The following is a 57,126-nucleotide window of genomic DNA, read 5'->3' on the forward strand; positions in this document are numbered from 1 at the left end:
CGTGGAACGCGGGTCGGTGCGGCTGGAGTCTGGCGGTAAGCACCCTGTTGGGTATCTGAAAGAACAACCATGCCGGCGGTGCCGGTGTCCGGACTGAGGTTCGGGGTTGGTCTTCAATGCCAGGCACGACCTGGTCTTCCATACCGGCTGTTTTGACAGTGCTGGTGGTTGATCGTGGTGGTTGTGGGTTGGTCGTTGGTTGAGAATTGCACAGTGGACGCGAGCATCTTGTTTTCTGTGGTTAAGTTGTCAAGGGCGAACGGTGGATGCCTTGGCACCAGGAGCCGATGAAGGACGTGGGAGGCCGCGATAGGCCTGGGGGAGCTGTCAACCTAGCTGTGATCCCAGGGTGTCCGAATGGGGAAACCTGGCACGAGTCATGTCGTGTCATCCATGCCTGAATTCATAGGGTGTGTGAGGGGAACGCGGGGAAGTGAAACATCTCAGTACCCGTAGGAAGAGAAAACAACCGTGATTCCGTGAGTAGTGGCGAGCGAAAGCGGATGTAGCCTAAACCTTGCGTGTGTGATACCTGTCAGGGGTTGCACGTGGGGGGTCGTGGGACCTGCTGGAACGTACTGACATGCGTTCGAGGAGTTACAAAGTCTTATGCTAGTCGAACGACGTGGGAAAGTCGGCCGTAGACGGTGAGAGCCCGGTAGACGAAAGTGTATGACCTCCTTGTGGTGTTCCCGAGTAGCAGCGGACTCCTAGAATCTGCTGTGAATTTGCCAGGACCACCTGGTAAGGCTGAATACTTCCTGGTGACCGATAGCGGACTAGTACCGTGAGGGAATGGTGAAAAGTACCCCGGGAGGGGAGTGAAATAGTACCTGAAACCGTTCGCCTACAATCCGTCAGAGCCTTTCGGGGTGATGGCGTGCCTTTTGAAGAATGAGCCTGCGAGTTAGTGGCATGTGGCGAGGTTAACCCGTGTGGGGTAGCCGTAGCGAAAGCGAGTCTGAATAGGGCGTTTTAGTCGCATGTTCTAGACCCGAAGCGGGGTGATCTAGCCATGGGCAGGTTGAAGCGTGGGTAAGACTGCGTGGAGGACCGAACCCACCAACGTTGAAAAGTTGGGGGATGACCTGTGGTTAGGGGTGAAAGGCCAATCAAACTCCGTGATAGCTGGTTCTCCCCGAAATGCATTTAGGTGCAGCGTCGTGTGTTTCTTGCCGGAGGTAGAGCACTGGATGGTCTAGGGGGCCTACAAGCTTACTGAAATCAGCCAAACTCCGAATGCCGGTAAGTGAGAGCGCGGCAGTGAGACTGCGGGGGATAAGCTTCGTAGTCGAGAGGGAAACAGCCCAGATCGCCAGCTAAGGCCCCTAAGCGTGTGCTAAGTGGAAAAGGATGTGGGATCGCATGGACAACCAGGAGGTTGGCTTAGAAGCAGCCACCCTTTAAAGAGTGCGTAATAGCTCACTGGTCAAGTGGTTCCGCGCCGACAATGTAGCGGGGCTCAAGCACACCGCCGAAGCTGTGGCATTGACGCATTGCTCGGTAGAGTTCTTCGGGATTCTATCCAGGCGCGTTGATGGGTAGGGGAGCGTCGTGTTGCGGGTGAAGCGGCGGAGTGATCCAGTCGTGGACGCTACACGAGTGAGAATGCAGGCATGAGTAGCGAATGAAGGGTGAGAACCCCTTCCGCCGGATGACCAAGGGTTCCAGGGCCAGGCTAATCCGCCCTGGGTGAGTCGGGGCCTAAGGCGAGGCCGAGAGGCGTAGTCGATGGATAACGGGTTGATATTCCCGTACCCGCAAAGGAACGCCCAAGATGAACCTCGGGATGCTAACTGCCTGAAGCGTCTGCGGTCTTCGGACCAAGGGCGTGGAGGCCAGGACCCTTCTGGGTAGTAGTTTAGTGATGGGGTGACGCAGGAAGGTAGCTGATCCCGGCCGGTGGTTGTGCCGGGGTAAGCGTGTAGGCCGTGTCATAGGCAAATCCGTGACACATGAGGCTGAGACGTGATGCCGAGCCGTTCTGGTGAAGTCAGTGATCCTATGCTGCCGAGAAAAGCCTCTAGCGATGTTCCGAGCGGCCCGTACCCGAAACCGACACAGGTGGTCAGGTAGAGAATACCGAGGCGACGGGTGAACTGTGGTTAAGGAACTCGGCAAATTGCCCCCGTAACTTAGGGAGAAGGGGGGCCGGACGCGTGAAGCCCCTTGCGGGTGGAGCGTGGTATGGCCGCAGAGAGCAGGGGGAAGCGACTGTTTACTAAAAACACAGGTCCATGCCAAGTCGTAAGACGATGTATATGGACTGACGCCTGCCCGGTGCTGGAACGTTAAGGGGACCTGTTAGCTCTTTGGGGCGAAGCGGAGAACTTAAGCGCCAGTAAACGGCGGTGGTAACTATAACCATCCTAAGGTAGCGAAATTCCTTGTCGGGTAAGTTCCGACCTGCACGAATGGCGTAACGACTTCCCCACTGTCTCAACCACAGGCCCGGCGAAATTGCAGTACGAGTAAAGATGCTCGTTACGCGCGGCAGGACGGAAAGACCCCGGGACCTTTACTATAGCTTGACATTGGTATCTGAATTCGATTGTGTAGGATAGGTGGGAGCCGGTGAAGCTCGGACGCCAGTTCGGGTGGAGGCGTTGTTGAAATACCACTCTGTTGGGTTTGGGTATCTAACTTGCGGCCCTGATCGGGTCGAGGGACAGTGTCTGGTGGGTAGTTTAACTGGGGCGGTTGCCTCCTAAAGGGTAACGGAGGCGCCCAAAGGTTCCCTCAGCCTGGTTGGCAATCAGGTGTTGAGTGTAAGTGCATAAGGGAGCTTGACTGTGAGACTGACGGGTCGAGCAGGGACGAAAGTCGGGACTAGTGATCCGGCACTTGCGTGTGGAAGCGGTGTCGCTCAACGGATAAAAGGTACCCCGGGGATAACAGGCTGATCTTCCCCAAGAGTCCATATCGACGGGATGGTTTGGCACCTCGATGTCGGCTCGTCGCATCCTGGGGCTGTAGCAGGTCCCAAGGGTTGGGCTGTTCGCCCATTAAAGCGGTACGCGAGCTGGGTTTAGAACGTCGTGAGACAGTTCGGTCCCTATCCGCCGTGCGCGTTGGATACTTGAGAAGGGCTGTCCCTAGTACGAGAGGACCGGGACGGACGAACCTCTGGTGTGCCAGTTGTTCCGCCAGGAGCATGGCTGGTTGGCTACGTTCGGAAGGGATAACCGCTGAAAGCATCTAAGCGGGAAGCTCGCTTCGAGATGAGGTATCCCACCACCTTTGAGTGGGTAAGGCTCCCAGCTAGACGACTGGGTTGATAGGCCGGAGATGTAAGCACGGTAACGTGTTGAGTTGACCGGTACTAATAGGCCGAGGGCTTAACCACTCTATACTTTATGCTTAGCGTCCACTGTGTGATTCACAGCAAACGAACAACCATCCCATGCTGCTGTTTGTGGTGTGTGGGTTGCTGGTTGTGGTTTCGCTGATGGCTGTTTCGGTGGTCATAGCGGAGGGGAAACGCCCGGTTACATTCCGAACCCGGTAGCTAAGCCCTCCAGCGCCGATGGTACTGCACTCGGGAGGGTGTGGGAGAGTAGGACGCCGCCGGACTTAACGTTGAGAAAGGCCCACCCCGGACGGGGTGGGCCTTTCTTCGTTTCCACGGACCGGCGAGCCTGTGTCCGGGACCGGCGGTACCGGGGTGCGGCTTGTGACTCCGGTCTCGGCCGGGCCACCGGAGGCCCGGGGCGGGCCCGCACCTCGCTGAGGCACCGGCGCCGAGGCGGTATGCTTCGGGTGGGCCGTGACTGGCGCGTTCGGATGGGTAACCATCGGGGAGCGGCTCCGTCATCTGTGACGACCTGCCGTGCGCCTGGGCCTCTTCACGACGTGATAGGGAGGTCCCATGACTGAGCTGAATGCCGAGTCCACCGCTTTCCGTTCCGCCCTCGAGGTGGTCCGTTCCGTCGATCCGCGCATCGCCGACGCGATCGCGAAGGAGCTGACCGACCAGCGCGAGTCGCTGAAGCTGATCGCGAGTGAGAACTACGCTTCTCCGGCTGTCCTGCTCGCCATGGGTAACTGGCTGTCCGACAAGTATGCCGAGGGCACCATCGGCCGTCGTTTCTACGCCGGCTGCCAGAACGTCGACACCGTCGAGTCGGTCGCCGTCGAGCACGCCAAGGCGCTGTTCGACGCGCCGTATGCGTACGTTCAGCCGCACTCCGGGATCGACGCGAACCTGGTGGCCTTCTGGGCGATCCTGGCCGACCGCGTCGAGGTGCCGTACCTGAAGAAGTTCGAGAAGCGGCAGATCAACGACCTGACCGACGCCGAGTGGGCCGAGCTGCGTCAGGCGTTCGGCAACCAGCGGCTGCTCGGCATGTCGCTGGACGCCGGCGGCCACCTCACCCACGGTTTCCGGCCGAACATCTCCGGCAAGATGTTCGACCAGCGCAGCTACGGCGTCGACCCGGCCACCGGCCAGATCGACTACAAGGCGCTGCTGGAGTCGGCCCGGGAGTTCAAGCCGGCGGTCATCGTCGGTGGGTACTCGGCGTACCCGCGGAAGGTGAACTTCGCGAAGATGCGCGAGATCGCCGACGAGGTGGGCGCCACCTTCATGGTGGACATGGCGCACTTCGCCGGGCTGGTCGCCGGTGGCGTCTTCACCGGTGACTTCAACCCGATCCCGCACGCGCACATCGTCACCACCACCACGCACAAGAGCCTGCGTGGCCCGCGCGGTGGCGCCGTGTTCTGCCAGCCGGAGCTGTCCGCACAGGTGGACCGCGGCTGCCCGATGGTGCTCGGTGGCCCGCTGCCGCACGTGATGGCGGCCAAGGCGATCGCGTTCGCCGAGGCCCGCCGGCCCGAGTTCGCGACGTACGCGCAGCAGATCGTGACCAACAGCCAGGCGCTGGCCGAGGGCCTGCTCAAGCGCGGTGTGCAGCTGGTCTCCGGAGGCACCGAGAACCACCTGGTGCTGATCGACGTGCACCCGTTCGGGCTGACCGGCCGCCAGGCCGAGCAGGCGCTGCTGGACAGCGGCATCGTCACCAACCGCAACGCGATCCCGTCGGACCCGAACGGCGCGTGGTACACGTCCGGCATCCGGATCGGCACCCCGGCGCTGACCAGCCGTGGCCTGGGCGTCGCGGAGATGGACCAGATCGCCGAGCTGATTCACACGGTGCTGGCCGGGACCACGCCGGCCGCCGACTCGAAGGCGAAGTTCACGCTGGACGCGGCGCTGGCCGACCGGGTGTCCAAGCAGGCGTCGGAACTGCTCGCGCCGTTCCCGCTGTACCCGAGCGTCGACCTGGGCTGATCCCGCGACGACCGGAACCCGCCGTCGCCCCGGCAAGGGGCACGGCGGGTTCCGCGTTTCCGGGCCCGGAACGGGCGGTGGGTGGAGGCGCCGTGCGGCGGGCCAGATGGTCACCTGCGGTGTAGATCCATGTTCGTACGTTATGGGTGTTGTGGCGAGAGTCAGCGTAACCGGTTCCGGAAGAGCTGTTATCACCACCGTGAATTCTCGTCATGCTCCCCGAGCCAAACGGCCTGAGCTGCGATGACGCCACGGTGACGGGTCGGGCGGGGTGATCTTCCGGGATGGCGGTACCGGTTCCGGAACCTCGCAACATTCTGGACATCGATCGGCAACAACTCTTAGCGTCGGGATCCGGGTGAGCGCTCTCCCACTCCATCCGATCCCCCTCCTCCCGTCCACCTAGGAGACCCCCATGAGACGCTCCCGCTGGCGGAGCGGCACGATCGTCGGCGTCACGGCCACGGTCGTCGCCGGATATGCCGCGATAACGATGACCGGCGCGGCCGCCGCCGAGACCCTGCTGTCCCAGGGCAAACCCGCGACGGCCTCCTCCACCGAGGCGGCGGGCGCCTACAGCGCGGCCGAGGCCGTCGACGGCAACCTCGCCACCCGCTGGTCGTCCGCCTTCTCCGACCCGCAGTGGTTGCAGGTCGACCTGGGCAGCTCGAACGCCATCAGCCGGGTCGAGCTGAACTGGGAGAGCGCGGCGGCGAAGGCGTTCCAGATCCAGGTCTCGGACAATGCCTCGTCGTGGACCTCGATCTACTCGACCACGACGTCCACCGGCGGCAACCAGAGCCTGACCGTCAACGGCACCGGCCGGTACGTCCGCATGTACGGCACCCAGCGGACCACCGGCTACGGCTACTCGCTGTTCGAGTTCAAGGTCTACGGTGGCTCCACCACGCCGACCACTCCGCCGACCGGGCCGACCCTGCCCGGTGGGGGCAGCCTCGGCCCGCAGGTGACCGTCTTCGACCCGAGCATGTCGAGCGCGACCATCCAGGCCCAGGCCGACGCGATCTTCAAGCAGCAGGAGACGAACCAGTTCGGCACCCAGCGCAACCTGCTGGCGTTCAAGCCCGGCACCTACAACGGGCTGAACATCCAGGTCGGCTTCAACACCTCAGTGATCGGTCTCGGGCAGAACCCGCAGGACGTCCGGATCAACGGCGACATCACCGTGGACGCCGGCTGGTTCCAGGGCAACGCCACCCAGAACTTCTGGCGCTCGGTGGAGAACATCTCGCTCTACCCGGTCAGTGGCGCCAACCGCTGGGCCGTGTCGCAGGCCGCGCCGTTCCGCCGGATGGACGTGCACGGCGACCTCAACCTGGCGCCGAACGGCTACGGCTGGGCGTCCGGCGGCTACATCGCCGACTCGCGGATCAGCGGCTCCGAGGGGCAGTACTCGCAGCAGCAGTGGTTCACCCGCAACAGCCAGATCGGCTCCAACACCAACGCGGTCTGGAACCAGACCTTCGTGGGTGTGCAGGGTGCTCCGGCGAGCAGCTTCCCCAACCCGCCGTACACCACGATCGGGCAGACCCCGGTGATCCGGGAGAAGCCGTACCTGTACCTCAACGGCGGCAACTACGCGGTCTTCGTCCCGAACCTGCAGACCAACTCGGCCGGGGTGAGCTGGGCGAACGGCAACACGCCGGGCACCAGCATCCCGCTCTCGCAGTTCTACGTGGCCAAGCCGGGTGACTCCGCGGCGACGATCAACCAGGCGCTGGCCCAGGGCCTCAACCTGATCTTCCAGCCGGGCGTGTACCACGTGAACCAGACGATCAACGTGACCCGGGCGAACACCGTGGTGATGGGCCTCGGCTACGCGACCATCATCCCGGACAACGGCGTCACCCCGATGCAGGTGGCCGACGTGGACGGTGTGAAGATCGCCGGCCTGCTCTTCGACGCGGGCACCACCAATTCGGCGAATCTCCTGGTGATCGGCCCGAACGGGTCGTCGGCGAACCACGCCGCGAACCCGATCACGGTGCAGGACGTGTTCTTCCGGATCGGCGGCTCGATCGCCGGCAAGGCCACCAACAGCCTGCTGGTGAACAGCAACAACACGATCATCGACCACATCTGGGCGTGGCGGGCCGACCACGGCAACGCCGGCACCTACGGCTGGACCGTCAACACGGCCGACACCGGCCTGATCGTCAACGGGCAGAACGTGACGGCGTACGGGCTGTTCGTCGAGCACTACCAGAAGTACGAGGTGATCTGGAACGGCAACGGCGGCCGGACCTACTTCCTGCAGAACGAGCAGCCGTACGACCCGCCGTCGCAGGCGGCCTGGCGCAGCGGGGCCAAGGGGTACGCGGCGTACAAGGTGGCCGATGCGGTGACCGACCACGAGGCGTGGGCACTGGGCAGCTACTGCTACTTCAACGTGGACCCGACCATCCACTCGGACCGCGGCTTCGAGGTGCCGGTGAACTCCGGCGTCAAGCTGCACAACCTGCTGACCGTGTCGCTGGGCGGCAACGGCGTGATCGACCACGTCGTCAACAACACCGGCGGGCCGGCGCAGGGGACGGCGACCGTACCGTCGTACCTGGTCAGCTTCAACTGATCAACCCCGGACAGGCCGAAGGCCGCCGGTCGCGCCCGACAAGCGCGACCGGCGGCCTTCGCCGCGTGTGCGGACCGTCAGGCGTCGCGCCATCTTTATCCACAACGTTGTGCACAGGTTCGGGCCAGTTATCCACAGGGTGGCGACGCGGCGGAGCGCGTCGCCACCGGTCGCGGCTACTCAATTGTGTAGTAGCCTATACGCGTGAGTAGTACCAGCGACCTGACCGCGCGGGCCCGCATCCGGGACGCCGCCATCGCCCTCTTCGCCGAGCGCGGCATCGCCGGCGCGACGATCCGGGACATCGCGCAGGCCGCCGGCGTCTCCTCCGGCCTGCTGCGGCACCACTTCGGATCCAAGGAGGGGCTGCGCGACGCCTGCGACGAGTGGGTGCTCAACCGGGTCGCCGAGGTGCAGCTGCGGTTCGCCGAGACCCAGCTGCTCGGCGCGCTCCCGCCGGACATGATGAGCCTGCAGAGCTACCTGGTGCGCTCGCTGATGGACGGCTCGCCGACCGGGCGGGCGATGTTCGCGCAGTCCATCGAGCGAGGTCAGGTCTGGCTGGAGAAGGCCGGGATCGACAGCACCGACCCGCACGCCTTCGTCGCGGTCGTCGCCGCCATGAAGATGGGCATGTTCCTGATGCGTGACCAGCTCACCGACGTCCTCGGCGAGGACGTCAGCGTGATGCCGGGCTGGCTGCGCATGGTCCGCGCCTCGGTGGAGATCTTCAGCCAGCCGCTGCTCACCCCGGAACAGGCCGACCAGGCCAGGAAGGCGCTGGATCGGCTCGCACTCCACGAAGGGGAGCTGCCATGACCGAGGCCATCGACGCCACGGGTCTGCTCAAGCGGTTCGGCAAGGTCACCGCCCTGGACGGGCTCGACCTGCGGGTACGGACCGGCGAGGTGCACGGGTTCCTCGGCCCGAACGGGGCCGGCAAGACCACCACGATCCGCATCCTGCTCGGTCTGACCCGCAGCGACGGCGGGCGGGTGCGGCTGCTCGGAGGCGACCCGTGGGCCGACGCGACACCACTGCACCAACGCCTGGCGTACGTGCCGGGCGACGTCACCTTCTGGCCGAACCTCACCGGGGGTGAGGTGATCGACCTGCTCGGGCGGTTGCGCGGCGGCCTGGACCGGCGACGGCGGGATGACCTGATCGACCGGTTCCAGCTCGACCCGCGCAAGAAGGGGCGGACGTACTCCAAGGGCAACCGGCAGAAGGTGGCGCTGATCGCCGCGCTCGCCTCCGACGTCGAGCTGCTCCTGCTGGACGAGCCCACCTCCGGGCTGGACCCGCTGATGGAGGCGGCGTTCCGGGACGTGATCCTGCAGGAGAAGCGCCGCGGCGACCGTACCGTGCTGCTGTCCAGCCACATCCTGGCCGAAGTCGAGGCGCTCTGCGACCGGTTGACGATCATCCGCGACGGCCGGGCGGTGGAGACCGGCACGCTCGACGACCTGCGCCACCTGACCCGGACCACGATCCGCGCCGAGCTGACCGGCCCGGTCGACGGGCTGGCCGGCATCTCCGGAGTACACGACCTGGCCACCGCGGACGGCCGAGTGGCCTTCGACGTGGACGCCGACGCGCTGGAGCCGGCGCTGAGGTCGCTGCTGGCCGCCGGGGTGCGCAGCCTGGTGAGCCAGCCGCCCTCGCTGGAGGAGCTGTTCCTGCGGCACTACGCCCGGAGCGGGCGATGACCGGCGCCGGCCGCCTGCTGTGGCTCGTCCTGCGCCGCGACCGGGTGGTGCTGCCGATCTGGGTGTTCGGGCTGGGCGTCATGCCGGCGCTGTCCGTGGCCGGCTTCGACTCGATCTTCGCCACCGACGCCGAGCGCGTGCAGTACGCCCGGGTCAGCGCGTCCAGCGCGGGCTTCGTCGGGCTCTACGGCCCGCTGCACGGCGACAGTCTCGGCGAGCTGGTGGTCTGGCGGGCCGGCTTCATCCCGGTGATGGTGGCGCTGATGGCTCTGCTCACCGTGATCCGGCACACCCGGGCCGACGAGGAGGCCGGGCGCACCGAGCTGATCCGGGCCACCGCCGTCGGCCGGTACGCCCCGCTGGTCGCCGCGCTGCTGGCCACCGCGCTGGCCTGCGTGGCGCTGGGCCTGGTGGTGGCCGGCTCGATGATCGCCACGGGGCTGCCGGGCGGCGGATCGGTGGCGCTCGGCGTGGTGTTCACCCTCAACGGCTGGTTCTTCGCCGGCGTGGCGGCGATCGCCGCGCAGCTGACCGGCAGCGCCCGGGGCGCCCGGGCGGTCGCGGTGCTGGTGCTCGGCGTGGCGTACGTGCTGCGGCTGGGCGGGGACATCGCCGCGCTCGGTGACGGTCGGCTCTCCTGGCTGTCCTCGCTGTCCCCGATCGGCTGGCTGCAGCGCGTCTTCCCGTACGGCGAGAACGCCTGGTGGCCCGCCGTCCCGGTGCTGCTGGCCGCGGTGGCGGCCGCCACCGCGGCCGCCCGGCTGCTCGCCGGCCGGGGCCTGGGCGCCGGCCTGTTCGCGTCGCGCCCCGGGCCGGCGGGCGCCGGTGCGCGGCTGTCCTCCCCGCTCGGCCTGGCCTGGCGGCTGCACCGGGGGCTGCTGTGCGGCTGGACCGCCGGGTTCGCGGCGCTCGGCCTGGTCTTCGGCGCGGTGGGCGGCAGCGTGGCGCAGCTCGCCGAGGGCAGTGGCGGGATCAACGAGATGTTCAGCGAGCTGGGCGGGGCGGGGCCGGTCACCGACGCGTACTTCGCCACCGTCGCCACGATGTGCGGGGTGATCGTCTCGCTCTACGCCGTGCAGGCCGCCCTGCGGGTGCGCGACGAGGAGCAGAACGGGCACGCCGAGCTGATCCTGGCCACCAGCGTGCGACGTACCTCCTGGGCCGCCGGCCACCTGCTGTTCGCCCTGCTCGGGCCGGCGCTGGCGCTGCTCGCCGAGGGTGCGCTGGCCGGGGCGGCGTACGGCGAGCTCACCCCGGTCCTGGGCGCCACGATGATCCAGCTGCCGGCGGTGTGGGTGCTGGCCGGCGTGACCGTGCTGCTGGTCGGGGTGCTGCCCCGGCTGGCCCCGGTGGCCTGGGGCGCGGTCGCGCTGTGCCTGGTGCTGCTCCTGGTCGGCGGGCTGCTCGGGCTCCACCAGTGGGTGCTGGACCTCTCGCCGTTCACCCATGTGCCGCAGCTGCCGGCGGCCGGCTTCCACGCCGTACCGGTGATGGTGCTGACCCTGACCGCGGCCGCCCTCGGCGTGGCCGGGCTGGCCGCCCTGCGCCGCCGGGACATCCCCGCGTGAGCCGGCCGGCGGCGCGCGCCGCCGGCCGGTCGGCTCAGCTCTTCGGCCGCTGCGGCAGGACCAGTTCCTCGTGGTCCAGCTCGCGGTTGAGCACCCGCAGGTTCTCGTCGTCCAGCCGGCCGGCGTCCCGCCACCGCAGCAGCTCCTCGCGTTCGGCGTCGATCACCGCCTGGCGCACCATCAGCGCGGCCTCGTACTGCGGCGACGGGGGCGGCTCCGGCGAGTCGGCCTGCTCCAGCGCGTTCAGCCGGTGCCGGTAGCGGTCGAGGCGGATCTGCAGCTGCCGGCGCATCGTCTCCATCGCCTCGTTCTCGATGTTGTCGTGCTGTTCGAGCTGGATGTCGTCGAGCCGGTTGAGCGCGGCACGGACCGCCGCCGAGCGGGCCTCGTTGCGCAGCCGCGCCTTGTCGGTCTGGTTGGCGCGCAGGCCGAGCCATTTGACCAGCGGCGCGAAGGTGAGACCCTGACCGATCAGGGTCACCAGCACCACCGCGAACGCGCAGAACGCCAGCAGGTTGCGGTTGGGGAAGTCGGCCGGAAGGCTGTAGACCGCGGCGAGCGTGATCACGCCACGGGTGCCGGCCCAGCTCAGCACCGCGGACTCCCGGCCGCTGAGGGACATCTCCCGGCGCCTGCCGGCGGGCAGCTCCGGGTCCTGCTCGTCGTCCTGGCCGCCCAGACGGGTGTGCAGCGAGCGGGGCAGCAGCTGGGTCAGCACCAGCCAGAGCGGGCGCAGCAGCAGCACCACGCCGAGCGTGACGCTCACCGCGATCACGATGGTGCTGGTGTCGTAGGCGCGCAGCCCCTCCAGCACGGTCCGCATCTGCTGGCCGATCAGCAGGAAGACCACGCCCTCCAGCAGGAAGTCGATCAGCCGCCAGACCGCGCTGGTCTGCAGGCGGCTGGCGCCGGTGGCGTACCGCGGGGTGTCGTGCCCGATGATCAGGCCGGCCACCACCACCGCCAGCACGCCGGAGACGTGCCCCCACTCGGCCAGCGAGTACGCGGCGAGCGGGGTGGCCAGCGACACCGCGTTGGCCGACAGCGGGTCGGCGCGCAACACCCGCAGGAACCGGACGGCGTAGGCGACCGCCCAGCCGACCAGCACACCGCCGGCGGCGACCAGGACGAACTCGCCGACCGTGGCCTTGACCGAGAAGTGCTCCTCGCCGGTGGCCACGTCGCTGGCCACCAGCAGGATGGTGAGCGCGGTCGCGTCGTTGAGCAGGCCCTCGCCCTGGATCAGCGTGACCAGGTTGGTCGGCAGGCCGGCCTTGCGCCCCACCGCCAGCGCGGCGACCGGGTCGGGCGGGGCCACCGCGGCGCCCAGGGCGATGCCCGCGGCCAGCGTCACTCCGGTCACGAACAGCGAGAACCCGAGACCGACCAGGACCGCGGTGGCGATCACCAGGGCCACCGACAGGCTGATCACGGTACGCATGTTGCGCCGGATGTCGAGCAGCGACGAGTCGAGCGCCGCGTTGTAGAGCAGCGGCGGCAGGATGAACGTGAGTATCAGGTCCGGTTCCAGCTCGATGTTGTCACCGGGAAGGTAGGCATAGGTGATGCCGGCGATGGTCAGCAGGACAGCGGCGGGTAGGCCGGTCTTCCCGGTGATCCAGTGCACCACCACGATGACCGCGATGGCGCCCAGACCGAGAAGAAGGGTCTCCTCGTGGCTCATTCGCCTATTCTTCGCTACCCCCGATCACGTCGTTGTGGCAGGTCGGTGACGTGACCGGGAAAAACCGGGCGGGGTCAGCGGCGGGCGGCCCGGCGCAGGACCCGCGACACCGACCGCGAGGCGGCCTGGTGCTCGCGGACGACCGGCATGGACCGCTCGGCGATCCGCCGGATCCGGGCCTCGTCGTGTCGGTCGGCTCCGCCCGGATCAGCCGTGCCGCCCGCGTGTGCAGCGCTTGGCTGGCGCGGCGCCGCCGGCCCGTGTTGCGCGGGCCGGTGGCGCCGCCGTGGCCACGGTGGTCATCGCCGCCACTGCGCCGGGACTACCGCGAGATGTCCGGAGAACACCCCGATCTCCCTATGCCGGACCACGCACGTTATACGCGCGGAACCCGACATAGGGCATGATCGGCGCCTTGTGCCTCAGTAGCGGTAGTGCTCCGGCTTGTACGGGCCCTCGACGTCCACGCCGAGGTACTCCGCCTGCTTCTTGGTCAGCGTGGTGAGCCGCACGCCGAGCGCGTCCAGGTGCAGGCGGGCGACCTTCTCGTCCAGGTGCTTCGGCAGCACGTAGACCTGCTTCTGGTACTCACCCTGCTTGGTCCACAGCTCGATCTGGGCCATCACCTGGTTGGTGAACGAGGCCGACATGACGAAGCTGGGGTGACCGGTGGCGTTGCCCAGGTTCATCAACCGGCCCTCGGAGAGCACGATCACCGAGTGGCCGTCCGCGAAGCGCCACTCGTGCACCTGCGGCTTGATCTCGATCTTCTCGACGTCCGGCAGCCGGTTCAGCCCGGCCATGTCGATCTCGTCGTCGAAGTGGCCGACGTTGCCGACGATGGCGTTGTGCTTCATCGCGGTCAGGTGCTCGACCCGGATGATGTCGGTGCCGCCGGTGGTGGTGATGAAGATGTCCGCCTCGCTGACCACGTCCTCCAGGCGGGCCACCTGCAGGCCGTCCATCGCCGCCTGCAGCGCGCAGATCGGGTCGACCTCGGTCACCACGACGCGGGCGCCCTGGCCGCGCAGCGTCTCCGCGGCGCCCTTGCCGACGTCGCCGTAACCGCAGACCACGGCCAGCTTGCCGCCGAGCATCACGTCGGTCGCCCGGTTCAGGCCGTCGACCAGGGAGTGGCGGATGCCGTACTTGTTGTCGAACTTGCTCTTGGTGACCGCGTCGTTGACGTTGATCGCCGGGAAGAGCAGCGTGCCCTCCTTGGCCAGCTTGTAGAGCCGGGCCACACCGGTGGTGGTCTCCTCGGTCACGCCACGGATGTCGGCCGCGATCCGGGTGAACCGCTGCGGGTCCTCGGCCAGGCTGGCGCGCAGGGTGTCCAGGATGATCGAGTACTCGTGGCTGTCGGCCTCGGTGGTCTGCGGCACCGCGCCGGCGGCCTCGAACTCCACACCCTTGTGCACCAGCAGGGTGGCGTCACCGCCGTCGTCCAGGATCATGTTCGGGCCCAGGCCGTTGCCGAAGTCGAACAGCTGGGTGGTGGCCCACCAGTACTCCTCCAGCGACTCGCCCTTCCAGGCGAAGACCGGAACGCCGGCGGGGGCGTCGACGGTGCCGTCCCGGCCGACCACGACCGCGGCGGCCGCCTCGTCCTGGGTGGAGAAGATGTTGCAGGACACCCAGCGCACCTGGGCGCCGAGCGCGACCAGCGTCTCGATCAGGACCGCGGTCTGCACGGTCATGTGCAGCGAGCCGGCGATCCGGGCGCCGGTCAGCGGCTTGCTGTCGCCGAACTCGGCGCGCAGCGACATCAGGCCCGGCATCTCGTGCTCGGCCAGACGCAGCTGATGCCGGCCGGCCTCGGCCAGGTTGATGTCCGCGATCGCGAAGTCGAGACCGTTGACGGATCGAAGTTTGTCGCTCATGAAAAGAGGGCTCCTCCCTCTCAGGAGGCGCCCTTACGTCAACAACGCCGCACCGAGCGTGGCGGACGTCGTTGTCCGTTGCAGCGCCTCTCGGCTGGGCCAGACCACTTTAACGCGTTCGATTCTTGATCACATGCGCCTCAGCGTCCCGTCGGTGTCGGAGATGACATATGTCCCATCGCCGAGCGGCCGCAGATCGTTCTCGTCGATCGTGACGATGCCCAGGTCGCCGAGCACCTCGCCGGTGTGCACGGCCACCCGGTGATGCCGCCACCAGGGCTCGCCGGTCGCCCCGTCCTCGCCGTAGACCACGACGACCGCGGTGTCGGCGTCCAGGTAGCCGCCGGCCCACTCGATCACCGCGAGCTCCGGGTCCGCGCCGAAGTCCGCGACCCCGAGCCGGAAGCGTGCCGCGCCGCCGGCCAGGTCGTGGAAGGCCACGTCCCGCTGCTCCTGGTGCTCCACGGTCATGAACCCGCGCTGGTCGGGGGAGACGTCGATCAGGACGCGGTCGCCCCATCCGTAGTCGTGCACGTCACCGTCGGCGGCGGCCAGGAAGACCCGCGAGCCGTCCTGACCCTCGCCGACGTCGAGCAGCATCCGCCCGTCGCGCAGCGGGAAGTGCGACCCGCCGTGACCGGTGACCGGCAGCGGCCGCCGGCTGCGTGGCGTGCCGGTGGCCGCGTCCAGCACGATCCACTCGTCCGAGTCGCCGCGGTCGGCCAGCACGTGCGGCGCGTACACCCAGACCAGGGTGTCGTCCGCGGAGAACGCCGCGTCGAGCCGGGCGGCGCCACGGTGCGGGCCCGGCCGGCCGGCGTCGAAGCGCCACCGCTGCCGGCCGTCCGGGCCGAGCCGGATCACCGCGTCGTCGGTGGCGCAGACCAGGCCGTCCCGGGTCGAGGTGACCGCCCAGCCCCGGGTCCCGGGCGGCGCCGGGAAGACCCGGGCGGACTCCAGGTCCGCGTCGAACACCTCGATGCCGTCGCCGGTCCGGCGGGAGATCACGCGCACAGCGCGACAGCGTACCGCCGGCCCGGTCCGCCGCCGCCCGGACGACGCCGGTGCCGGACACCCGCGCGAGAAAAGGCTCGGATCTGTGCGCGCGGGTGTCCGGAACCGGCGCGTCCGTTCGTCACCCTGGTGAGAACGAACCTGACGAGAGGGCAACCATGAAGTACATGATGTTCGTCTGCACCGACAGCGAGCCGGAGACCGCGCTGCAGGCGCCGGACATCGAGGAGTGGGTGGCCGGTAACGACGCCGCCGGGCGGCGGGTGCTGGGCAGCCAGCTCGCCGAGCCGTCGGCGGCCACCACGGTCCGGGTCCGCGGCGGGGAGCTGCTGCTCACCGACGGCCCGTTCGCCGAGACCAAGGAGGTGATCGTGGGGTTCGACATCCTGGAGTGCGCCGACCTGGACGAGGCCATCGAGGTGGCCCGTGCCCACCCGATGTCCTGGGCCGGGCGGGTGGAGCTGCGACCCTTTGTCGACTGAGGCGCGGGCCGTCGCCGCGGCGAGCCGGGACGCGTACGCGCGGATCGTCGCCACGCTGATCCGGCTGACCGGCGACTGGTCGCTGGCCGAGGACTGCGCGCAGGACGCGATCGAGTCGGCGCTGCGCCGGTGGCCGCGCGACGGTGTGCCGGCGAACCCGGGCGGCTGGCTGATGACGGCCGCCCGGAATCGCGCCGTCGACCAGCTGCGGCGGGCCGCCACCGCCGGGCGCAAGCTGCGCGACCTGGCGCTGCTGCGGGAGGCCGAGCCGGCGCCGGAGGGCGACGACCGGCTGCGGCTGATCTTCACGTGCTGTCACCCGGCCCTGGCGCCGGAGTCCCGGGTGGCCCTGACGCTGCGGACCGTCGCGGGGGTGCCGACCGCCGACGTGGCGCGGCTCTTCCTGGTCAGCGAGTCGGCGATGACCCGGCGGCTGACCCGGGCCAAGAGCAAGATCGCGCAGTCCCGGATCCCGTACCGGGCGCCGTCCGGGCCGGCGCTCGCCGAGCGCCTGCCCGGCGTCCTGGCCGTGCTGTACCTGCTCTTCACCCACGGTTACGACGCGGGTGGCGAGCTGGACGCGGCGGACGAGGCGATCCATCTGGCCCGCCTGCTCGCCGAGCTGATGCCGGCCGAGCCGGAGGTGTCCGCGCTGCTCGCGCTCTGCCTGCTGCAGCACTCGCGCCGGGCGGCCCGCCGGGACGCCGCTGGTGAGCTGGTCACCCTCGACCGGCAGGACCGGTCCCGCTGGGATCACGCGGCGATCGCCGAGGCGGTCGGGCTGCTCGCCGGCCGCCCGGTCACCGGCGCGTACGCGATCCAGGCGCACATCGCCGCCTGCCACGCGACCGCGCCGGACTTCGCGTCCACCGACTGGTCCACCCTGGCCGGCTGGTACGACCAGCTCGCCCGGATCCACCCGTCGCCGGTCGTCGCGGTCAACCGGGCGGTGGCGCACGGCTACGCGTACGGGCCGGCCGCCGGGCTGGACCTGCTCGCCGGAGCCGGTGACGCGGTGGCCGGCTACGCCCCGGCGGTGGCCGCCCGGGCGCAGCTGGCCGCCCGGGCCGGCGACCCGGTGACCGCCGCCGCGCTGTTCCGCCGGGCCGCCGGGATCGCCGCGTCCGAGGGGGAACGCCGCGCCCTGATGCGCCGAGCCGCGGAGACGGAGGCGGGGGTGGCCGCGTCCGGTGCGCGGCGCGCGGGGGCGCAGATCGGAGGCGCCGCGTCCGGTCCGGACCGCGTGGAGACGGAGGCGGGGGTCGCCGCGTCCGGTCCGCGGCGCGCGGGGGCGGAGGCCGTCGGTTGATCTTCGGTTGACTCTCGGTTGCCGCGGTCAACCCCGCCGCGCCGGTGCCGAAGGGCCGGGTACCGACGAGGAGAGGGATGGACATGGCCGGAAACCGTGGGCTGGGGCAGTGGTGCCGGGACCGCAGGGTCTCCACCAAGGTGCTCGCGGTCGCCGGAGTGGCGATCGCCGGAACCGTGGTGACCGGTGTGCTCAGCGTGACCGGCATCGGCGACATGACCGACACCCGCAACGGTGAGGTCAGCCGGATGCTGCCGTACGCCACGAGCCTGAACGACGCCGCGCTGTCGCTCAAGGCCGCCGCCAACGACGAGCGCGGCTTCCTGCTCACCGGCGACACCGAATTCTCCGGCGAGGCGCTCGGCCGCCAGGAGAAGGTGAACGCCTCGCTGGACGCCGCCCGCGCCCTGGCGGGCCCGATGACCGAGCAGGTCGACGGGATCCAGGCGGCCGCCGACGAGTGGTTCACGGCGGTCGAGGACGAGTTCGCCCTCTACGCGACCAAGCCGAAGGCGGCCACCGAGCTGGCCCTGGGCGCGAACCGGGACCTGCGCAAGACGTACGAGGGCCTGCTCTCCGCCGAGATCGACGCGGCCAACCAGCGGGTGCTCGACGGCAAGGCGTTCGACGACACCGCCAACCGCACGCGCACCCTGGTGCTGGCGGCCCTGGCCCTGGCGCTGCTGCTCGGGGTGAGCTGCGCGCTGTTCGTGGCCCGGCTGATCATCGTGCCGCTGCGCCGGGTCAGCGGGGTGCTGGACCAGGTGGCCGCGGGCGACCTCACCGGCGACCCCGGCGTGCACCAGCGCGACGAGCTCGGCCACATGGCCGACTCGCTGCGGGCCGCGACCGCCTCGCTGCGGCAGACCGTGGCCGACCTGACCGCGCACTCCGAATCGCTGTCGGTCGAGGCCGGCGCGCTCGCCGAGACCAGCCGGCTGAGCGCCGGCAGCGCCGAGCAGGGAGCCCGGCAGGCCGCGACGGTCGCCGACTCGGCGGCCACCATGTCGCTGAACATCCAGACCGTGGCGGCCGGCTCCGAGGAGATGGGCGCGTCGATCCGGGAGATCAGCGAGAGCGCCACCCAGGCCGTCCAGGTCGCGAACCGGGCGGTCGAGGTCACCGCGAACACCAGCGCGGTGATGGCCAAGCTGGGCGAATCGTCGGCGGAGATCGGCAACGTGATCAAGGTGATCACCGCGATCGCCGAGCAGACCAACCTGCTGGCGCTGAACGCCACCATCGAGTCGGCCCGGGCCGGCGAGATGGGCAAGGGTTTCGCGGTGGTGGCCAGCGAGGTCAAGGAGCTGTCCCAGGAGACCGCCCGGGCCACCGAGGACATCGGCCAGCGGGTCGCCGCGATCCAGGCGGACACCCAGGGGGCGGTCGCCGCGATCGAGGAGATCAGCGAGATCATCGGCCGGATCAACGAGTTCCAGACCACCATCGCCTCGGCGGTCGAGGAGCAGACCGTGACCACCAATGAGATGAGCCGCAACGTCGGCGAGGCGGCCGAGGCCGGCGTCCGGGTCGCCGACACGATCACCGATGTGGCGTCGTCGGTGCAGCAGACCACGGTCGGGGTGGCCGAGGCCGACCGGGCCGCGACGCACCTCGCCGGGATGTCCGCCGACCTGCGCCGGATCGTCGAGCGCTTCAAGGTCTGAAGCGGAGCGGCTCACGCCGAGCGGGGCCGAACTCACGGTCAGTGACGGCGGGGGCCGGCTGGGGGCATTCGTCCGCCCCGTGGCCAGGTGTGACGATCGTCCACCGGTCGTCGCGTGTGCCGCGTCTTCTTCCTGGTAACCCATATTCTCGCCGGTCCGATCCGGCGGCGACGGCCGCACCCGACCCGTTCGGGCGCGGTCGTCGCGCTTGGTAGCCTTGTCGGCGCATTTGCCGCGGCCCGAGAAGTTGGGAACTACGTTGAGTCAAACCCTGCTCGTCACCGGCGGTGCCGGATTCGTCGGTAGTGCCCTGGTCAAGTCGTTGTTGACCGAGTTCCCGGGGGCCGCGGTCATCTCTCTGGACAACTACTTCACCGGCACTCCGGAGAATCACGTCAACGACCCCCGGGTCACCTACCTGGAGGGTTCGACCGCGGAGATCGCCAAGATCTGGGCGGACCGCGGGCTGCCCGCCCCCGAGCTGGTGTTCCACCTGGGGGAGTACTCCCGGATCGTGCAGTCGTTCGAGGACCATGATCTGACCTGGGACTTCAACATGCTGGGCACCAAGGAGGTGGTGAAGTTCGCGGCCGGCAAGGGCGCCAAGCTGATCTACGCCGGGTCCAGCTCGAAGTTCGGCAACGACGGTGAGGACGAGAACCTCAATCCGTACGCCTGGACCAAGGCGAAGAACATCGAGTACATCAAGAACTACGCGAACTGGTACGGCCTGGACTACGCCATCACGTACTTCTACAACGTGTACGGGCCCGGGCAGATCACCGACGGCAAGTACGCCACCGTGATCGGCATCTTCGAGCGGCAGTACCTCACCGGCGAACCGCTGACCGTGGTGTCCCCGGGCACCCAGACCCGCGACTTCACCCACATCGACGACATCGTGCACGGCATCGTGCTGGTGGCCCGCCGCGGGGCCGGCGACGGCTACCTGCTCGGCACGGGCCGGGAGTGGCCACTGCTCGAGGTGGCCAAACTGTTCGGCGCGGAGTACCGGATGATCCCGGCGCTGCCCGGGGAGCGGGTGCGCGGCCAGGCCGACCTGACCCGGGCGGCCGGCCTGGGGTGGCAGCCTCAGAAGCAGCTCGACGAGTACGTCGCCGAGTTCGTGGCCGCCCATCCGCGCTGAGGGACGGCATCATCCGGTGGCTCGGGGACGCGTGGTGACGGCCGACAGCGGCGTCGCCACGTCCTCCAGCGACTTGCCCTCCGCGTCGACGCCCAGGAAGATCTCGACGATCCCGCCGATCGCCATCACCGCGGCGCCGATCAGGTACCCGATGAACAGCTTGCCCGGATCCTCGCCCTCGCCGATCAGCCAGCCGTAGAAGATCGGGCCGATCGCGCCGAAGCACTGCGCGATCGCGAAGAACACCGCGATGGCCTGGGCCCGGATCTCCAGCGGGAAGATCTCGCTCACCGTCAGGTACGCCGAGCTGGCCCCCGCCGAGGCGAAGAAGAAGATGACGCACCACGCGACGGTCTGGGTGATCGCGTTCAGGATCCCGGCGTTGAACATCACCGCGGTGATCGCCAGCAGCACCCCGGACAGCAGGTAGGTGCCCGCGATCATCTTGCGGCGGCCGATCACGTCGAAGAGGTGCCCGATGGTCAGCGGGCCGATCAGGTTGCCGGCCGCGAACGCGATCAGATAGATCGGCGCGTTCTTCTCGTCGACGCCGTAGAACTTCGTCAGCACCAGGGTGTAGGTGAAGAAGATGGCGTTGTAGAGGAACGACTGGGTGATCATCAGGGAGGCGCCCAGGATCGACCGCTGCGGCAGCTGCTTGAACAGCACCCGGATCAGCGACAGGTACCCGTGCGCCTCGGTCGGCCGGATGTCGATCGCCTTGGACTCGTCGACCGGCGTCAGCCGCTGCCCGGAGGACTCCACCGCCCGCTCGATCTGCTGGATGTTCTCTTCCGCCTCGGCCTCGCGGCCGTGCATGATCAGCCAGCGCGGGCTCTCCGGCAGGTGCTTGCGCAGACTCCAGATGCAGGCGCCGATGATCGGGCCGATCAGGAAGCCGAGCCGCCAGCCGAGGTTCAGGTCGATCTGGTTGAGCAGCACGAAGGTGCCGAGCGTGCCGAGGATCGCGCCGCCCCAGTAGGTGCCGTTGACTCCGATGTCGACCCGGCCGCGGTACTTGGCCGGCATCATCTCGTCGATCGCGGAGTTGATCGCGGCGTACTCGCCGCCGATGCCGGCTCCGGCTATGAACCTCGTCAGATACAGGAACGCGATGGCCGCGGCATCGTTGCCCCAGGTCAGCGCGGTCAACGCGTTGCCGGCGAGGTAGACGCCGAGGGTGACGATGAACAGGTTCTTGCGCCCGAGGGCGTCGGACAGGCGGCCGAAGAACAGCGCGCCGAACACCTCGCCGAGCAGGTAGACCGTGGCGATGGCGCCGACCTCGGTGCTGCTGAGCGCGAGGGTCTCCTTCTCGGTCAGCACCGGGCCGATCGCGCTGGCGATGGTGATCTCCAGACCGTCGAGTACCCACGCGGTGCCCAGCGCCAGGATCATGCGGGTGTGGAACGGCGACCAGCTCAACCGGTCGATACGCGCGGGGATCAAGCTCCGGATGGTTCCAGAATCGGAGGCCGGGGCGGGAGATCCGAGGCCGGCAGCCATGGGATGCACCTCCAGTTCACGTGATGTGGCTCACGCATTACCCAACGTGCCGCCTGCCATGCACGGGATTCGATCGGTGTCGCGGTGGTGGCTGCGGGCTCCGACGGGGTGGGTGCACACCCAGGCGTACCTTCGCTTGTCCCCGCATTACCCGGCATCGGCCGTACCCAAGCCGGCCGCCGTGCCCGGCGCCGTGCCGGAGCCGGTCGCCCACGCCGCCGCCCGCCGGTCGGCGGTCACCGCGCCGGGCGGGTCGCGGTGTTTCCGAGCCCGGACACGGGAGAGCGGCGGGGGTCCGGGCGCCCGGCCCGGCCCCCGCCGCGGTGCGCCGCCTACGCCGGGTCGAGGGCCAGGGCGTCGAAGATGAAATTCGGGCTCAGGAACGTGGCGCCGCTGCTGCCGCTGATCGTCGAGATCGACAGGGTGTTGGTCCCGGCCTTCAGCGCGCCGGCCGGCACGGTGAAGGTGTACGTGGTGTTGACGCCACGCCAGGTGCCCCGGGTCACGTTGCGGGAGTCCAGGTCGGCCGGCGCGGGCGACGCCGAGGCCGGTGACGAGTAGCTGCCGATGGTGACCGCCGGGCGGCCACCGGCGAAGCTCGACGTCGTCGCGATGCGCAGCCGCACGCCCGCGGCCGGCACCGAGGAGAGCGTGAAGTTCAGCGCCATCGGGGAGTTCACCGACTTGAACTCGGCCATCGGGAACTTCGCCGCGCCGTTGCTCACGCTGTAGCCGCTCGACCTCCACGCGGACATCCGGCTGTCGGACGGGTGCATGGTCTCGATCTTGTCCGCGTTGAGGAAGCCGGCCGGGGTGCCGTCGAACGTGCCGAGCTGGAAGAGCGTGCCGGCGGCCGGGACGCTGCCGGTCATCGCCAGCGAGGTGGTGGCGCCGGCGGTCACCGTGACGGTCCTGGTGGTGCCGACCGCGAGCTCGCCGGCGTACAGGGTGGCGGTGTACGTGCCCGGCTTGACGTGCCCGATCACGAACCGGCCGGACTTCACCTGACCCCAGTACTGCCCGTTCGGGCCGGCCAGGGCGACCGTCGCGCGCAGCCCGTTCCAGGTCCCGCCCGCGGTGCCGCTCACCCCGCCGCGCCGGGCGTCGGAGAGCAGGCCGGGGAGGTACGCGCTGAGGAAGTCCATGCTGCGCGGGGCCGGCGACTCGCCGTCGGTGAGCGCCAGGGCGTACGGCCCGTGCAGGCCCAGCCGCAGCGCCTCGGTCTGCTGGTGCCCGCTGAACATGTAGTGGGTGATGTTGACCGCGGTCCCGGTGTCGTTGACCTCGATGTCGCGGAAGAACGGGCCACCCGAGGCCATGTCGACGTTGCCCGGGACGATGTACGCCCCGTGGCCGTTCCCGCTCGCCCCGAACGGGGCCTGCGCGATCAGCCGCTGGGAGCTGTAGAACTTCGACGCGGTCTGCCCGTCGGCGAACGCGAACACGTCCGAGCCCTCGACCGTCGACGTGGTGCCGGCGGTCCTCGCGGCCACCGGTGAGCTGGTCAGCAGCGAGCTCTTCAGCCGGGTGATGAACCGGGCCTCACCCGGGTTCAGCGCCTTGGTGATATCGGTGGCCATGTAGATGGTGTTGTCGTTCTTGCGCGCGAAGTAGTACTGCGTCACGCCGATCGACGCGTTGGTGGCGCTGATCAGGATCGAGGCGCCGTTGTTGAACGTCTTGCCGGTGACCGTGGCGGACGACCACCCGGACTCGAACTGCCCGGCCGCCTGCCCGGCCGCGGTCAGCTCGGTGCCGTCGTGCTTGAGCGAGGTCAGGTTGCCGTTCGTGGTGTTCACCGCGAACGTCACGCCGGCGCCGGTGTCGAAGGTGATGCTCGACGCGGCGTTCGCCCACGGCTGGCCGCCGAGCAGGCCGGCGCCGGCCAGCACCGCGACCGTGGCGATGCCGCCGGCCAGCGCCTTGCGGCGGGTGCGCGAGGCCGGAGGGCGGTGGGAGGTGGGGGGCTGGGGATCGGGGGTCATGCGAGGAGGTGGCCGTCCGGGCCGGAAAGGTTGCCCGGCGGCCGGGGATTTTTCCCGTCGGCGCGGCGCGGCGGGCAGACTCGGCTGATGCAGATCGACGAGTGGGTACGTCCGGAGTGGGACCGGTCCGCGCTGCTGCTGATCGACGTGCAGGTGGACTTCGTCGAGGGCGGGGCGAGCCCGATCCAGGGCACCGCCGCCGTGCTCCCGCGGCTCGGTGAGCTGCTGGCCGCCTACCGCGCCGCGCGCCGGCCGATCGTGCACGTGGTCCGGTTGTACGCCGGCGACGACGTGGACCTGGTGCGGCGCGCCATGCTCGCGGCCGGGGCGCCGATGGTCCGGCCGGGGTCGCCGGGGTCCCAGCTCGCCCCCGGGCTGGCGCCGGCGCTCGCGCCACCGCTGGCGTCGCGGATGCTGCTGGCCGGCGGGTTCCAGGAGCTCGGGCCGGACGAGTGGGCGATGTGGAAGCCGCGCTGGAGCGCCTTCCACCGCACCGGGCTGGCGGGCTTCCTGCGGGCGGCCGGGGTGTCCACGGTGGTGGTGGCGGGCTGCAACTACCCCAACTGCCCGCGAGCGACGATCACCGCGGCGAGCGAGCACGACCTGCGCGTCGTCGTGGCCGAGGACGCGATCTCCGGCGTACGCGAATGGCACCTCGCCGAGGCGCGCGGCATCGGCGCCGTCCCGGTCCCGGCCGCTGACATCGTCGCCGCCGTCTCAGGCGCCTCCTAGCGGCCGCACCTGCGAGCCCATCGGCATCACCGGACCGGAATTCCGGAGTGGTCAACGCCATTTCGGCTCGCACGTGCCGAGAGGCTAGGGTGAGCGGTGTGACGGTGTTCCCGATCGGTGAGGCGGCCGAGCTGCTCGGGGTCAGCCCGGACACGGTGCGCCGCTGGGTCGACGCCGGGCGGCTCGCCGCGTCCCGTGACGAGCACGGCCACCGGGTGATCGACGGGGTGGACCTGGCCGGCTTCGTCCGCGCCCAGGCCGCCGAGCCGGACGGGCGCTCGGACTCCTCGTCGGCCCGCAACCGGCTGCGCGGCATCGTCACCGCCGTCGTCAAGGACACCGTGATGGCCCAGGTGGACATCCAGGCCGGGCCGTTCCGGCTGGTGTCGCTGATGAGCCGGGAGGCCGTCGACGAGCTGGACCTGCGGGTCGGCTCGGTCGCGGTGGCGGTCATCAAGTCGACCACGGTCGTGGTGGAACGCGCCACCCTCGGGAGGACCGGGTGAAACTCAGGATCGCCACGCTCGTGCTGACCGTGGCGCTGGCCGGTTGCGGCGGCGACGCCGCCCCGGCGGCCGGCCCGGGAGCGGTGACCGTGTTCGCGGCCGCGTCGCTGACCGAGTCGTTCACCACGCTCGGCCGCCAGTTCGAGGCGGCCCACCGCGGCGCCACGGTGCGGTTCAACTTCGCCGGCAGCGCCGCGCTGGCCACCCAGATCAACCAGGGCGCGCCGGCCGACGTGTTCGCCTCGGCCGCGCCGAAGAACATGGCCGCCGTCACCGAGGCCGGCAACGCGGCCGGGGCACCCACCACGTTCGTCCGCAACCAGCTGGTGATCGCGGTGGCCGAGGGCAACCCGGAACGGATCACCGGGCTGAGCGGGCTGACCGGGCCCGGCCGCAAGGTCGCGCTCTGCGCCGAGCAGGTGCCCTGCGGCGCGGCCGCCCGGACCGCGCTGAACGCCGCCGGGCTCCGGCTCACCCCGGTCACCCTGGAACAGGATGTGAAGGCGGCCCTCGCCAAGGTCAAACTGGGCGAGGTCGACGCGGCCCTGGTCTACCGCACCGACGCGGCCGCGGCCGCCGCCGATGTGGACGCGGTGGAATTCCCCGAGTCGGCGCGGGCGACCAACGACTACCCGATCGTCGTGCTCCGGCACGCCGCGAACCCGGCCGGGGCGCAGGCGTTCGTCGACTACGTGCGCTCCGCCGGCGGCATGCGGGTGCTGACCGGGGCGGGGTTCCAGCGGCCATGACGACGGCGCCGCGGCGCACCGGCCGGGTGCCGATCGCCCTGCTGCTACCCGCGCTCGGCGGGCTGGTCTTCCTCGTCCTGCCGCTGGCCGGGCTGCTCTGGCGTACCCCGTGGGCCACCCTGCCGCAGCGGCTCACCGCGCCGGACGTGGTCGCCGCGCTGAAGCTCTCGCTGCTCACCGCGAGCCTGGCCACCCTGCTCTGCCTGATCCTCGGTGTCCCGCTCGCCTGGCTGCTGGCCCGCGTCGACTTCCCCGGCCGGCGGCTGGCCCGGGCGCTGATCACGGTGCCGCTGGTGCTGCCCCCGGTGGTCGGCGGCATCGCCCTGCTGCTCGCGCTCGGCCGGCGTGGCCTGCTCGGCGGGTGGCTGGACTCGACGTTCGGGGTCAGCCTGCCGTTCACCACCGCCGGCGTGGTGGTCGCCGAGGCGTTCGTGGCTCTGCCCTTCCTGGTCATCTCGGTGGAGGGGGCGCTGCGCGGCGCCGACACCCGGTACGAGGAGGCCGCCGCCACCCTCGGCGCGTCCCGCTGGACCACCTTCACCCACGTGACGTTGCCGCTGGTCGCGCCCGGGATCGCGGCGGGCGGGGTGCTGTGCTGGGCGCGCGCGCTCGGCGAGTTCGGCGCGACGATCACCTTCGCCGGCAACTATCCGGGGATCACCCAGACCATGCCGCTCGCGGTCTACCAGACCATGGAGAGCGGCGACCTGGACGGCGCGGTCGTGCTCAGCCTGATCCTGCTGGCCGTGTCGGTCACCATCCTCGCCGCCCTGCGCGACCGCTGGCTGGCCGGCCCGTGACGGCGCTGCTGGCGGCCCGCCTGGTGGTGCAGCGGGACGGGTTCCGCCTGGACGTCGAGCTGACCGTCGGCGCGGGCGAGACGGTCGCCCTGCTCGGGCCGAACGGCGCGGGCAAGACCACCGCGCTGCGCGCCCTGGCCGGGCTCACCCCGCTCTCCGGCGGCTTCGTCACCCTGGACGGCCGGGACCTGACGAGCACCCCGCCGGAACGCCGCCGGGTCGGCGTGGTGTTCCAGGACTACCTGCTCTTCCCGCACCTCAACGCCCGGGACAACGTGGCGTTCGGGCCACGCCGGCAGGGCGTCGACCGGCGCGGGGCGCACGCGGTCGCCGACCGCTGGCTGGAGCGGGTCGGGCTGGCCGGATACGAGCGGCGCAAACCACGCGACCTCTCCGGCGGGCAGGCGCAGCGGGTCGCGCTGGCCCGGGCGCTCGCCGTCGACCCGCGGCTGCTGCTGCTCGACGAGCCGCTGGCGGCGCTGGACGCGCGCACCCGGCTGGAGACGCGGGCCGAGCTGCGCCGGCACCTGTCCGCGCACCCCGGCGCGACCCTGCTGGTCACCCACGATCCGCTGGACGCGCTGGTGCTGGCCGACCGGCTGGTCGTGATCGAGGACGGGCGGGTGGTCCAGGAGGGCGACGCGGCCACGATCATGGCGCGCCCGCGTACCGACTACGTCGCCCAGCTCGTCGGCCTCAACCTGTTCCGCGGGCGGGGGGACGGCCACGTCGTACACCTGCCCGGGGGGTTCGCCCTGACCGCGACCGACGTCGTGGACGGCGACGCGTTCGTGGCGTTCGCGCCGGCCGCCGTCGCGCTGCACCCGCGGCGACCGGACGGCAGCCCGCGCAACACCTGGCCGGCCGTGCTCACCGACATCCAGCGGCACGGCGACAACCTGCGGGTCCGCCTCGACGGTCCGATCGTGGTGGCGGCCGACATCACGCCGGCCGCGGCGACGTACCTGGACCTGCAGCCCGGCCGGGAGCTGTGGGCGGCGGTCAAGGCCGGCGAGACCCGCGCCTATCCGGCGTCGTGACCGGCGGCGGTGCGGCCCGCTCCGGTCAGGCGGCGGCCAGGTCCTCCGGGTACGCGCGACCCAGCTCCTGGAAGATCGCCGTGTTCAGCGCGAACGCCAGCCGGGCCTCGTCGATCACGGTGTCCAGCTCGCCGTCCGGCAGGTCCAGGGCGTCGAGCCGGGCGCGGTAGGCCGTCCTGTACGCCCGCGGGTCGTCGATCCCGTCGAAGCGGTAGAACGCCGTGCCCGCCTCGCCCAGCCCGTACGTGGCCGCGACGCGGCGGCCGACCACCTGCCCGCCGGACAGGTCGCCCAGATAGCGCACATAGTGATGGGCCACGAAGCGCGCCGGTGAGGTGTGCGCGTGCTCGCGCAGCCGGTCCGCGTAACGGCGGGTCGCGCCGAGCGGCTCGGGGGTCGCCCGGGCCGGGCCGTACAGGTGGGCCAGATCGGACTCCAGGGCGGCGACCCGGGACAGGGCGGGGTCGGCGAAGGCGGCCGCCACCGGGTCGTGCCGCATCGCGCCGGCGGCGGCTTCCAGCTCGCCGTAGATCACCCGGTACTGCGCGGTCAGCGCGGCGAAACCGGCGAGCGGAACGGTGCCGGCCAGCAGGCGGGTGATGAAGCCGCGGGTCTCGGCGTCGCGGTGCTCGGACATGGTGGCCCTGCGCAGGCGGGCGGCGAATCCGGTCATCGGTCGGGCGTCCTTGCGATTGCGGTGCTCGGCGGGAGGCACGACGTCGGTGTCTCATTCGATCATGCGGCGCGACCGGGACGGTGTCCAGCGCCGCGGCGCGGCGACCACCCGGGCGCCGGGCGCGTCCGGCGGGGCGGCGCCGGTGGGAGACGGCGGGTACGGCGGCCGTGCGCGGCGTGCGGGCGCGGCGGTCCCTACGATGGATGCGGGCCGGCCGGGAGTCGTTGCGGAATTCCCGGCCGGTTCTCGATCGATGCGACCGATCCGGGCCGCGCCCCGGGCCACCGCCGGGTTCCGCGTCGTGTGGTGGATGTGACGGATCCGGGCCGGGTGGCGCCGGATCCGCCGCGTTTCCGCGTGGCGGTGGATGCGGCGGTCCGGGCCGGGCCCCGGACCGCCGCCGGGTTCCGCGTCGTGTGGTGGGCGTGACGGATCCGGGCCGGGCGCCCGTGCGGCGCCCGGCCCGGATCGGCAGTTCACGCGGCGCCGGCGGTCACCCGCCCAGGGTGGCCGCGGCCGAGGCGATCGCCGACGCGAAGTAGCTGACCTGCGTGTAGACGCCCGGCTTGTTCGGCCGCGCGCACCCGTCGCCCCAGCTCACGATGCCGACCTGGATCCAGGCGTTGGACGCGTCCCGGCGGAACATCGGGCCGCCCGAGTCGCCCTGGCAGGTGTCCGTGCCGCCGGAGGTGTAGCCGGCGCAGATCTCCTCGGCCGGGATGATCTCGCCGTTGTACATCGAGCTGGAGTTGCAGGTGGCGTCACTGACGAACGGAACGGTCGCCTTGAGCAGGTAACGCTGCTGCGCCCCGCCCTCGGTGGCGGCGCCCCAGCCGGCGATGGTGAAGGTCCCCGAGTCGTACGCGGAGGTGGTCGCGATCGGCAGCGTGGCGATGCCGGTGACCGGGCTGGCGAGCCGGATCAGCGCCCAGTCCTTGCCGCTGCCGTTGTAGCCGGGCGCGCGGTAGACGTAGTTGGACTTCCGGGTGATCTTGCTGGACGAGTTCAGGTCGACCACACCGAGGGTGGCGGTGATCGAGGTGTTCGTGCCGGTCCGGCTGACGCAGTGCGCCGCGGTGAGCACCAGGGTCGGGCTGTACAGGGCGCCGCCGCAGCCCATCGACAGCCGCACCATGAACGGGAACTCGCCCTGCGCCGCCCGGGTGCCGCCGACCACGTTGGCGTCGGCGTGCGCCGCGCCGGGTGCGGCCAGCACACCCATGGTGGCCGCGGTGATCGCGGTGGCCAGCGTCGCCAGCAGGGTTCGCCATCTGCGCATCTTCGGTTCTCCTCGGTCCCAGGGGGATACGCCCGGTGAGGCGTTGAAGAAAGATTCGCATTCACATCTATGAACGTGGATATCCCAATTCGCTCATACCGTCGGCACGGTCCGGCCGGGATCACGGCGCCGGCCGGGATCGGCGCGCCGGGCCGAGCAGCGTCGCGTAGCGGGTGCGGGTGGGCGCGGCCAGCCAGGCCGCGGCGGCGGCCGGGTCGCCCGCCGAGGTGACCGGTACGCCGCGCGCCCGCAACCCGGCCAGCACCCCGTCCCGGACCGGGGTGTCCGAGGTCAGCAGGCTGCCGGCGAGCACCACCGGCCCCGGTGACCGGAGGCTGTCCAGGGTGCGGGTCAGGCGCCGGACGGCGTCGGCCACGATGCGGCCGGCGTCGGGGTCGCCCGTCCGGGCGGCGTCGCACACCACCGGCGCCAGGGCGGCGATGGCGTCCAGTGGCAGGGCCTGTGCCCAGCGCACCAGCTCGTCGCGGGAGCCGATCGCGGCGTGCGCGGCGACCCGGGCGGCCAGCGCGGAGTCGAAGGCGCGGGCGGCGGCGCGCACCGCACGTAGCCCCAGCCACCGCCCGGACCCCTCGTCGCCGAGCAGCCAGCCGAGGCCGTCGGCGGTCCTCGTGACGGTGTGGCCGTCGACCCGGGCGGCGATCGCGCCGGTGCCGGCGATCAGCACCGCGCCGGACGGCTCCGGGGTGCCGGCCGCGAAGGCCGTGACCGCGTCGCCGAGCACGGTCATCGGGCAGGTCAGCCCGATCCCGGACCACATGCGGCGGAACCGGTCGCGCACGGCGGGGTCGTCCAGGGCGCTGGCGCCGGCCAGGCCGAGGACGGCCGAGCGTACGCCGCCGGGCGGGCGGTGACCCAGCGCCTGCCGGATGGCCGCGCCGATCCGGCCGGTCGCGGCCGTCCCGGCCGAGAGGGGATTGCCCGGTCCGGCCCGCCCGCGGCCGACGACCGTCCCGTCCGCGGCGAGCACGGCGCGGGTCCGGGTCCCGCCGGCGTCGACGCCCAGCACCAGCTCCATGCCGATCAATCGAAGCATGGATATTGATTGTTGACTAGAGTTCACAGTGGTCGTAATTTTCATCAGCAACAGACATCGATGAAAAGGATGACCGAAGTGACCGGAGCGAGCGGCGGACTGCTGGGACGGCTGCGGATGGAGGGACCGGGTATGCCCGAGGCCCTCGCCCGGATCGCCGAGACGATCCTGGCCGACCCGGAGACCTCGGCGCACGCCAGCATCGTCGACCTGGCCGAGCGGTCCGGCACCTCGACCGCGACGGTCACCCGGTTCAGCCGCACCCTCGGGTTCAAGGGCTACGCCAGCCTCCGGGTCGCGATCGCCACCGAGACCGGCCGCGCCGAGCAGGCCCGCTGGGAGACCGACATCAGCGGGGACATCGCCCCCGACGACCCGCTCACCGACGTGCTCGGCGTGGTCACCGCCGCCGACACCCGGGCCATCCAGAGCACCGCCGCCGGTCTGGACGTGGCCGCCGTCGAACGGGTCGCCGCCGCGATCGCCGGCGCCGGCCGGGTGGAGATCTTCGGGCTGGGCAGCAGCGGCACCTCGGCCCGGGAGATGGCGTTCCGGCTGGAACGGATCCGGGTGCCGGTGTGGCACCGGGCCGACCCGCACACCGCGCTCACCAACGCGGCCCTGCTGCTGCCCGGTGACGTGGCGATCGGCCTGTCGCACTCCGGGCGTACCCGCGAGGTGATCGAGACCCTGGCCGAGGCGGCCGACCACGGCGCGCTCACCGTCGCGGTGACCAGTTTCAGCCGATCCCCGCTGGCCGAGGTGGCCGACGTCGTCTTCACCACCTCGGTGCAGGAGACCACGTTCCGGCTGGCCGCGCTCTCCGCGCTGCACTCCCAGCTGCTGGTGCTCGACCTGATCTACGTCGCGGTCGCCCAGCGCACCTACGAGCGGACCGCCGACGCGCTGGAGCTCACCGTGCGCGCGGTCGACGCCCACCGACTGCCCGAGAAGATCCCGACCCGCAGACGCGGCGCGCGAAAGGACAACCGTGAGCGTCACCAGCAGTGACTACCTGCGACACATCCGGGCCGCCGTCGACCGGGTCGGCGCCGGTCAGACCGCCGAGAAGCACCACGCCGCCGCACTGCTGACCACCGCCGTCCGCAGCGGCGGCGTGATCCAGGCGTTCGGCTGCGGCCACTCCGAGGCGCTGGCCATGGAGATCGCCGGCCGGGCCGGGGGCCTGGTCCCGACCAACCGGATCGCGCTGCGCGACATCGTCCTCTACGGCGGCGACCCGATCGAGACGCTGGCCGACCCGGCCGTGGAGCGCGACCCGGCGGTCGCCCACCGGCTCTACCAGCTCGCCCCGGTGAAACCGGACGACGCGTTCGTGATCGCCTCGAACTCCGGGATCAACGGCGCGGTCGTCGAGATGGCGCTGCTGGTCAAGGAGCGCGGGCACCCGCTGATCGCGATCACCTCGGCGCAGCACTCGGCCGGGGTCGCCGCCCGCCACCCGAGCGGGCGCAAGCTCGGCGAGATCGCCGACGTGGTGCTGGACAACGGCGCGCCGTACGGCGACGCCACCCTCGCCCTGCCCGGCGGCGGCGCGGTCGGCGCGGTCTCCTCGATCACCGGGGCGCTGCTGGCCCAGCAGATCGTCACCGAGGTGGTCGCCAACCTGCTCGCGGCGGGCGTCACCCCGCCCGTCTACCTGTCGGACAACGTGCCCGGCGGCAAGGCGCACAACGCGGAACTAGAAGCGCGGTACGCCGGGCGCATCCGGCGTACCGCATAGGAAGGGAGCCCGCTATGAACCCGACCACCCGGCCCCGACCGTACCCCGCCCGCCGGACCGTGCTGAGAACCGCCGTGACGGCCTCGCTCGCCGCGCCCCTGCTCGGCGCGTGCGTGACGTCCGGCGAGGCCGGCGGTGGCGCCGCCGAGGGCGCGGCGAAGACCGCGGACAACCCGCTGGGGGTCAAGGCCGACGCCCCGCTGGAGGTGGTGGTCTTCAAGGGCGGGTACGGCGACGAGTACGCCATCCGCGCCGAGTCCCGGTACACGCGGCAGTATCCGCGGGCCCGGATCGACCACAAGGGACTGCAGCGGGTCGGCGAGGCGATGCAGCCCCGTTTCGTCGCCGGTGACCCGCCGGACGTGGTAGACAACACCGGCGCGGGGCGGCTGGACGTCGCCACCCTGGTCGGCGCCGGCCAGCTCGGCGACCTCGGCGACCTGCTCGACGCCCCGGCGCTGGACCAGCCCGGCAAGCGGGTCCGCGACACGCTGCTGCCCGGGGTGGTCGACGACGGCACGTTCGGCGGCCGGGTGGTCACGCTGAACTTCACCTACACGGTCTGGGGGCTGTGGTACTCGAAGCCGTTCTTCGCCGAGCGCGGCTGGGCGTACCCGAAGACCTGGGCGGAGATGCTGACGCTCTGCGCGGCGATCCGCAAGGCCGGCGTCGCGCCCTGGACCTACCAGGGCAAATACCCGGAGTACCTGAACGATCCGCTGCTCGCCGTGGCGGCCAAGACCGGTGGTCCGGACCTGATCCGGGCGGTCGACAACCTGACGCCGAACGCGTGGCGGCAGCCGGGCCTGACCCAGGCGGCCACCGTGTTCGCCGAACTGGCCGGCCGGGGCTACCTGATGGCCGGCTCCGAGGCGCTGTCGCACACCGAGGCGCAGGCCGCCTGGTGTCAGCGCAGAGCCGCGTTCCTCCCGTGCGGGTCGTGGCTGGAGAGCGAGCAGAAGGGAGTCGCGCCGGCCGGCTTCGACATGGTGATGGGCGCCGTCCCGGCCGCCGGTCCGGGCGACCGGCTGCCGGTCACCGCGGTGCAGGCGGCCGGCAGCGAGAGTTTCCTGGTGCCGGCGAAGGCGAAGAACCCGGCCGGCGGCCGGGAGTACCTGCGGATGCTGTTCGCCAGAGAGTCCGCGCGGGCGTTCGCCGAGGCGAACAGCACCCTGCCGGCGGTGGCCGGGGCCACCGACGGGCTGCGGCTCGGCAGCGCTCTGGGCTCGGTCCGCGACGCGGTCACGGCCGCCGGCGCGAACACGTTCACCTACCGGTTCCGTACCTGGTACGCCCCGCTCGCCAAGGCCGTCGACGACGCCACCGGGGAGCTGGTGAACCGGCGGATCAGCCCGGCGGACTGGTCCACCCGGATCCAGAAGGCGGCGGACGCGCTGGCCCGGGACACGTCGGTACGGAAGTACACCCGCTGATGGGGCACGGCCGGTGGCGGTTCCTGTTCGCCGCGCTGGTGCCGGCGCTGGTGCTGCACGTCGTCTTCGTGCTCTCGCCGTACGCCCAGGCGTTCTACCTGTCGCTCACCGACTGGACCGGGGTGGCCGGTCAGGCGCACTTCGTCGGGGTGGACAACTACGCCCGGCTGGGCGTCGACCCGCTCTTCCTGGACGCGGTCCGCAACAACGCGATCATGCTGCTGGTGGTGCCCGCGGCCACCATCGGGCTGGGCCTGTTCCTGGCGAGCATGCTGCACCGGGGCGGACGTGGACTGCGCGGCGGATCGGCGTACCAGATCGTCTATTTCTTCCCGCAGCTGCTGTCGCTGGTGATCGTCGCGGTGCTCTGGGGCTTCGTCTACAACCCGAACACCGGGCTGCTCAACTCCGGGTTGCGCGCGATCGGGCTGGGCGCTCTGGCGCACAGCTGGCTGGCCGAGCCGCGATTCGCGCTGGCGGCGGTGATGGCGGTGCTCGTCTGGTCGTCGGTCGGCTTCTACGTGGTGCTGTTCCGGGCGGCGATCGACGGCATCCCGGGCGAGCTGTTCGAGGCGGCGCGGCTGGACGGGGCCGGTGGGTGGAGCTCGTTCCGGCACGTCACGCTGCCACTGGTGCGGGAGAACGTGCAGGTCGCGTTCGTCTATCTGGGGATCGCGGCGCTGGACGGGTTCGCCGTGGTGCAGGTGATGACGGTCGGGCCGGGCGGGCCGGACGGGGCCACCGAGGTGGTCGGGTTGTCGCTGTACCGGACGGCTTTCTCGTACGGCAAATTCGGTTACGCCTCGGCGATGGGCGTCGCCCTCTTCTTCGCCACCCTGACCCTCGCGATCCTGGCGCTGCGAACGGGCCGCCGCGAACGGCCGGCGACCCGGGGAGGACAGGCATGACCGCTCCGCTGCCGGCACGGGTGTCGACCGAGGTCGATACCGGCCGGGTCCGGGGAGCCAATCCGCTGCCGCAGATCGCGATGTTCTGCTGGGCCGTGGTGACCGCGTTGCCGCTGCTGTGGGCGGTGGTCAGTTCGGTCAAGTCGGACGACGAGATCCTCAACCACCCGTGGCCCCCGCCGGCCACCCCGCATTTCGACAACTGGGTGCGGGCCTGGACCGCGGCGGACATCGGGCGCTATTTCCTCAACAGCCTGATCGTGGTCGGCGGCGCCCTGCTGCTGACCATGCTGCTGGGCAGTCTGGCCGCCTACGCGCTGGCCCGGTACCGGTTCCGCGGCAACCGGTTGCTCTACCACACCTTCGTCGCGGCGCTGTTCTTCCCGGTGTTCCTGGCGCTGGTCCCGCTCTTCTTCGTGGTGGACCGGCTCGGGCTGCTCGGCACCTACCCGGGACTGATCCTGGTGTACGCGGCCTACGCCGTACCGTTCACGGTCTTCTTCCTGCACGCCTTCTTCGGCACCCTGCCCACCGAGATCGCCGAGGCGGCGGTCCTGGACGGGTGCTCGCACGGCGCGGTGTTCTTCCGCGTCATGCTGCCGCTGGCGCGACCGGGCCTGGTCGCGGTCGGCATCTTCAATTTCCTCGGGCTCTGGAACCAGTACCTGATCCCGCTGGTTCTCAACCCCGACCCGGACCGGTACGTCCTGGCGCAGGGTCTGGCCGCCCTGTCGGTCAGCCAGGGCTACCGCAGCGACTGGGGCGGCCTGTTCGCCGGACTCACCATCGCCATGCTCCCGGTGCTGGTCGCCTACGTCGCGTTCCAACGGCACATCCGCGCCGGTATGACCGCCGGTGCGGTCAAGTAGCTTCTTCGCCCCAAAGGAGTCCCCCGTGCTTGGCAAACGTCGATGGGCGGGAGTCGCCGTGGCCGTTCTGGCCGCTTCGGGCCTCGTCGCCCTGAGTTCCGGCGCCCCCGCGTCCGCCGCCGACTGCGGCTACCTGTTCGACGACTTCCACTACACCTCGTCCTCGGACGCGGCGCTGACCGCGAACGGCTGGACCCCGCGCGGCTACAGCGGCGGTCCCGGGGTGGCCGGCGCCACCTGGTCACCTGCCAACATCACCTTCCCCACCGCCGACGGCGACCGGGTCGCCCAGCTCACCGCGTCGACCGACGGCACCGCGGCCGGCACCCGGCACGCCGAGCTCTACTCCACCCAGAAGCGGTACCTGGAGGGCACCTACGCCAGCCGGATCCGGTTCACCGACGCGCCCGCGAGCGGCCCCGACGGCGACCACATCAACGAGACGTTCTTCACCATCAGCCCGCTCAACGGCGATCTCGACCCGACCTACAGCGAGCTGGACATCTCCGAGTACCTGCCGAACGGCGGCTGGGGCGAGACCGGGCCGATCAACTACCAGACGACCTGGTACACGTACCGCAACGAGCCCTGGTACGCCGACAATCTGCACTCGCAGCAGCGGTCCAGCCTGGACGGCTGGCACGACCTGGTGGCCCAGGTGGCGAACGGGCACGTCGTCTACTGGATCGACGGGGTGCAGGTCGGCGACCACGGCGGGAAGTACTTCCCGCGCCAGACGATGACCATCAACTGGAACCTGTGGTTCATCGACCTCGCCGCGCACACCGGTGGCACCAGCACGTACATCCAGCAGGTGGACTGGGTGCTGTTCGCGAAGAACCAGGTGCTGAGCCCGGCGCAGGCGACCGCGCGAGCGGCGGGCTACCGCTCGGGCGGCACCGCCTTCCTGGACACGGTGGCCGCCACCGGCGGCTGCTCCACCCCGAGCACCCCGCCGACCAGCTCGCCGACCTCCCCGCCGCCGGCCACCGGCTGCTCGGATGCGCCGGAGTGGGCGTTCGGCACCGTCTACCTGGGCGGCAGCCTGGTCAAACACGAGAAGAGCCGGTACGGCGACCCCAACGGCCCGGCCTCGGGGCAGGGCCGGCACCTGTGGCGGGCGCGGTACTGGACGCAGGGCTCCGAGCCCGGCTGGACCGAGCAGTGGCAGGACCTCGGCCCCTGCTGACGGCCCGCGCAACGGCGGGACGCGTCGCGCGACGCGTCCCGCCGTTTCTGTCGTACCCCCGTGCTTCGATGCCGGCATGGGTGCTTCCGGTTGGAGTTACTACGTGCCGTACCAGCCCGATCTGGGCCGGGCGTTGGACGAGCTGCGCAAGCGGGTCTTCGAGGAGGGCGACTACTGGTGGGCCGAGCCGTACCAGCTCGGCACGTCCGCCGCCGACTTCCCGAACCGGCCGCGTACCGAGGACGAGCTGTGGAGCTCCGAGGCGGTGCTGGAGTCCGGCACGCACTCCATCCTGGACATGCGCACGGTGGTGCGGCCGGGGGAGAAGCCGGACTACTGCACGGTGGAACCGGTCAGCGAGCGGGAGGCCCTGGAGTGTGCCGGGGTGGCCCGGCTGACCCGGGCGCATGTCGAGGCGATCGACGACCTGGCCGAGCAGCGCTGGTTCGGCCGCTGCGCGGTCCTGCACGACGACGCCGGCAACCCGTCCGAGATCTACTTCTGGGGCTACTCCGGGGACTGAGGCGGCACACCCGCCCCGCGCCGGTGGTGGGTGGGGGGCCGGTCGGACCGGCCCCCCTTTCAGACCCGCCTGCGGCGCCGGGTCAGCGAGAACCCGAACAGGCCGGCCAGGGCGGCGAGCACGCCACCGCCCGCGGTCCAGAACCACCGGCCGGAGAAGCTGGGCAGCCAGTCCGTACCGAAACCGCTCTCCTCGGCCTCCGGGTCGACCGTGGGCGAGGCGGTGGGCCCCGACAGCACCGTGCCCGGCCGGTTGTTCGGCACCAGCGGGGCGGCCAGCTCACCCTGGTCGGCGTCGAGGTCGCCGTCCGGGGTGGTGAGGGTCAGGCTGACCTTCAGCGGCAGGCCCAGGTCCGTCTCGGGCAGTTTCGTGCTGGACAGCCGCACGTAGTACGTGCCGGGCAGCGGGTCGCCGTCCTGCGGCTCGGCCCAGGACCGTACCTGGCGCAGCCGGCAGCCGAGCGTGACCTGCGCGGCGTCGCGGGCCGCCACCGGGCTCTGCTCACCGGCCACACAGGACTGCCGCCGCCGCAGGCCGTCGAAGACCTCGATGATCCACGACTCCGCGCCGGTCCGCCCGTCGGCCGGCAACGCGACCGTCGCGGTGACGTCCGGCCGCTGCCCGGCCTCCGCGTTGAACTGCCAGTACAGGTAGTCGCCGGTGACCGCGCCGACCTGCACCTGCCGGTCCGCGGTGATCGGCGCGGCGGTCAGGAACGAGGTGCCGGCGCTGCTCGTCACGGGCGCCGGCGACGGGGTGGCCGCGATGCAGAACAGCGCGGCGCCGAGCGCGCCGCCGGTGGCCGCGAGGTGCTTGATCCTCATCAGTTCTCCCTCCAGGTGGCCACCCAGTAACGGGTCACCCAGCCGGCCAGCACTCCGGCAACCAGCCCGGCGAGCACCAGGACCAGCAGGAACAGGAAGCCCCGTCCCAGGCCGGGGGCATCCGGGGCGTGCGAGGCGTCGACCAGGTCGATGCTCAGCTCGACCGGCATGCCCGGGCCGCCCGCCGCGGCGGCGGTGGCCGCGGCGAACGAGTTGCTGACGATCAGGCAGACGTCGGTCGAGGTCTCCGCCGCCTCGTCGGCGTCGGTCTCGGTGTCCGCGGCTTCCGCGGAAGCCTTGGCGTCGGCCTTCTGCTCGTCCGCGGACCAGCGCAGGCCGGCGGAGAGCACGTCGGCCCGCCCGCTGCCGGCGTCGACCCCGCGGACCAGCTCACGGCCGCCGGTGGTCGCCGCTTTCAGGAGTACGCCGTAGTCCGGGTTCAGCGCGCGGTCGAGCGAGATGCTCACCGACGCCCGCAGCTCCTGGTCCGGCTGCACGGCGACGCGGTAGTACCGGTGCTCGCTGATCCGCTCCCGGTCGGTGTAGACGCCGGGCGCCAGCAGCGGCGCGTTCGTGCAGTCCGCGGTGCCGGTCACCGTGGCCGGCTGGACCGGCGGCGGGACCGCGGCCCGGTCGACGAGTTGCTGCACCCGATCGGTCAGCTCCTCCTCGCTCTTCGCCGCGGCGTACGTGCCGCCGGTCGCGGTGGAGATGCAGACCAGCTGCTTGCGGGTCTTCTCGTCGGGGGTCAGGCCGAGCGTGTCGACGACCAGGTGGGTGCCCTGCGCGGCCAGGTCCCGGGCCACCTCGCACGGGTCCGGCGGGGTGCAGGTGTCCTCACCGTCGGTGATCAGCACGATCCGCCGGGTCGAGCCGGTGTCGCCGAGGTCCGCGGCGGCCTTGCGCAGCGCCAGGCCGATCGGGGTGTACCCGGTCGGCTTCAGGGTGGCGATCGCGTTCTTGGCCTGGACCCGGTTGACCGGGCCGACCGGGACGATCTGCTGCGTGTCCCGGCAGCCGACCTTCTTGTTCTTGCCGGGGTAGGTGGCGCCGAGCACCCGGATGCCCAGCTGCGTGGTCTCCGGCAGCGCGTCGACGACCTTGTTGAAGGCGCGCTTGGCCACCGCGATCCGGGTCTCGCCGTCGATGTCGGCGGCCCGCATCGAGCCACTGACGTCGAGGACCAGCTCGACGCGGGGAGGTTCGGAGGGTTCGGTCTCGTCGGCGTACGCCGGGGCGGCGCCGAGCAGGGTGGCGGCGCCGATCAATCCAGTCGCCAGCACTATGGACAGACTTTTGTGGATCACGCGCCAAGATCATAAACGTACGTATCAATGATGATCGTCGGCGGGGTTCCGGGCCGCCGGGGCCGGGGCGCACCGCTCGTCTCGTGGGCCGGGCGGTCGCGTCCGCGCCCGGGCGTCCGGCCTCCGTGCCCGGGCGTCTGCGCTCTCGTCCGGGTGTCCGCTGTCCGCGCCGTGCGGCTGCGGTCCGCGCCGTGCGCTGCCGGCCGCGCGGTGGGGCTGCGGTCCGCGCCGTGCGCTGCCGGCCGTGCGGTGCGGCTGCGGTCCGCGCCGTGCGCTGCCGGCCGCGCGGTGCGGCTGCGGTCCGCGCCGTGCGGCTGCCGGCCGCGCCGGGGGAGGGGCCCGGCGGACCTGTGGGGGGCGGGTCCGCCGGGCCCGGTCGGTGCGAGCGGCGTCAGTCGCGGCCGGTGGGCGCGGACGCCTGCCGCCGGGCCAGGTCCTCCAGGATGTCGGCGGTCGCCGACGAGCCGAACCGGGTCACGCCGACCGCCGCCATCGCCAGCAGGGTGTCCAGGCTGCGGATCCCGCCGGACGCCTTGACCTGGACCTTCGGCGACACGGCCGAGCGCATCAGGGCGAGGTCGTCGATCGTCGCGCCCTTCGGGGCGAATCCGGTGGAGGTCTTCACGAACGCCGCGCCGGCCCGCTCGGCCGCCCAGCACGCCGCCAGCTTCTCCTCGTCGGTCAGGTACGCCGTCTCCAGGATGACCTTGACGGGCGCCTCGCCGGCCGCCTGCACGATCGCCCTGATCTCGTTCTCCACCGCCGCGATGTCGCCCGAGCGCAGCCAGCCGATGTTGATCACCATGTCGATCTCGGTGGCGCCGCGGGCCACGGCCTGCTCGGTCTCGACCACCTTGACCTCGGTGCTGGTGGCCCCGTGCGGGAAGCCGATCACGGTGCCGACCTGCACATCCGTGCCGTGCAGCAGCTCCACGGCGAGCGGCACGTCGGACGGGCGCACGCAGACCGAGGCGACGTGGTATTTCGCGGCGACGGCACAGCCCTCGCGGACGTCCTCGCTGGTGAACTGCGGCTGAAGGATGGAGTGGTCGATCATGCGGGCGATCTGCGACACCGTGAATTCCATGGAACCGAACCGTACCTGTCTAGACAGCCACCTGTCTAGACAGGTTGTCGGTGTCGGTAGGGTGTCCCCATGTCCGCCGGACCAGACTTCGCGCCGCTCTACTTCCGCATCGAGCAGGAGCTCCGCGCGCGGATCGCGCAGGCCCGGCCGCACGACCCGCTGCCCTCCGAGCCGGAGTTGGCCCGGGAGTTCGGGGTCAGCCGGATGACCGCCCGGGCCGCGGTCACCCAGTTGGTGAACGACGGCCTCGCGTACCGTGCGCCCGGCCGCGGGACCTTCGTCGCGGTGCCCACCGGCCCGCGCCGCGCCGACAACCTGGTCCGGCTCAGCGAGGAGATCCGCAAACAGGGCAAGGTGCCGTCGTCCCGGGTGGTCCGCGCCGAGCTGCGGCCGGCCACCGTGATCGAGGCGACCCGGCTGCGGCAGCGGGCCGGCGACGTGGTGGCGATCTACCGGGTCCGGCAGGCCGACGGCGACCCGGTCGCCTTCGAGCACGCGTGCTACCCCGGGGCGCTGAGCGCGCTGCTCGACTGCGACCTGTCCGGATCGGTGCACGAGGCGCTGGTCGCGCTCGGGCGCGTCCCGACCCGCGGCACCTCGACGATCACGGCCCAGCCGGCGACCGGGGAGGACGCCCGGGAGCTGGGCGTCCCGGCCGGCACCGCGCTGCTGGTCGAGGAGCGGCTCATCCTGGACCAGGAGGGGCGGCCGCTGGAGCTGAGCGAGTCCCGGTACACCGGCACGAAGTACCGCCTCGACGTCGCCTTCGGGGTCGAGCCGCACCAGTGAGTGCCCGGGGCCGAGCCGCGCCGGTGGCTACCGTCGGGGTCGCGCCGGGCCGGGAAACCGTCGGGCTCGCGCCGGTGGAAACCGTCGGGGTCGCGCCGGGCCGGTGGAAACCGTCGGGCTCGCGCCGGGGCGGGGAAACCATCGAGGCCACGCCGGGCCGGGAAAATCGGTCGGTGTCTCCGGTCCGGACCGGTAGCGTCGCCGTCGTGCCGTATCAGTTCTACCTCTGAGCCGACCCGAGCCGGCCCGCCGCGCACCGCGCCGCGGGCGGCTCGCCGCTGTCCATCAGCCCTCGGCTCAGAGGAAGAACCGGCATGCCTGTCACCATCACCCTGCCCGCGCGCGCCCACGCCCAGCTCGTCGCCTCCGGAATCCGCGCCGATCGCGCCCGGCTGTCCGACGTCGACCTCGCCGTCTCGCCCGGCTCCCGCTGGGGGCTGGTCGGCGAGAACGGCCGCGGCAAGACCACCCTGCTGAGCATCCTCAGCGGAACCCTGCCCCCGGATGCCGGAACGGTGCGCCGCACCGGCACCCTCGGGGTCGTCGCGCAGGAACTCGCGTTCGCTCCCGGCGACACCGTCGGCACACTCGTCGAGGCGGCCCTCGCGGACTCCCGTGCCGCGCTGCTCGCCCTCGACGAGAGCGGTCGAGCCCTGGCCGCCGGGCGGCCCGGCGCCGACGCGGAGTACGCCCGCGCCCTGGACGCGGCCGAGACGCTCGACGCCTGGGACGCGGAGCGGCGCATCGACATGGCCCTGGCCGGCCTGAACGCGGCCGCCGACCGGGACCGGCCGCTCGCCACCCTCTCGGCCGGGCAGCGCCACCGCGTCCGGCTGGCCTGCCTGCTCGGGGCCGCCCACGACTTCCTGTTGATGGACGAGCCGACCAACCATCTCGACGCGGACGGGCTGGACTTCCTCACCGACCGGCTGCGCGCCCATCCCGGCGGGGTGGTGCTGGTCAGCCACGACCGGGCGCTGCTGCGCGACGTCGCCACCACCATCCTGGACCTGGATCCCACGGTGGACCGGAAACCGGCCGTCCACGGCGACGGCTTCGCCGGGTACCGAGCCGGGCGGGCCGCCGCGCTGGCCCGCTGGGAACAGGCCTACGAACAGCAGGTCCTCGCCGAGAAGCGGCTCTCCGGCGCGCTGCACGAGGCGCAGGAGCGGCTGGCCACCGGCTGGCGGCCGGACAAGGGCACCGGCCGGCACCAGCGCGCCACCCGGGCGCCGGGGCTGGTCCGCTCGTTCCACCGGCGGCAGGACGAGCTGCGCGAACACGCGGTCACCACACCGGAGCCGCCGGCACGGTTCCGGATGCCGGCGCTGCCGGTCCGCCCCGGGGTCACGCTGCTCGCCGCCGACCGGGTCCGGGTCGGGCAGCGGTTGCGGACACCGGTGTCGCTCACCCTGGAGTCCGGGTCACGGCTGGTGGTCACCGGAGCCAACGGCGCGGGCAAATCGACGCTGCTCGCCGCGCTCGCCGGGCGGATCCAGCCGACCTCCGGCACGGTCCGCGCGTGCGACGGGGCACGGACGGGCCTGCTGTCGCAGGAATCGCCGGCCCCGGCCGGGCGCCGCACCGAACTCGCCGCGTTCGGCCTGCTTCCGGCGACCGAGCTCGGCCGCCCGGTCCGCGAGTTGTCGACCGGGCGGCGGCGGCGCCTGGACCTGGCGTCGCTGCTGGCCGACGAGCCGCACGTGCTGCTGCTCGACGAGCCGACCAACCATCTGTCGATCGCCCTGGTGGACGAACTGACCCAGGCCCTGCTGGAGACGCCGGCCGCGGTGGTGGTCGCCACCCACGACCGGCAGTTGCGCCGGGATCTGGCCGGGTGGCCGGAACTACGCCTGTAGCCCGGGGAGCGTGAGCCGTCTCGGCTCGGGGCCGCGGGACCTCTCGGGCCGGGATCGCGGGTCGTCTCGGCTCGGGGCCGCGGGCCGTTCCGGGTCGGGATCGCGGCTCGTTGCGGCTTGGGCCTGCGGGTCGTCTCGGCTGGGGATCGCGCGCCGTCTCGCCTGGGGATCGCGGGCCGCGAGGTGGCCGGGCGCCGGGACCGCGTCGCGTGGGATCCGCACGGGGCTCGGCCGTGCGGCCTGCGGGCGGGGCTGCACAGGGCGTACCGGGGAAGGGTTCGCGCCCGGCGGCGACGGCCCGGCGCCGGATGTCGAAGCGTCCGCCGGGCCTGCCCCGGGGTTCGACGGATCTGCCGGGGATCTTGCGGGAGGGCTGGGGCGGGCGGCGGTCCCGGATGCGCAGGCGCCCGCCGGGGCGGAGTCCCGGCGGGCGCGGTCGCGGGCGACCGTCAGAACGGGCGCAGGTCGATGGAGAGCGGGTTGACCGGCTGCGCGAAGTACCGGGTGCTGCCGACGGGCACGGTCACCGACTGGTCGCGCAGGCGCACCACGACCGTCCAGGCGCCGGACTCGACACGCTCGACGCCGACCTTGTTGAAGGGGTTGGTGCCGGCCTTGGTGAAGCACAGCGGTGTGCCACCCATGCTGCGGAGGTACACCTTCGCGTCGTCGGGGTTGCCGCACGGCACCTGATCGGCCCGGGCGGGCGCGGCGACGCTGAGGCACGCCACGGCCGCCAGCGCGGCGGCGGCGCCGGAACGCTTCGCGATCCTGAACAAGGTTCCTCCTGTGCTGCGATTCTCGTCGATGGCAGTCCTACGATAGCTGTCGATCTCTATTCGGGTTGCCCCTCGACGTCCGGATGCGGTTGCCGGGGAGGGCGAGGCGCCCCGGCCCGGCCGGCGGGGTCGCCGGGCCCGGTGACACCGGCCCGAGCGCGGAGCCGGCCAGCAACCCTTCCTGCCGAAGACCGGCAGCGCGCGGGTGGCCGTCCACTTCGACTTCACCTCGGTCTCCTTGGCCCGGCTGAAGACCCGGTGGCAGTCCGAGAGCTCGACCTCGGGGAACGTCAGTTTCACCCGGGTGCGCTCGTCGGTGGCCGCCGCGCAGTCCGGCCGGCAGGTGTTGGCGATGCGGGTGGCGGTGGCGTGACCGGTGGCCGAGCCGAGCTTCGTCCACCGGATGTCGGTGTAGTGGAGATCCTCGCCGGTGAGCCTTCCGCGCCGAAGCCCGGGGCGGGCCGATGGCTCAGCAACGTGGCACGCGGACGGGGGGATCATCCGGGCGCTGTACGAACGAGCCCGTGATCCACTATGGTTTCCTCCGCTGGAGAGTCCTCGGTATCGACCGGCGCCACGGTGCTGGCAAGGCACAGCGCGGAGACGACGATCCCCGGCACTTCCCCGATCATGTACGGCCGCGGCCGTCACCGTTCGTGACACAGGTGGGCAGAAGTGGGCGTTTTTCAGGTACGCGCGGCGGCGATCGGCTTCTCGGTGCTGCTGGCCGGGGCCGGCCTCACCGCGACCGGGGCCCCGGCGTACGCGGCCACCACCGGGAAGGCCGCGGTGACCGCCGCCGGGAAGGTGAAGTTCGTCGCCGGCTCCAAGCGGACCAACAGCCTGCGCGTCACCTACGCCAAGGGCCGGCTGACGCTCGACGACCGCGTCACGATCACTCCAGGTAAGGGGTGCAGCCGGGTCAAGCGGGACAGCACCCGGGTGACCTGCAAGATCGGTTCTCGGCCGGCCACTCCCGCCCTGGTCGCGTACCTGGGTGACGGCAACGACCGGATCACCGTGGACGCGGCGGTCGCCGTGGAGGCCCGCGGCGGCGTCGGCAACGACACCCTGATCGGTTCGGCCAGCAGGGCCGACCGCCTGCACGGCGAGGCCGGCAACGACACGATCAGCGGCCGGGGCGGCGCCGACACCCTCGCCGGCGGGCCCGGGGCGGACGTCCTCTCCGGCGGCGACGCCAGGGACGTCCTCGACGGCGGCACCGGCAACGACCGGCTCACCGGCGACAACGGCGACGACGCCCTGACCGGGGGCGACGCCCACGACCGTCTCGACGGCGGCAGCGGCCACGACACCCTCTCCGGCGGCGACGGCAACGACCGTCTCGACGGTGGCAGCGGTGACGACAAACTCCGTGGCGGGGCCGGCAACGACACCCTCGACGGCAACACCGGCAGCGACGTGGTCGCCGGCGACGCGGGCAACGACGTCGTCGACGGCGGTCCGCTGCACGACGACCTGTTCGGTGGCGCGGGCACCGACACGCTCGACTACAGCGACCGCACCGGTGACGTGGAGCTCCAACTGGACGGCTCCCGGACCCGCTGGACCGACGGCGAGACGGGTAAGGAGAGCGACCGGCTCGCCGCCGACTTCGAGATCGTCCTGACCGGCCCCGGCAACGATCACATCATCGGCGGCAGGTCCGTGACGCTGGTCCGCAGCGGCGCCGGGGACGACGAGGTCACCTGCGACATCTCCTGCACCACGTACGCCGGAGCCGGCAACGACCGGGTCTTCAACAGCGGTGCCGGCGTCACCACGTGGGGCGGCCCCGGCAACGACAGGATCTACGGTACGGGCGGCGACGACACCCTGTACGGCGAGGACGGCAACGACATCCTGTACGGCCACCAGGGAGTGGACCGGCTCTACGGAGCGGCCGGCGACGACACCCTCTACGGCTGGGACGGCGACGACCTGCTGGACGGCGGCGAGGGCGACAACACGCTCGTCCGTTCCTGAGGTTCTGGCCCGTAGGCGATTACGGACGGACCCGTGAACCGCGGGTCCGTCCGCCCGCGGGCCCGGACGGCGTCCGGCGCGTCACGCCGGGTGCGGCGTTCCGAGGCCGCTGCGACCTGCGGTGTCCGGCGCGCGGGTGAGGCGCAGAATCGGTCATCGGTCGCAAACTGGTGTCATGAGTCCCGGTAGCCGACGCCCACGCAACCGCGGAGCCGCTCGATCCCCGCGGCGCACCGACCTCACCGTCGTGACCGATGACCATCAGGCAGGTGACACCCCGGCCTCTCCGGCGGATCCCGGACGGAGCCCGGCCGAGCTGATCGACGACGCCGTCGCTCTGGCCGAGGCCGAGGACCCGCTGGAGGCGGAGCTGGCGGGTGCGTTGTTCGTGGCGCTGGCGCGGTCCGCCGGAGACGACGCGGCCAGTTTCGCCGGTACCCTCATCCCGGCTGTCGAGGCGCGCGGCACCCGTACGGCCCGGACCCTGCTCACCGCGATCGGCGCGGTCACCGGCCACGAGCCGAACCCGGTCGCCGCGTCCGCGCGGGCGGCCGCCGAGCGGCTGGCCGGTGCCGGCGTCGCGGCGCCGGCCTGGGCCGGTGATCTGGCACAGCCGCTGACCACCGGTCCGTTCACCCGGATGTACGACACCGGGAACGCCATGTCGGTCCTGATCGGCACGTTCGAGCGGGCGGGGCGTGGACACTCGCTCGTGGTCGTGGTCGATCACGAGAACGGTGGCGCCGCGGACGAGATCTACCTGGTCGACGAGGAAGAACTCCCGACCCTGGTGGCAGGGATCCACCGGACTGCCCGGCGGAACGGGGTCGGCATCAGGACCAGGAAGCTGGGTGCGCCGGAATTCCGGTGGTATGTCGAGCAGGCGCTCGAAGCGCGCGCCCGCCACGGCGTCGAGGACGGCGTGCCGGGAAAGCTCGATCCGGCCGGCGAGGACGGGCCCGGGTACGCCGCGCTCACCGTGCTGACCCGCAGCCGGCTGGCCGCGCTGCCCCCGGCACGCCGGCCCCGGGGGCGCGGCCACGGTGACCGGATCCCGCGCGGTGGCAGGGGCGCACCCGGATCCCCGGCCATCGAGTGATTTCCGTGCCAACTGGCCGGCTGATCCGACGACGACCCGGATCGTGCCGTTGCCGCCCTCTGCGCAAACCGGTCAGCGCCGAACGAGTGGCTCCTGGCGTCCGTCTCGGATCCCCATCGAGGCGCGGTGGTCGGTGGTGTCGTCTACTCCTCGATGGTCCAAGTACGGCCCACCTCGACATATTCGGCGTCTGCTCGGTCGACCACCAGGATGGTTTCGCCGGTGCGTCGGGTGCGCGGCGTCGGGTGATCCACACCGAGCACGTGGACGACATGTCCGCTGGTGCTGTCACGCAGTCGCGGGGTGCCGACGATCTCACCGTCGCGGATCGATCCGACGGCGATCAAGCCACCCCGCGCCGGTATGTCGAACACCTCGTTGATGTGAAACTGCATCGCCGTCATGGCCTGCTCCTATACCGGTCCAAGGCGGGGATCTCGCTGTCGTACGCCTCGTCTTCTAGCTCGCGCAGCGGTCGTGTCAAGTGGTCACCCGCCTGCTGTTGCAGGACGTGGGTGTGCTCGTGGGCGATGGTAGCCGCCAGCGTCTCCGCGTCCGCGAAGCTGGCAGGGCCTAGTCTGATCTGTGTTCCGTGGAGTTCCGAGGGCGTGTAGGCGCCGGCGTCCATGTGATCGAGGTAGCGGATCTCTTCCGGATCGCTGACGATCACGACGTCGACATTGTCGAGGTTGATATTCATCCGGCCTGCGACATCGTTGACGTTCTCGATGGTCATCGGCGTACCGGGGCCGTTGTCGAGTACATCCCGATTACTGCGCGCCGGGCTCTTGCTGAAGAAATTGGCCTCCGGTGGTGCCGGCGCCGCTGCCAGGTCGGAGCGGCTGAGCTTGCCCAGTCTGCTCTTGAGCTCGTCGAGTATGCGGGTCAGTTCGGTGAGTTTGCCGTTGAGCCGGCGCAGGCTGTTCAGTAGTGCGCGGATGAAACCTTGGATCCGGTTGACCCAGGTGGCGACCAGGGCGCTTACCTGGCTGATGACCATCGGCGTGGCGAGGCCGAGGGTCAAGCCTTCTTCGGCCAGCCATTGCGGCAGGCGGGCGGCGAGAGTGGCCACGAACTGGGCGATCAGATCGCGGACGATGCCGCGGACCAGGCCGACGAGCAGGCCGGCGCCTTCCGCGGCGGACGAGATCCCCTCGGTCGCCTTCGCGATGCCGCCGAGGGCGTCGAGCTGTTGCGCCGCGTGATGCCGGTAGGCGTCGCCGGAGGCGCCGGACCATCCGGCCGTCTGGTCGCGGACGGCATCGGCGTATCGCTGAAGGGTGGCGGTCGTGGCCGCGGCGACGTTACGCCACGTGGCGGCGTGCGCGGCAATCTCCTCGGGGCGGCCGGCCAGCCAGTCCAGGGCTTCGCGCAGCGGGCGTACCTGTTCCATCAGCCAGCCGACGCCCCAGGCGGCCAGTGAGCTGAGCGGGTCGAGCACCGTTCCGAGCAGGTCCAAGGTGCCGCCGATGCCGCCCAGCGCGCTGTCGACCCAGCTGCCGTTCTGGATGCCGATGCTGATCTGCGCGGCGTTCTCGGCGAGGCCGAGCCCGGTGTACCAGGTGGTCGAGCCGGCCGCCTGGGCGATCAGGGGGTTCTGAGTCACAGCGGCGGATCGAAGCTCGGGCCGGCAGCTTGGTGCAGATTCTGAGCGCTGGCGGTGTCGGTCGCCGTTGTGCGGGAGGCTGCCGTACGAAGATTCAGCGCCGTCTCGCCGAGCGCCTCTGTCGCATCGTTCAAGACACTCACGGCGCTGCCGAACAACGGCGTCAGCAGAGCCGGTAGGAATTGGCAGAGCTGCCCGTACGCGTCGCTGCTCACGCTGATCTCGCCGACTGCTGCCCGGATCTGCGCCACCTCGTCGGATGCTTTTTCGACCAGACCGGCGTGCTGCAGGACCGCCTCGGCCGGGAACCTCAACTGCGCACTCACCGGCCGGCCTCGCGCCGGTCCGCGGCGAACCGGTTCTCGAACGAATGGATCACCGCTCGACCGGTGTCGGTGTCCGCGCCGATCGTCGCCCTGACCTCCTCGGCCACCGAGCGGGAAAGGTTTGCTTGAGCGCTCCGCGTCACCGCCATGATCTCCTGGGCCAGCCGAGGCCCGGACAGCTCATGTACCCGGTCATCGAGTTCCAGCCGCGTCAACTGGCCGGCTGACCCGACGACGACCCGGATCGCGCCGTGGTGGCCCTCGGCCGAGCCGGTCAATGCTGCTACCCGCCGCGACAATTCGACGCTGCGCTCGGCTTGCGCATTCGACTGCCTCGCCCAGGAGTCCAGCCAGTCCTCGGCGGCATCGATGCCATCCACGGTCAACTCCCATCGACGTCCTTCGACAGGATAGCGAGCTGCCGCCAGCCGGACGCCGGAAGAATTGACGGGCGGTCCCGCGGTGCTGAAGGGGGGTTGAAGAACGAGCCCGCACTTGTTCAGCGCCTTCGTTCTTGCTGACAGTGCGACATCGGCATCGTCTCCGGCCGCGTTGGCCGACGATCTCGTTCCCAGGACCTGACCCCGCATCGACCGGTGGATATCGGATGACCTTGCCGGCAGCGCCGAAGGGCTGCCCGGGGTGAGCGACCCGGACGCAGCGGTGGTGGGCATCGGGCTTCGGTGAGCACCGGTCGGGCCGACACCCGATCCGCGTGCTCGTGATGCGATCCGGAGACCGGATCGTCCCGCCGGAGTCACTGCTGGTCAGCGCCGGGTGTTAGCGGGTGCTGGTGATCACTTCTGGTCGGGTAGCATGAGCACTCGCGCCCTCGTAGCTCAGGGGATAGAGCAACGGTTTCCTAAACCGCAGGTCGCAGGTTCGATTCCTGCCGGGGGCACTAAAATGATCACCTGAAACGTCTGCTGAGCTGGGCGGACACAAGATCGTCGATGTGCCGCTGTGTGCAGCCGTGCGCCTCCAGAAGTCGCTGTTTCTCGCCAGTCGTGCAAAATACGTGCAATGGATCTTGGTAGTGTTTCCCCAGGTCACGTACCGGATTTCAGGCATCCAGTGCAGCCTCGATCCGGGCGTTGAACCGCTCCCGATCACCGTCGAGGCACTTGGCGTAGACCTTGAGCAAGACGTCGACGGAGTGCCCGGCACGGTCAGCCACGTCGGTGGCCGGGACCCCGGCGTTCAACCACAGCGACACCCCGGCGTGCCGCAGATCGTACGGGCGGCCCGCCAGCGGCGTACGGACCCGCTCCGGGGGGAACGCGACCGTACGAGCGGCATCCCACACCCGGGCGTACGACGAAGCCGAGACCACCCCGCCGCGCGTACTCCGGAACAGCCGGCCGCTCTCGTCGGTGCCGAAGCGCTCCAGGTGCTCCCGCAGGATCGCCACCAACTCGGGTGGGATGGGCACCTCCCGCGCCTCCGTCTGGCCCCGATGCTTGAGCCCCCGATCGTCGTGGACCTCGCCGCTGTCGGTGTAGCGCTTCCCCGCCGCCGGCCGCGAGCGTTCCACGATCAGGGAGCCCCACCCGGTTGCCGGAAGCTTGCAGTTGCTCCGGCGAAGGTCGGTCGCCTCGCCCGGCCGTAGTCCCGCGAAGTACATGCAGGCGAAGAAGGCGCGTAGCCGCTCCCCACGCCGCCCGTTCTTGCCGCGCGAACCCACGTAGGTCACGGCCGTCAGCAGCTCCCGAGCCTGTGCCGGATTGACGACCACACGCCGGTCGACCTGGACCGAGACCTTGCTCCGGTTGGAGCTGACCCGCAGCTTGTCCACCGGGTTGAAGTCGAGGAGCTGCAACTCGACCGCGTACTGAAGGACGTTGTAGAAGACCGCGCGCTTGCGCCGGCTGGTGGTGGCCGCAGCGCTCCGGCCATCGAGCCGCACCGTCAGGGCGTTGAGCGCCGGGCGGATGACCGACGCCTGAGCCAGATCCGCCAGCGGCAGCGAAGCCCGTTCCAGCCATTGCAGGGCCTTGGCGACGTCATCCGGGCGAGGCGTCGTCCTCGTTGCCGGAACAAGTTCGTAGCCGCGGAGAGCACGACGCAGGAGATCGGAGTTCGGCCGGCCGGGAAGATCCGCCGTCAACGCGGGCGTGACCGTGGCCAGCGCATCGGTCAGACTCTCCCGTGACTTCGCGGCGGCGCCCGGCCACTTCATGTCGAGGTAGCGCCGGACGAAGGCAAGCCAGCTGACTCCCGTCACGGTCGGCATCATCGACTCCGGCAGACCGGAATCGGTGTCGAACGCTTCGCCGCGGTTGACCGCCTGCATCAGGTCGGACCGGTAGCTGTCAGCCAGAGCGCGGGTGGCGAACGTCTTCGATTCCGGCTTCCCTGCCAGCAGCCAGCGCACGGTGTACGACTTCTTGCGGTTGGCGAGCTTGTTGACCTGGATGGAGCGGATGCGAACGTCCTGGGACTTCACGCCGCCTCCCGATGCTGCTCAAGCCAGTCGCGGAGATCCCTGCGAACGATCCGGAGTTCGCCGTTGGGCAGGCGGATGCAGGCCGGAGCGATGCCGAGTTCACGCCAGCGGTAGAACGTTCGCCGCGACACGCCCTTCAGGACGTCGAGCACCTCAAGAACCGTCATGAGATCGTCGTCCGCCATCGTCAAAGTTGCCTCCTCACCTGGACGTCATGGGTTGCCGAAACATCTGCGTGTCTTCGCGCGGCGGCGAGTTCGGAGCCGCGTTGAATGCGCTGGCTGATCAACCGCAGGAGCCGGTGCTCAAGGGGTGGTAGGTCGGGGTCGTCGTATCTGGCCATCTCCCAGGCGACCGCCGGCTTCTCCTCTGCTTCCGGGTCGTCGGTGACGCCGAGGACGGCCTTCACCCAGGCATGGGCGTCGGCGCGGTGGTCGGCGAGGGTCTTGCCGGACCAGTCGCGGGAGACCAGGACGCGCCGGCCGCCGATGCCCAAGGTCGTCTTCTGGTGGACGCGGCCCTTGCAGTGGCCCGGCCGCAGCCGGCCGTGTGCCTTCTTGGGCTGAACGCCATAGAGCAGCCAGTTCGCGCACCGCTCGGAGCACGGGGTCACCCGCAGTTCGTGCCAGAGGCGGTCGAGGTGGTCGCGTTGGGGGTCGCTGGTGATCTGGTGGCAGTCGGCGGCAGATTTGGTGACGTACTTGGTGATGTAGCCGATGGTGCGTTCGGCGTCGCGGGTGCCGGGGTCGACACCCTTCGCTTTGACCTGCGGACCGAACCGGACCAGGTGCGCCGGCTCGGCGTCCGGGTCGTCATCGATCGCGTCCAGGGCCTGAGCCCAGGTCGGCAGCGGCACGCTGGTGTCCGGGTCCACCCAGCTCTCCGCCTTGGCATCCCACACCGGAGGCCGGTCGATCGGATACCGCAGCCGGTCGGCGGGTGGCCACCACACCTGGTGGTAGGTGGCCTTGGCGACCAGCTCCAGCATCGTGCGGGGGATGGTGCCGCGGATGGCGAAGTGTGCGTGCGGGGCAAGGCGGCGTTGCGGCTCGACACAGCCTGTGTACTGGACGTTCCAGCCGACCGCGCGGCGCAGGTTTTGCCAGTACCGGTCGAGCAGCCGGGGGAAGTGGGCGGCGTCCCAGGCGGCTCGGCGGTAGTCGTACCGGGCCGGGTCGACCGGTGTGCCGAGTAGCGGGTCATCGGCGGTGTGCCAGCGTCGGCACGAGCAGGGGCGGCCCTGGTGGATGGAGTGGACCGGGCCGTAGCTGTCCAGGGTGAGCGTGAGCCACATCGAGGGTCGGTGCTCGACGCCGTCCGGGCCGACGTAGGTTCGGCCCACGGTGCGGGGGTCGACCTTCTGGCGGGGCAGGTCGGGCACGTCCTGACGCCGCTTGGTCGACCGGACCCGCCGCGGCTGTTCCTCTCCTTCCTCGTCGTTGCGGTTGTGGCCGGGGGCGATGCTGCCGCGCAGGCCTTCTGCGGCGATCTCCTGTTCCACGGCGTCGATCGCGGCGACGATCCGGTCCAACTCCGCCGCCCGGTCGGCCGGCTCCATCGGGGTCAGTTCAAGGGCGGCCCGGTCGAATTCGAGGTGCGCCCGCGCGGTGATCAGCTCCCGCTGTCGCGGGGTGGCCGGCGCCGGGCCGGGGTGCGGTTCGTCGGCGCGGTGCCAGCCTTCGCGGATCTGTACCTGCCGCAGGCGGCGGGCCTTCTTGGCGCAGGGCGGGCACTTGGTTTCCAGGGTGGCGCCGCAGGGTAGGTCGACGAGTTCGGTTTTGCCGGTGGTCAGGTCGGTGCGGCGTAGGGCGATGGGGCGGATGCAGACGCCGTGGTCGATGGCGAGGTCTTTGAGCGCGTCGACGGCGCGGGGTTGAGCGAGGCGGGCGGCCCGGGAGCCCGGCCGAGGCGTCGTTGGCGCGGCCAGGGTGGGCAGGGTTGGTGCGGTCACCGGGTCACCTGCCCGATGACCGGGACTCCGTTCGGGCGCGCGATAGGCCGGACCGGAGCCACCGCGACCGGCGTCTCCACCTGTGCCTGTTCCTTCGCCGCCGGAGCCGCAACCGCAGCCGGAGCCGGGGCGGCGGGTGGCGTGTTGGTGCTCGTGCCGGTGAAGATCAGCTTGACCAGCGCCATGAACGCCAGCGCGGGTACCGCCGAGAGCAGCCATCCGGACGGGCTGGGCTGCGCTACGGCGAGCTGGGCGGACAGGGACAGGGTGCCGGCGGCGATGAGCAGGGCCAGCGGGTAGCCGATCGGCTCACCGGTTCGGCGGCGTCGTTTGATGGTGAGTAGTGCGGCGACGGGGACGAGTTCGGAGATGACGGCGTTGACCCAGCCGAAGGCGTCCGGGGTGCCGGCGGGGGTGTGGCGCATAGTCCAGTCGTGGACGTGGGTGAAGGAGGCCCAGCCGGCCGCCACCGCCACGGTGGTGAGGATGGCGGCCAGGGCGAGGCTTTCGATCCGTTCTTTCACGCGGCGGCTCCATAGGCGTCGGCCATGTCGCGGACGGTGGTGTCGTCGCAGAAGCTCAGCCGCACTCGCATCGGGGTCGGGTCGCCTTCCAGCACGACGTAGCCGACGCCGGGCTGTGTCTGGGGAATCCGGTCGCAGAGCGCTCCGCGGTCGCGCATCCCGTCGCCGAGCACCATGTCGACCTCGGCCGGTTCGGACAGCCGCAGCCCGATCCGCGTCGGGAACAACCCCCGCGCCGGGAGGACTTCCTTGCGGGGGTCCTGGATCGCCGCGACCACGTGCACCCCGACCGCCCGACCCTGCGTGAGCACGATGCCGAGCGCGGCCTTGATGCGGTCCTTGAGCTGCCGTTCGGTCAGGTAGGCGGTCAGGTTCGCCAACTCATCAATGAGCAGGACAATCAGCGGCTCATCCGGTGTCGGCTCGTGCTGACGGGTCCTGCCCGCCAGCCGGGCGGCGCGTTCCTGCGCGGTGGCTGCCGCCTGTTCCAGCATCGCGGCCATCTCGGCGAAGTCCCGGGACGCGAACCGAGCGAACAACGGCCGCCCGATCCCGAGTTCCATCCCGCCCTTGGGGTCCAGCCCCCACAGCTCGACCACACCAGCGCCGACACCGCCGGCCAGCGCTCGGACGATGGACCAGATGACAGATCCCTTGCCGGAGCCAGTCGCCCCCACGATGAGTACCTGGGTCCCGAACAGCCGCAACCGGTACAGGTCGCCGTCTTCGCGGACTCCGATGGGCAAGGCGGTGAAGTCAGGCAGGTACGGGACGGGTAGCGGGTCGATGGTCTGGTGGAGGGTGTCGCCGCGCATCAGGACCAGGACCACGGTCGCGTACGTCGGGCCGGGCATGGCCTTGACCTGCCGGACCCCGAACGTGTGCGCCAGCCGCTCCGACGCACGAGCGAAGTCGTCCGGGATCTGCCCGGTCACCATCCGCACCGTGACCTCATCGCAGCCGGCCCGACACCGCACCCGCTGGATCTGCGGGATGATCGTGCGCTTGTCGTACGAGACCGACAGCTTCGCGGTGACCATCGCGGCCATCCACCGCCGCCGGTACACCAGCCGCCGGACCCGGGCCAGAACCGGCCACCAGCCGAACCGCAACCAGCTGGGGCGATCCGCGAACGCCCAGCCGGTCGCCACGACCGCGAGCCCACCGGCCAGCGCCACCGGAGCTTGCCAGCCGTGCTCCAGGTAGAGCCAGGTCAGGCCGGTGGCCGGGAGGGTGGCGTACCAGTGCCGCACGTAGGTGGTGACCAGCCAGGCCAGGCCCTTGATCGTTTCCCAGACGACGACCAGCCAGATCGGCAGCTTGACGAACGGGGTGCGGACGTTGAGCGGGGCGACCGGGATGGTCTCGCCTCGGATGATGTTGATCAGCGGCACGGCTACTTCACCCCCTTGTTCCGCGGCTGCGGGTCGAGGGTGGCGAGGGCCTGACGGATGTGGTCGAGCCGTTCGGTGTCGCTGACATTCGGGATCAGGTGGGCCCATGCCTCGATCCGGCCGACCAGGGTGGCGTAGCGTCCTGCCAGATCCCAGCCGGCCTCCGTCACGGTCTGCGGCGCCGGGGTCTGGCAGGCCGGGCAGCGCTCGACGCCGTCGGCGAGCGGCTTGAGCAGCGAACAGCCGGTGCAGGTACGCCATACGGTGTTGGCCTGTGCGGTGACGCGGGCAGCGTCGACTACCTTGGGCATCACAGCCCCTTTCCTTTGCAGGTGGGTGGTTGAGCGCCCGGGGCGGGGAGAACTTCTTGGCGGTTGTTGGCCCCGCTCCCGGACGCGACTACATGCAGGTCAGGCAGCCTTCGCACGGCTCGCCTGCGCAGCGGTCATGCCGCCGGCCCGGACCGACCAGGCCAGCCGCGAACGGCACTTACCGCCGACGCCCTTGCACTTCTGCGAGTCCACATACGGCGTCAACGTCACGTCGGTGAACTCCACCATCGGCGGGTAACCCGGCACCGCCGATGCGGGCGGCACCGGCTGCTGCGCCGCGACGACCTTGACCTTGAACTCCTTGGACCCGCCGAACCGGCCCGCCTCCGGGTCCAGGTCGAGGAGCCGGACCAGCCAGACCCGCTCGCCGGTCTCCTTGTCGCGCAACTGGTCATCGACCTGGCCGCGCTTGTCGAAGTCGGTGGCCGGTTCCACGCCGAGGCAGAGCGCACCGTGCGGCGCGACGTAGTCCCACGAAACCGGCACCTTGATCGAGTTGGGTACCACCTAAGCCTCCGTCTGCATCTCCAGTCAACAACTTGACTTGTCGTGTAGAGGCGAGTTTAGCTCGGACCCGCCCATCGTCAAGGGCATCGATGAGAAAAGATCAGCGAAGCGGGAACGAACCCTCGATCTCATGCCGGTTCGCCGGGATCACCGCGTCCACCGCGAACTGCGGCGTCGCGGACCGGTCGAACACCGTGACCAGCAGCGTCAGCACCGCATCCTGCTCAGTGATCTGCAGCAGCTCCGCTTCCTCGGCCGTCGGCAGCCGCGCCGAGATCCGCTCGGTCGCGTGATCGAACGTCAACTTCTTACGCTCGGCCAGATGCCGCAGCACACCATCGGCAAGGGGCGCCTTCCGGCCGATGTCGGTCCCGGCCGACAACTCCACCGGCACATACACCGCACTCAACTCGACCGGACCCACGTCCGCACTGATCAGGCGCCGGCGCAGGATGACCGGGGTGTCCGACTCCAGATCCAGCGCAGCCGCCGCACGGTTCGGCGCCATCACGGCACCCACCCGCAGCAGCGTGACATCGGCATCCTCGCCCTGGTCGAGCAATTCCAACGCCCGATCGGCGGACTGCTGCGCGCTGGGCGAGGGCCGGCCTTTGACGTAGCGGCCCTTGCCCTGCTGCGACTCGATCCACCCGTCCTGCTGCAAGATCCCCAACGCCCGCACCACCGTCGGACGCGACGTGTCGAACTCCGCCATCAACTGCGTCTCACTCGGGATCGCGGCCCCGGGCGCATAGGTCCCGTCCTCGATGCGCTGCTGCACAGCGTTGACGACGACCGCATACTTCGGCGGCGGCACGTTGATGGCCATCCGATACTCCGCCCCATCAAGGAGACAACAACACGACTTGTCAAGACGATAGAGCAAAGCCTGTGATCAGGGAACCGCCCTGCACGGACAGCTATCCGACGCTCCCACCCGGACGCGAGCGGCCCGCGGGATCCACGAA

51 protein-coding genes, 1 tRNA gene, 2 rRNA genes and 1 riboswitch (1 of these 55 cut by a window edge) are annotated in these 57,126 nt (G+C 70.8%); of the genes, 29 read left to right on the forward strand and 25 right to left on the reverse strand.

Annotated elements, in window-relative coordinates; translation table 11 throughout:
* The first annotated feature begins 239 nt into the window (after positions 1 to 239).
* The 7 genes from ACTEI_RS02145 (at position 240) to ACTEI_RS02175 (ending at position 11,163) form a co-directional block, all read left to right on the forward strand.
* A 23S ribosomal RNA gene (locus tag ACTEI_RS02145) occupies positions 240 to 3,346 on the forward strand.
* Positions 3,347 to 3,456: 110 nt separating this feature from the next.
* Positions 3,457 to 3,573: ribosomal RNA gene (gene rrf, locus ACTEI_RS02150) — 5S ribosomal RNA — on the forward strand.
* Positions 3,574 to 3,756: 183 nt separating this feature from the next.
* Positions 3,757 to 3,848: riboswitch (ZMP/ZTP riboswitch) on the forward strand.
* Between the two features lie 20 nt (positions 3,849 to 3,868).
* On the forward strand, positions 3,869 to 5,293 hold the full coding sequence (locus ACTEI_RS02155) for a glycine hydroxymethyltransferase (RefSeq protein ID WP_122976094.1): 1,425 nt from the start codon (positions 3,869 to 3,871) through the stop codon (positions 5,291 to 5,293).
* A 415-nt stretch (positions 5,294 to 5,708) separates the two neighbouring features.
* Entirely contained in the window at positions 5,709 to 7,886 is a 2,178-nt protein-coding gene (locus ACTEI_RS02160; RefSeq protein ID WP_122976095.1) for a discoidin domain-containing protein, read from the forward strand.
* 204 nt (positions 7,887 to 8,090) lie between these two features.
* Complete coding sequence (locus ACTEI_RS02165; protein WP_122976096.1) at positions 8,091 to 8,705, forward strand: TetR/AcrR family transcriptional regulator; 615 nt, start codon at positions 8,091 to 8,093, stop codon at positions 8,703 to 8,705.
* On the forward strand, positions 8,702 to 9,595 hold the full coding sequence (locus tag ACTEI_RS02170; protein WP_122976097.1) for an ABC transporter ATP-binding protein: 894 nt from the start codon (positions 8,702 to 8,704) through the stop codon (positions 9,593 to 9,595). The genes ACTEI_RS02165 and ACTEI_RS02170 overlap by 4 nt, the downstream gene beginning before the upstream one ends.
* The gene (locus ACTEI_RS02175; protein ID WP_122976098.1) at positions 9,592 to 11,163 is read left to right on the forward strand and encodes an ABC transporter permease; all 1,572 of its coding nucleotides are present in this window, start codon (positions 9,592 to 9,594) and stop codon (positions 11,161 to 11,163) included. Before ACTEI_RS02170 ends, ACTEI_RS02175 begins: the two co-directional genes overlap by 4 nt.
* Before the next feature lie 34 nt (positions 11,164 to 11,197).
* Here the strand turns inward: ACTEI_RS02175 and ACTEI_RS02180 are convergent, their stop codons facing one another.
* From ACTEI_RS02180 to ACTEI_RS36660, 3 genes are all read right to left on the reverse strand, one after another.
* Positions 11,198 to 12,847, reverse strand: a complete 1,650-nt coding sequence (locus tag ACTEI_RS02180) for a Na+/H+ antiporter (RefSeq protein WP_122976099.1) — start codon at positions 12,845 to 12,847, stop codon at positions 11,198 to 11,200.
* 422 nt (positions 12,848 to 13,269) lie between these two features.
* Positions 13,270 to 14,730, reverse strand: a complete 1,461-nt coding sequence (ahcY, locus tag ACTEI_RS02185) for an adenosylhomocysteinase (RefSeq protein WP_122976100.1) — start codon at positions 14,728 to 14,730, stop codon at positions 13,270 to 13,272.
* A 129-nt stretch (positions 14,731 to 14,859) separates the two neighbouring features.
* Positions 14,860 to 15,744 (reverse strand): hypothetical protein, encoded by an 885-nt coding sequence (locus tag ACTEI_RS36660; RefSeq protein WP_164465813.1) that lies wholly within the window; start codon positions 15,742 to 15,744, stop codon positions 14,860 to 14,862.
* A 158-nt stretch (positions 15,745 to 15,902) separates the two neighbouring features.
* Between ACTEI_RS36660 and ACTEI_RS02195 the strand changes: the two genes are divergently transcribed.
* From ACTEI_RS02195 to ACTEI_RS02210, 4 genes are all read left to right on the forward strand, one after another.
* On the forward strand, positions 15,903 to 16,226 hold the full coding sequence (locus ACTEI_RS02195; RefSeq protein ID WP_122976101.1) for a YciI family protein: 324 nt from the start codon (positions 15,903 to 15,905) through the stop codon (positions 16,224 to 16,226).
* Positions 16,216 to 17,535: an RNA polymerase sigma factor gene (locus ACTEI_RS02200; RefSeq protein ID WP_122976102.1), complete on the forward strand. Its 1,320-nt coding sequence runs from the start codon at positions 16,216 to 16,218 to the stop codon at positions 17,533 to 17,535. The genes ACTEI_RS02195 and ACTEI_RS02200 overlap by 11 nt, the downstream gene beginning before the upstream one ends.
* A gap of 83 nt (positions 17,536 to 17,618) precedes the next feature.
* Positions 17,619 to 19,202, forward strand: a complete 1,584-nt coding sequence (locus tag ACTEI_RS02205) for a methyl-accepting chemotaxis protein (RefSeq protein ID WP_164465814.1) — start codon at positions 17,619 to 17,621, stop codon at positions 19,200 to 19,202.
* Positions 19,203 to 19,461: 259 nt separating this feature from the next.
* Positions 19,462 to 20,349, forward strand: a complete 888-nt coding sequence (locus tag ACTEI_RS02210; protein ID WP_122976104.1) for an NAD-dependent epimerase/dehydratase family protein — start codon at positions 19,462 to 19,464, stop codon at positions 20,347 to 20,349.
* Positions 20,350 to 20,358: 9 nt separating this feature from the next.
* On the opposite strand, the gene ACTEI_RS02215 is transcribed toward ACTEI_RS02210, so the two are convergent.
* A complete protein-coding gene (locus tag ACTEI_RS02215; RefSeq protein WP_239082712.1) occupies positions 20,359 to 21,798 on the reverse strand; it encodes an MFS transporter in 1,440 nt (479 codons plus the stop codon).
* A gap of 389 nt (positions 21,799 to 22,187) precedes the next feature.
* Entirely contained in the window at positions 22,188 to 23,840 is a 1,653-nt protein-coding gene (locus tag ACTEI_RS02220; RefSeq protein WP_122976106.1) for a rhamnogalacturonan lyase B N-terminal domain-containing protein, read from the reverse strand.
* Between the two features lie 87 nt (positions 23,841 to 23,927).
* On the opposite strand from ACTEI_RS02220, the gene ACTEI_RS02225 reads away from it, so the two are divergent.
* The 5 genes from ACTEI_RS02225 (at position 23,928) to ACTEI_RS02245 (ending at position 27,667) form a co-directional block, all read left to right on the forward strand.
* Positions 23,928 to 24,572: a cysteine hydrolase family protein gene (locus tag ACTEI_RS02225; RefSeq protein WP_122976107.1), complete on the forward strand. Its 645-nt coding sequence runs from the start codon at positions 23,928 to 23,930 to the stop codon at positions 24,570 to 24,572.
* A gap of 98 nt (positions 24,573 to 24,670) precedes the next feature.
* Positions 24,671 to 25,078, forward strand: a complete 408-nt coding sequence (locus ACTEI_RS02230; RefSeq protein WP_122976108.1) for a TOBE domain-containing protein — start codon at positions 24,671 to 24,673, stop codon at positions 25,076 to 25,078.
* On the forward strand, positions 25,075 to 25,827 hold the full coding sequence (modA, locus tag ACTEI_RS02235) for a molybdate ABC transporter substrate-binding protein (RefSeq protein ID WP_122976109.1): 753 nt from the start codon (positions 25,075 to 25,077) through the stop codon (positions 25,825 to 25,827). Before ACTEI_RS02230 ends, modA begins: the two co-directional genes overlap by 4 nt.
* Positions 25,824 to 26,627, forward strand: coding sequence for an ABC transporter permease (locus ACTEI_RS02240; protein ID WP_122976110.1), 804 nt, complete (start codon positions 25,824 to 25,826; stop codon positions 26,625 to 26,627). Before modA ends, ACTEI_RS02240 begins: the two co-directional genes overlap by 4 nt.
* A complete protein-coding gene (locus ACTEI_RS02245; RefSeq protein WP_122976111.1) occupies positions 26,624 to 27,667 on the forward strand; it encodes an ABC transporter ATP-binding protein in 1,044 nt (347 codons plus the stop codon). Before ACTEI_RS02240 ends, ACTEI_RS02245 begins: the two co-directional genes overlap by 4 nt.
* A gap of 25 nt (positions 27,668 to 27,692) precedes the next feature.
* Here the strand turns inward: ACTEI_RS02245 and ACTEI_RS02250 are convergent, their stop codons facing one another.
* From ACTEI_RS02250 to ACTEI_RS02260, 3 genes are all read right to left on the reverse strand, one after another.
* The gene (locus ACTEI_RS02250) at positions 27,693 to 28,340 is read right to left on the reverse strand and encodes a biliverdin-producing heme oxygenase (RefSeq protein ID WP_122981874.1); all 648 of its coding nucleotides are present in this window, start codon (positions 28,338 to 28,340) and stop codon (positions 27,693 to 27,695) included.
* A gap of 496 nt (positions 28,341 to 28,836) precedes the next feature.
* Positions 28,837 to 29,622 carry a S1 family peptidase gene (locus ACTEI_RS02255; RefSeq protein ID WP_122976112.1) on the reverse strand — a complete coding sequence of 262 codons (786 nt, stop codon included), beginning with the start codon at positions 29,620 to 29,622 and terminating at the stop codon, positions 28,837 to 28,839.
* Between the two features lie 121 nt (positions 29,623 to 29,743).
* Complete coding sequence (locus ACTEI_RS02260) at positions 29,744 to 30,676, reverse strand: N-acetylglucosamine kinase (RefSeq protein WP_239082711.1); 933 nt, start codon at positions 30,674 to 30,676, stop codon at positions 29,744 to 29,746.
* A 78-nt stretch (positions 30,677 to 30,754) separates the two neighbouring features.
* Between ACTEI_RS02260 and ACTEI_RS02265 the strand changes: the two genes are divergently transcribed.
* From ACTEI_RS02265 to ACTEI_RS02295, 7 genes are all read left to right on the forward strand, one after another.
* Positions 30,755 to 31,687, forward strand: coding sequence for a MurR/RpiR family transcriptional regulator (locus ACTEI_RS02265; protein ID WP_122981875.1), 933 nt, complete (start codon positions 30,755 to 30,757; stop codon positions 31,685 to 31,687).
* Positions 31,668 to 32,420, forward strand: a complete 753-nt coding sequence (locus tag ACTEI_RS02270) for a sugar isomerase domain-containing protein (protein ID WP_122976114.1) — start codon at positions 31,668 to 31,670, stop codon at positions 32,418 to 32,420. Before ACTEI_RS02265 ends, ACTEI_RS02270 begins: the two co-directional genes overlap by 20 nt.
* A gap of 14 nt (positions 32,421 to 32,434) precedes the next feature.
* Complete coding sequence (ngcE, locus tag ACTEI_RS02275; RefSeq protein WP_122976115.1) at positions 32,435 to 33,853, forward strand: N-acetylglucosamine/diacetylchitobiose ABC transporter substrate-binding protein; 1,419 nt, start codon at positions 32,435 to 32,437, stop codon at positions 33,851 to 33,853.
* Positions 33,853 to 34,761: a carbohydrate ABC transporter permease gene (locus ACTEI_RS02280; RefSeq protein WP_122976116.1), complete on the forward strand. Its 909-nt coding sequence runs from the start codon at positions 33,853 to 33,855 to the stop codon at positions 34,759 to 34,761. The genes ngcE and ACTEI_RS02280 overlap by 1 nt, the downstream gene beginning before the upstream one ends.
* Positions 34,758 to 35,630 carry a carbohydrate ABC transporter permease gene (locus tag ACTEI_RS02285; RefSeq protein ID WP_239082709.1) on the forward strand — a complete coding sequence of 291 codons (873 nt, stop codon included), beginning with the start codon at positions 34,758 to 34,760 and terminating at the stop codon, positions 35,628 to 35,630. The genes ACTEI_RS02280 and ACTEI_RS02285 overlap by 4 nt, the downstream gene beginning before the upstream one ends.
* 25 nt (positions 35,631 to 35,655) lie before the next feature.
* Positions 35,656 to 36,819, forward strand: coding sequence for a glycoside hydrolase family 16 protein (locus tag ACTEI_RS02290; RefSeq protein WP_122976117.1), 1,164 nt, complete (start codon positions 35,656 to 35,658; stop codon positions 36,817 to 36,819).
* Positions 36,820 to 36,895: 76 nt separating this feature from the next.
* Positions 36,896 to 37,342 (forward strand): hypothetical protein, encoded by a 447-nt coding sequence (locus ACTEI_RS02295; RefSeq protein WP_122976118.1) that lies wholly within the window; start codon positions 36,896 to 36,898, stop codon positions 37,340 to 37,342.
* Between the two features lie 59 nt (positions 37,343 to 37,401).
* Here ACTEI_RS02295 and ACTEI_RS02300 read toward each other — a convergent pair whose 3' ends face one another.
* The 3 genes from ACTEI_RS02300 to deoC all read right to left on the reverse strand — a co-directional run bounded on the left by ACTEI_RS02300 (position 37,402) and on the right by deoC (position 40,560).
* Positions 37,402 to 38,166 carry a peptidase gene (locus ACTEI_RS02300; RefSeq protein ID WP_122976119.1) on the reverse strand — a complete coding sequence of 255 codons (765 nt, stop codon included), beginning with the start codon at positions 38,164 to 38,166 and terminating at the stop codon, positions 37,402 to 37,404.
* The gene (locus tag ACTEI_RS02305; RefSeq protein ID WP_372443313.1) at positions 38,166 to 39,470 is read right to left on the reverse strand and encodes a VWA domain-containing protein; all 1,305 of its coding nucleotides are present in this window, start codon (positions 39,468 to 39,470) and stop codon (positions 38,166 to 38,168) included. Before ACTEI_RS02305 ends, ACTEI_RS02300 begins: the two co-directional genes overlap by 1 nt.
* A 394-nt stretch (positions 39,471 to 39,864) precedes the next feature.
* Positions 39,865 to 40,560, reverse strand: a complete 696-nt coding sequence (gene deoC, locus ACTEI_RS02310) for a deoxyribose-phosphate aldolase (protein WP_122976121.1) — start codon at positions 40,558 to 40,560, stop codon at positions 39,865 to 39,867.
* A gap of 69 nt (positions 40,561 to 40,629) precedes the next feature.
* Between deoC and ACTEI_RS02315 the strand changes: the two genes are divergently transcribed.
* Entirely contained in the window at positions 40,630 to 41,349 is a 720-nt protein-coding gene (locus tag ACTEI_RS02315) for a GntR family transcriptional regulator (protein ID WP_122976122.1), read from the forward strand.
* A gap of 314 nt (positions 41,350 to 41,663) precedes the next feature.
* Positions 41,664 to 43,208 carry an ABC-F family ATP-binding cassette domain-containing protein gene (locus ACTEI_RS02320; protein ID WP_122976123.1) on the forward strand — a complete coding sequence of 515 codons (1,545 nt, stop codon included), beginning with the start codon at positions 41,664 to 41,666 and terminating at the stop codon, positions 43,206 to 43,208.
* Between the two features lie 449 nt (positions 43,209 to 43,657).
* Here ACTEI_RS02320 and ACTEI_RS02325 read toward each other — a convergent pair whose 3' ends face one another.
* Complete coding sequence (locus ACTEI_RS02325) at positions 43,658 to 43,987, reverse strand: hypothetical protein (protein ID WP_122976124.1); 330 nt, start codon at positions 43,985 to 43,987, stop codon at positions 43,658 to 43,660.
* 205 nt (positions 43,988 to 44,192) lie between these two features.
* Here ACTEI_RS02325 and ACTEI_RS36665 point away from each other — a divergent pair, with 205 nt between their 5' ends.
* The 3 genes from ACTEI_RS36665 (at position 44,193) to ACTEI_RS02335 (ending at position 47,072) form a co-directional block, all read left to right on the forward strand.
* Positions 44,193 to 44,360 (forward strand): hypothetical protein, encoded by a 168-nt coding sequence (locus ACTEI_RS36665; RefSeq protein WP_164465815.1) that lies wholly within the window; start codon positions 44,193 to 44,195, stop codon positions 44,358 to 44,360.
* Positions 44,361 to 44,662: 302 nt separating this feature from the next.
* Positions 44,663 to 45,973 (forward strand): calcium-binding protein, encoded by a 1,311-nt coding sequence (locus ACTEI_RS02330; protein ID WP_122976125.1) that lies wholly within the window; start codon positions 44,663 to 44,665, stop codon positions 45,971 to 45,973.
* 247 nt (positions 45,974 to 46,220) lie between these two features.
* Positions 46,221 to 47,072, forward strand: coding sequence for a hypothetical protein (locus ACTEI_RS02335; RefSeq protein WP_122976126.1), 852 nt, complete (start codon positions 46,221 to 46,223; stop codon positions 47,070 to 47,072).
* Between the two features lie 143 nt (positions 47,073 to 47,215).
* Here ACTEI_RS02335 and ACTEI_RS02340 read toward each other — a convergent pair whose 3' ends face one another.
* From ACTEI_RS02340 to ACTEI_RS36670, 4 genes are read right to left on the reverse strand one after another with little or no spacing between them, the layout of a single operon-like run.
* Positions 47,216 to 47,476, reverse strand: a complete 261-nt coding sequence (locus ACTEI_RS02340) for a hypothetical protein (RefSeq protein WP_239082708.1) — start codon at positions 47,474 to 47,476, stop codon at positions 47,216 to 47,218.
* Positions 47,473 to 48,678, reverse strand: a complete 1,206-nt coding sequence (locus ACTEI_RS02345) for an eCIS core domain-containing protein (RefSeq protein ID WP_122976127.1) — start codon at positions 48,676 to 48,678, stop codon at positions 47,473 to 47,475. Before ACTEI_RS02345 ends, ACTEI_RS02340 begins: the two co-directional genes overlap by 4 nt.
* Positions 48,675 to 49,004 (reverse strand): type VII secretion target, encoded by a 330-nt coding sequence (locus ACTEI_RS02350; RefSeq protein ID WP_122976128.1) that lies wholly within the window; start codon positions 49,002 to 49,004, stop codon positions 48,675 to 48,677. Before ACTEI_RS02350 ends, ACTEI_RS02345 begins: the two co-directional genes overlap by 4 nt.
* The gene (locus tag ACTEI_RS36670) at positions 49,001 to 49,384 is read right to left on the reverse strand and encodes a YbaB/EbfC family nucleoid-associated protein (RefSeq protein WP_164465816.1); all 384 of its coding nucleotides are present in this window, start codon (positions 49,382 to 49,384) and stop codon (positions 49,001 to 49,003) included. Before ACTEI_RS36670 ends, ACTEI_RS02350 begins: the two co-directional genes overlap by 4 nt.
* 448 nt (positions 49,385 to 49,832) lie before the next feature.
* Here ACTEI_RS36670 and ACTEI_RS02360 point away from each other — a divergent pair.
* Positions 49,833 to 49,905: transfer RNA gene (locus ACTEI_RS02360), tRNA-Arg, on the forward strand.
* 162 nt (positions 49,906 to 50,067) lie between these two features.
* Here ACTEI_RS02360 and ACTEI_RS02365 read toward each other — a convergent pair.
* From ACTEI_RS02365 to ACTEI_RS02405, 9 genes are all read right to left on the reverse strand, one after another.
* A complete protein-coding gene (locus ACTEI_RS02365; protein WP_239082707.1) occupies positions 50,068 to 51,378 on the reverse strand; it encodes a tyrosine-type recombinase/integrase in 1,311 nt (436 codons plus the stop codon).
* A gap of 68 nt (positions 51,379 to 51,446) precedes the next feature.
* On the reverse strand, positions 51,447 to 51,635 hold the full coding sequence (locus ACTEI_RS02370) for a helix-turn-helix transcriptional regulator (RefSeq protein ID WP_122976131.1): 189 nt from the start codon (positions 51,633 to 51,635) through the stop codon (positions 51,447 to 51,449).
* A 2-nt stretch (positions 51,636 to 51,637) separates the two neighbouring features.
* A complete protein-coding gene (locus tag ACTEI_RS02375; RefSeq protein ID WP_122976132.1) occupies positions 51,638 to 53,401 on the reverse strand; it encodes a replication initiator in 1,764 nt (587 codons plus the stop codon).
* Positions 53,398 to 53,925: a hypothetical protein gene (locus ACTEI_RS02380; RefSeq protein WP_122976133.1), complete on the reverse strand. Its 528-nt coding sequence runs from the start codon at positions 53,923 to 53,925 to the stop codon at positions 53,398 to 53,400. The genes ACTEI_RS02375 and ACTEI_RS02380 overlap by 4 nt, the downstream gene beginning before the upstream one ends.
* On the reverse strand, positions 53,922 to 55,319 hold the full coding sequence (locus tag ACTEI_RS02385; protein ID WP_122976134.1) for an FtsK/SpoIIIE domain-containing protein: 1,398 nt from the start codon (positions 55,317 to 55,319) through the stop codon (positions 53,922 to 53,924). The genes ACTEI_RS02380 and ACTEI_RS02385 overlap by 4 nt, the downstream gene beginning before the upstream one ends.
* 2 nt (positions 55,320 to 55,321) lie before the next feature.
* Positions 55,322 to 55,630 carry a hypothetical protein gene (locus tag ACTEI_RS02390; protein WP_145830965.1) on the reverse strand — a complete coding sequence of 103 codons (309 nt, stop codon included), beginning with the start codon at positions 55,628 to 55,630 and terminating at the stop codon, positions 55,322 to 55,324.
* A gap of 99 nt (positions 55,631 to 55,729) precedes the next feature.
* Positions 55,730 to 56,158, reverse strand: a complete 429-nt coding sequence (locus ACTEI_RS02395; RefSeq protein WP_122976136.1) for a hypothetical protein — start codon at positions 56,156 to 56,158, stop codon at positions 55,730 to 55,732.
* 100 nt (positions 56,159 to 56,258) lie between these two features.
* Positions 56,259 to 56,987, reverse strand: coding sequence for a GntR family transcriptional regulator (locus ACTEI_RS02400; protein WP_122976137.1), 729 nt, complete (start codon positions 56,985 to 56,987; stop codon positions 56,259 to 56,261).
* Between the two features lie 91 nt (positions 56,988 to 57,078).
* Positions 57,079 to 57,126, reverse strand: the final stretch of a protein-coding gene (locus ACTEI_RS02405) for a hypothetical protein (RefSeq protein WP_239082706.1). 279 nt of this gene lie beyond the right edge of the window; only the last 48 of its 327 coding nucleotides appear in the window; its start codon lies beyond the right edge, outside the window — the gene reads right to left on this strand; the stop codon is at positions 57,079 to 57,081.

Source organism: Actinoplanes teichomyceticus ATCC 31121 (genome assembly GCF_003711105.1).
Classification (GTDB): domain Bacteria; phylum Actinomycetota; class Actinomycetes; order Mycobacteriales; family Micromonosporaceae; genus Actinoplanes; species Actinoplanes teichomyceticus.

Excerpts from the sequence above, each read along its gene's own strand:
- ACTEI_RS02155 (WP_122976094.1), top strand. The coding sequence starts at position 3,869 with ATGACTGAGCTGAATGCCGAGTCCACCGCTTTCCGTTCCGCCCTCGAG.
- ACTEI_RS02160 (WP_122976095.1), top strand. The coding sequence starts at position 5,709 with ATGAGACGCTCCCGCTGGCGGAGCGGCACGATCGTCGGCGTCACGGCC.
- ACTEI_RS02170 (WP_122976097.1), top strand. The coding sequence starts at position 8,702 with ATGACCGAGGCCATCGACGCCACGGGTCTGCTCAAGCGGTTCGGCAAG.
- ACTEI_RS02175 (WP_122976098.1), top strand. The coding sequence starts at position 9,592 with ATGACCGGCGCCGGCCGCCTGCTGTGGCTCGTCCTGCGCCGCGACCGG.
- ACTEI_RS02180 (WP_122976099.1), bottom strand. The coding sequence starts at position 12,847 with ATGAGCCACGAGGAGACCCTTCTTCTCGGTCTGGGCGCCATCGCGGTC.
- ahcY (WP_122976100.1), bottom strand. The coding sequence starts at position 14,730 with ATGAGCGACAAACTTCGATCCGTCAACGGTCTCGACTTCGCGATCGCG.
- ACTEI_RS02195 (WP_122976101.1), top strand. The coding sequence starts at position 15,903 with ATGAAGTACATGATGTTCGTCTGCACCGACAGCGAGCCGGAGACCGCG.
- ACTEI_RS02205 (WP_164465814.1), top strand. The coding sequence starts at position 17,619 with ATGGCCGGAAACCGTGGGCTGGGGCAGTGGTGCCGGGACCGCAGGGTC.
- ACTEI_RS02220 (WP_122976106.1), bottom strand. The coding sequence starts at position 23,840 with ATGACCCCCGATCCCCAGCCCCCCACCTCCCACCGCCCTCCGGCCTCG.
- ACTEI_RS02225 (WP_122976107.1), top strand. The coding sequence starts at position 23,928 with ATGCAGATCGACGAGTGGGTACGTCCGGAGTGGGACCGGTCCGCGCTG.
- ACTEI_RS02240 (WP_122976110.1), top strand. The coding sequence starts at position 25,824 with ATGACGACGGCGCCGCGGCGCACCGGCCGGGTGCCGATCGCCCTGCTG.
- ACTEI_RS02250 (WP_122981874.1), bottom strand. The coding sequence starts at position 28,340 with ATGACCGGATTCGCCGCCCGCCTGCGCAGGGCCACCATGTCCGAGCAC.
- ACTEI_RS02255 (WP_122976112.1), bottom strand. The coding sequence starts at position 29,622 with ATGCGCAGATGGCGAACCCTGCTGGCGACGCTGGCCACCGCGATCACC.
- ACTEI_RS02260 (WP_239082711.1), bottom strand. The coding sequence starts at position 30,676 with ATGCTTCGATTGATCGGCATGGAGCTGGTGCTGGGCGTCGACGCCGGC.
- ngcE (WP_122976115.1), top strand. The coding sequence starts at position 32,435 with ATGAACCCGACCACCCGGCCCCGACCGTACCCCGCCCGCCGGACCGTG.
- ACTEI_RS02280 (WP_122976116.1), top strand. The coding sequence starts at position 33,853 with ATGGGGCACGGCCGGTGGCGGTTCCTGTTCGCCGCGCTGGTGCCGGCG.
- ACTEI_RS02285 (WP_239082709.1), top strand. The coding sequence starts at position 34,758 with ATGACCGCTCCGCTGCCGGCACGGGTGTCGACCGAGGTCGATACCGGC.
- ACTEI_RS02295 (WP_122976118.1), top strand. The coding sequence starts at position 36,896 with ATGGGTGCTTCCGGTTGGAGTTACTACGTGCCGTACCAGCCCGATCTG.
- ACTEI_RS02300 (WP_122976119.1), bottom strand. The coding sequence starts at position 38,166 with ATGAGGATCAAGCACCTCGCGGCCACCGGCGGCGCGCTCGGCGCCGCG.
- deoC (WP_122976121.1), bottom strand. The coding sequence starts at position 40,560 with ATGGAATTCACGGTGTCGCAGATCGCCCGCATGATCGACCACTCCATC.
- ACTEI_RS02315 (WP_122976122.1), top strand. The coding sequence starts at position 40,630 with ATGTCCGCCGGACCAGACTTCGCGCCGCTCTACTTCCGCATCGAGCAG.
- ACTEI_RS02320 (WP_122976123.1), top strand. The coding sequence starts at position 41,664 with ATGCCTGTCACCATCACCCTGCCCGCGCGCGCCCACGCCCAGCTCGTC.
- ACTEI_RS02340 (WP_239082708.1), bottom strand. The coding sequence starts at position 47,476 with ATGACGGCGATGCAGTTTCACATCAACGAGGTGTTCGACATACCGGCG.
- ACTEI_RS02370 (WP_122976131.1), bottom strand. The coding sequence starts at position 51,635 with ATGGCGGACGACGATCTCATGACGGTTCTTGAGGTGCTCGACGTCCTG.
- ACTEI_RS02390 (WP_145830965.1), bottom strand. The coding sequence starts at position 55,630 with ATGCCCAAGGTAGTCGACGCTGCCCGCGTCACCGCACAGGCCAACACC.
- ACTEI_RS02400 (WP_122976137.1), bottom strand. The coding sequence starts at position 56,987 with ATGGCCATCAACGTGCCGCCGCCGAAGTATGCGGTCGTCGTCAACGCT.